We start from the raw sequence: 57,671 nt of genomic DNA, 5'->3' as shown, positions 1-57,671 counted from the left end.
GTTTTCGTTTGATAAGTGCCTATTTTCGATCAATTCACATCGTGCTCTGCCGTTATCAAAAGATGGTTCATGATTACGATACATGGCGTTAACCCAGATGTTTCACGTTGACTAAGTTCCAAATCTGATTGAAGTTTCCGTGCTTCTCAAAAAGAATAACGTCTGGCTGCGATTTCGTTCGGCCACCGTCCAAGTCAATTACCTTATTTGTTTCGCTCGCTAAAATAAGGAAACCGCCGGGGTTTCTGACGAGTTCCCACTTCGATTTCTTCCTCAAACCTTTGATGTCTTCACGCAGTTCCAAAGAACTATAGTCTGCAAAATCGTCCGGCCGAACCAAGTAAAGACCGGTATCTCTGTGTTTTAGCGAAATCTGCATAGTATTTTCCACTCGTTCAACAACCCATACGTTGCTCGCTGAGTGGCCAAATTCAGCGACGCCTAGACTTGTATTGCCCGCAACCTCATGCACGGACAAACAAACCGGACCTATGCCGGATGCGAGGATATATTCGTTTTCATGTTCGATAGTTGAGGGAATCTCTCGTATGACTCGAAAACCAACGCTGTTAAATACCGCGTCTGCCTCCATCGTGATATTGGCACCGGGGTGTAGTTTTTCGTCGCCGTAGTAAAAACATCCACCTTTCAAAACCCATTCTTCAGGGTTTCCACCATCACCAGGTCTTGCTAAGCGACAGTATTGCTGACTGTGCCTGGTTGGGAAGCTATTATCCCCAGTCCACTCCCATGTGTTTCCGAGTTGACCCGCTACGCCGAACTGATTTTCTGGAAAATCGCCGACTTCCAAAACGTTTGAGTGCTTACCTCCTCGAAAATTTGCATGGTCGTGGCTGGGATGTTCGCCCCACCAAAACCTAGTTTCACTATTTGCTCTTGCTGCAAACTCCCATTCGTTCTCGGAGGGAAGCCTGTAGTTGAAGCCTGTTAATTCTGACAGCCATCTGGTATAAGCTACCGCATCGGGTATGGTTATCCCAACAACAGGTTTTTTTGGATTGCTGAGGTCGCCGATCATTTTTCTGTATTGTGGTCCGGCCTCTGAACAAAAGTAATCCCATTCTCTTACTGTGATCGGGTATTTTGAGATAGAGAACGGCCGGGAAATACCTACTTCAACACCACAGTCGGTCCTGAAGGTTCCGGAGTCTAGGTGCACCATAGTTGGGGATATCGAGTTGTCTTGAAACTCTGTCTTCGGCTCGTAAGCTTCAGACTTCGTATGGCCAGAGTTATAGACCAAGCGCTCTGTGCCATATGGAATTGACCGAATAAAATTAGGTAGGTCAGAGTGCTGTGAACCAAATGAGACGGCATGAACGTTGCTGACGCTATTGAATTTCGCATCATCTCCGTCTTTGACCAAAATATAATTTCGATAGGCGCTATCAGTTTTCGCAATGAATTCGAAAAAGGGTTGAAAATTTGGATCTTCGATTCCTGCACCGAAGCCAACAAATAGTAGCCCGTAGTTCAGTGATAGATTTCGAAGAAATGTTTGAAGGCGTTCTTCGTTTAAGATCGACGTATAAGACCTCATGCCAAAGACGATGTGCTCGGGTCGGTCGGCACATCCATGCACATGCATAATGTAACCTAGTGGGTCATTTTGTAAAAGTTGAAGAAAATTTTTCTGTTGCCAGTCCAGCGGGATACATGTTCGTTTACGACCGGGTCGGGAGAGTAACGTGTCGTAGTTTGTTGTGACAATCGGCGCATCTAAGGAGTATATTGCGTCCAAAAGTGCGGCGGATTCCACTTTCAACTCACCGATCGTCTCGCGGATCCACATGTTCCATTCGTTTGATCTATGGCCAAGCTTTCGTTCAATGAGTGTGGCTATGGCCAACCAATTGTCGAGATCATCCGTTTGTAACATCGATTTGAGATCGTTAGCAGACTTCGCCTCGAGCTTCTGTGTGCCATGGCGCGTGCATTCGTCTATCCCATGCTCGAGAAGCCCTCGCCAGGTCGCGATTGAGTTGCCTTGCGCGGTTGCAGCGGACACTCCTGCTCCGGCGACAACGGCCAGTTTGCCGTTGTTTGCTAGTTTGCGAAGATCAGAAGGGATACGCATTTGTCATTTCATCCTCATTCATTGATCGGTATGTATAGTTCGTTTATGCTGTGAAAGCTACATGGTGTTTGTGGTTCCCCAGCCCAAGTCTGACGTTGCTTTTCGAGGCTACTCTAGTCAAGTTCTTCCACATAGTGCCGTGGTTAGAGGTTTTGCTTAGCGTCTGGTGGGTGATTGAGGTAAGCTATGTCAAAGAATGTCGTTGATACATCATTTGCCTTAAGGAGCTTCGATTGACCGTTACTTTGAACCCGTTGAATGTCGATAATTGGGAAGAATGCGCCGAGTTAAAGGTGGGCCCGACCCAAGAAGGGATGGTGGCTCCCAATGTTTGGTCCATCGCGGAAGCTTGCGTTCGGCCAGAAAGCGAGATTTTCGCAATTTGCCATAATGGTGAGATGGTCGGGTTTTTAATGAGTTTGGAGCATGAAGGCACAGAGACGGTAGAACTATATCGGTTCATGATTGCTTTTGAGCATCAGCAGTCCGGCTACGGACTGACAGCTGTACAACAGTTTATTGAGTATCAAAGAGCGAAGGAAATTAGTCCGAAAAAGTTAGTTGTAAAATTTCTGATTGAGAACTTCTCAGGAAAAAAGCTCTATGAGAAAGCAGGCTTTCAAGATACTGGCGAGTTGGAGGAGAACAAAGAGTGGCGGTTTACTGAGCATGTCTATTTTATGGACCTGGTGTGATCTCAAAGGCTACTTCACTTTGAGATTTTTTCGAACGAAAGAAATTTTCATTGGTTGATATCTTCCTAGCGAATACCTCCGAGGACTATGCCGAAAGACTGGAAATGCAGGGGCTTGCTGGTGTGCAGGCGGCGCATGAAATGGACCTCTCCAATAGATCATTGCTGTACGGCGGAGGGAGAAAAATCGTTGTCCTCCCGACGAACGTGGACGCTGCATGGGTTCGTAACACATGTAGTTCAATTGGATATAGCGATCTAACTATTCTTATACCATCGAATACCTCTCTGCGACTTTGTCGGTCTATAGAACGAGATGGTGTTTTGCTGGAAAGGTTGGCGTCTATCTTGAGGTCTAATCCGAGTAGTCGTCTCATACCTTATGCGGTAACGAAGGAGTATTGCAGCCTTTGCCGTGCACTTGAACTGAGCGATCCCTCAGTCAGCCACGCTGCTGCGATACAAATGGATTCTAAAGCTGAATTCCGGATGGCGTTCCAAGATACAGCTGTTCGGATGCCGCGAGGGTATGTTTGCGAAGAGCTAAGTCAAGTCGTTACGAGGCTGATGGAGTTTTCAGAAGTAGGAACTCCTGCTGTACTCAAGGTTCATGATGGAGAGTCCGGTTGGGGTATGGAGATTTTCGATTGGCTTGCACAGGCTGATAAGAGAGATAAAAGGCAGATTGATAAAGCCGTCAAAGAGATTGTTTCTGCAGATTTGGTATGGTCGCACGGGCCATATATCGTTGAGGAGTACATCGTACCAAGCTCTAAGTTGAGTGCTTTATCACCTTCTGGGGAAGGCACTGTGTCTTCAAGTGGTACGAGTTTGGACTACATTTGTGACCAAGTAATCGCTGCCGACGGTACGTTCATTGGGATCCGTATGGGCCGCTCGATCCAAGAACTGCCACTGACATCAGTTGTAGCAGAACGTACGATCCAAGTCGGGCAACGTCTGCAAGAGATGGGTTACGAAGGTTCATATGATGTAGATTTCATTGTTGGCGATGAGGGACTATATGCCTTGGAGAGTAACGTAAGGCGAACCGGGGGTACACATGTGTACGAAGTTGCGAAGCATTGCTTCGGGGACGATTGGACATCGCGAAGCTTTATTTCGAACGATAGCATTTCTTACGGAGAACATTCATTGAACGGAGATGAGATTTACCGAAGGTTGGGCGACATTTTATTCGATGCAGCCGAAGGGTCAGGTATTATCGTTTCCTACATTAGTTCTCGCCGTCCCATGATTGGGGTGATAGGGGTCGGCAAAAACGATCACGAAGCGATAGGCTTCTTGCAAAGGGTTTCTGAACTCTTGAGACATTAGGCGTTACTTGTCAGTAGATTTGAAGAATTAGATCCGTTCCATGCAACCCACGGCCAAAAAAGCCCACAAAAATTTTCATGTTGTTGAGGCTTCTGACCCAAGGGAAATGGGGCAGAAGCTGGGCTCAAAATTCGGTTCGTGGACGCAGAGAAGCATTGAAGAACAGTGTTCGCAAGATAGTTGGTTGGAAAAGCGCAGTGAAGTGCGGCGTCTTCTGCCTCTAATAGAGAAGTGGGCCGGCGACCTTGCTGAGGAGATAGACAGCTATTCTCAGGCTGCCCAAGTCGATCTGATTGATGCTTGGGTATTAAGTACAGAGTCGGAGTTCGACAAGGATCAAGCGGAGAAATGCACAACTATTCTGAGTAACGATGGTCAGCTTTTGGCCCATAATGAAGACTGGAGTGCTGACGCGAGTGATTCGATTTGCGTTTTGAAGCGCAAAATTGGGGAGTTTTCAGTATTTGAATTCCACTATTATGCCGTACCTCTTGGTGGTACAGCATTTTCTGTAAATTCGTTTGGTTTGTGTTCTGCGGTAAATAGTTTACCTGTTTCGACCGTAAGCCACGGGTTGCCGCGCAATGTTGTTGCACGACTCATTAGTCATTCTTGCGACGCTGAAGCTGCGTTGGCGATAATTCGTGATGTCCCCCGATATTCGGGCTATAATTATGTGCTGTCCGACACTCACGGCACCTGCTTGAACATTGAGTGTAGTGCGGATGATTTTATAGTCACTGAGCCAAGTTTCCCTTACGTGCATACAAATCATTATAGGCATCTGTCCGGTATGCCGGCTGTATATGCAAGCGACTCAAGCTACGAGCGGCTTGAAAGAGTGGCTGCTGAAGCATCGGAGAACATGACGAAGCATCGCGCTTCTGCTATTCTTCATGATTGTTATCCGGTTTTTAGCAATAAAACCATTGGTAGCGTCGTTGTTGACATCGAAACATGGTCTGCTTTGGTCTGGTTGAAACGCGAAAAGGAACTTGGTTGGCTTAGTTACCCGCTGCCCACCTAATTCACCAATGAATATGAATTAACATAATAAACCTTATGCGGTTTTATACTTAGTGTTGCGATAGTATATTATCGTCTGTATGCTGAAGCCCGTCTCAGAGGGTCCTCAGCATGCGTCATCTAATCAAGAAACTCCTCCCCTCGGCCGCAGTCGCTTTGACTGTGACAAGTTCTTCGCTGCCAATGCCGGCCCGCGCGCAGACATACCCGATCGATTGCGCGATCCTCCTGTGCCTGTCTGGCGGCTGGCCTGCTTCCGTGCCATGCGCCAGAGCCCGCGCCGAATTCATCCGACGCATTACGCCTTGGCCGGTGGAACCGCCGCTTCAAATCTGGCGCTGTCCCATGGGTGCGTCCTTTGAGACCGCTCCAGCAGCAAACAGTGCAGACCGCGTCTTTGAAGCGCTTTTCCAGAATAACAGCACTGGATCGCGACAATCCTTTCCAGCGCGCAATACCGCTGATCCAATTATGGCTGCTTGGCGCACCCCAGAAGCCCCAAAATACCTTGTTCCCGCCGACCAGGCCCTCCGACTCGTTCAAAATCGTGCGGACATCGATATCAGCGGACCTGAGTTCAACTTCGTGCGGTCGATCCGTGTCTTTGATGTCCGGTATGCGCGACAACACGAATCCGGGCGTGATGGTGACTGCAACCGTAGCGCCACCGTGGTCCTGGGCACCTATGGCATCCAAGGTGACTTCGTCTGGCAAAGGTCTTCCATAGCCGCCCTTCCCACCGCCCATGTTGGCCTTGAACGTTGGGGCCAGAATTGCCCTGATATCTATCACCGATCCGTCTTCGTTGATTGGCATGACTACGGTGGAGAATACGGCTTTGAGCAAGTGGACTATTAAATTGTAACAGTTCACAAGGTCTTGCATTGTTTAGGTCATAAACGTGCAAGACTAGGAGAAGGCTGTTCAATGAACGGGAAGCCGAAAAGTAACTCTGAAGAGATCCAAAAGATCGCTTGCGAGCAGAACTACGAAACGTTTCGATCGCTGAATCAGCAGATGTGGCAGATTCCTATCATATCGATGACGTTGACGGGGGGATTGTGGTTCGGCGTGTCAGGTGCTTCGGACTTTCCAGTGTTTCAGGTCGCACTTTTGGTTTTGGCTTTCGTCGGGAACTTAGCGCTTGCCGTTATTATTGTGCGGTTGCGATACGTCATGGATAAACACTTGGATTGGCTAAGGCTCAACCTTGGCCCAGACTTCGTCGAAGCGAAGGGGCCGCAATGGTACAACAAACAGTTCGTAGTCCGAACAGCATTTCAGGTGGTGCTCGTCTTAGCCGCGGCTGTAAGTATCGTTCTGTTGATCTTTACTGCTAAACAAACAGATTGGGGCAAGGAGTTTGCTAACATGACGGACAATCCCGCCCTTAGCTACTACCAAGATCATGCGGTACGTTTGGCGGATCAGTATGAAGTGGTTGACCCGGTCGAGGCGCATCCGGAGCTCAACGCATACTTGGATGCCCTCCCTGAAGGAACTCAGCTACGCATACTTGATGTGGGCGCTGGTTCTGGAAGAGATGCTGCGTGGCTGGCTCAGCTCGGTCACGACGTAACGGCTGTTGAGCCGTCTGGGGCAATGAGACGGCTCGCTCAGCACTTGCATCAGGCAACAGAGATCAGATGGCTGCCTGATGAATTGCCAGAACTTGCTCAGGTTAGTTCAGGCAGTTTTGACTTGATTGTCCTAAGCGCCGTTTGGATGCATGTCCGCCCTGAAGATCAAGTTGCGGCACTGCGGCGCCTGTCCCGTCTTCTTGCAGCAAACGGTCGGATATATGTTACTTTGCGGCTAGGTCCGGCGGAGCCAGACCGAGGAATATTCTCAGTCAGTCTTGAAGGTCTCAGATTAGTTGCTGAACCCTTGGGGCTAGAAGTTCAAATGCTGGGGGAACAAGATGATCTACTGGGCCGCAGCTCTGTTAAGTGGGTTTCAGTGATGCTGAGCGCCGCATAATTGGCTGCTGACCTTCAAGCGACCTGCGGCCGTAGTACCCTTTCTCATAACCGCCAAACGTGATCCTGTTCTCTTCAACAAGCTGCAAAAGGCTCTCTCTGCTGATGCCCGACTGTCCCCCAAGAGCAAACACAATCTCGATAATATCTGCGAGGTTTGCCTTGCGCAGGTGATCTTCCTTTGTCTGCATGAGGTTAAGGTAGTCGATTTCTAGCTTCTCATAAAGCGCGGAAATTAACGCTTGACCCTCAAGTACTTTGAGTTCTGCTTCGTTGCCAGCGCCTTGATGACACGCTGATACGCCGTCACGGACAACGGTTTCACGGCGCCTGAAATCTGTGTTGTCTTGGTTTCGTTTGGCTCGGTTACAGGAAAAGCAGAGTGCTTGCAGGTTTTCCGGATCGTTGACATCGATCAATTTTCCATGAAGCCGCACTTTACCTTCTTTGTTTGCCTTCGAGCGGGGAACAATATGGTCAATATCGATCGGGCGAACCTGAGAAGAGATCCCGCATAGTTGGCACTTTCCACCCGCCAACCTTAGTATGTCATAACGGACCGACGTACCTGCTTCTGGTGCCCTTTCTCGCGTCTTTTTCTTCTCGATCCAATCTATGATCTTTTCGTCGCAAATGGCCAATGCTCGGTTTAGAGCTTGTTGGTTCGTTGGATAGGTTACGAGCCGAAACTTCGAGCCCTGACGCTCATACTCCATCATGCCATGCTTTGTCAGAGTGGATTTTGGCCACCGCATTACGATCCGTTCGTAATACTCTTGGACAGCAATTTCATGACCTGCCAAGGCCGCCGCCAGTTGTGCTTTTGTCCGTAACCCTTTGTTGAGCAGTAGTTCTTTAAGGACAACTGGCTGATAAATATCAGTCATCGACATTCTATCGGATAAGAACTCAAGCAGTAAGTCTTTGGTCATGAATGCAACCCGAACCGTTGAGTTTTGATCGTCTGGTGCTCAGTGTCTTTGCTTGCCTTGAACCTGTCACGTTTCTGTGCCGCCCCACGTGCTCGCTTAGGCCATCTCTACTTTGTGCACAAATCAACATAGGTTTGCTACCTTGCTAGATCTGAAAGATCCTAAACAATTTTGCCACGACATCGCCACGGCGATCTTGAAAACTGTTGATATCCCAAGTTTCGTTCTGTGAAATATCCCTATTTGTCGCTAGATCCGATTGCGCAAACGCTGCTCGTTTTGCTGCAAACTCTCTATTAGCTACGGCATCGTTCTCTCCTTGGCTCATTATGGTCAAGTTGCCGATTGAGTTTATAAAAGGCCTGAGCTCAGGGTCCATATTAGCTGCGTTTTGTGCCTCTATGTGCTCTAGCGTAACCGTCTTAAAATCCACAACGCGCGAAGGATCCCGACATACAGGTCTCCCCTGGGCTCCATCGTCAAACCAGCGTTTCATGAGCTCCATCATGACAAGTGCGTAGCGAATGGTTTTGTTATTATCTTGTCCATACTCCAAAGCCTTGAGTCGCTCTTGAAAGACATCGTCTCCAGCAAAATCGGAGACTAAGGTTGCTAGGTCACTCCTAAGATCGCCGACACCAAACTGATCGGGCGTTTCCCGTATGATTTGGATATGTTTCTCGAATATTGCGCTGACTGGATAGATAGGCGCTTTGACCACCACACCGTATCGAAACGCAAAACGCTCTACGAGGTCGGCGACCTGCACAAAGGTGCCGGGGCTTAGCAGCGACGCGGCATGAAGCATGGGAAAGCAATATTCTTGACAAAGGACCTTGGTGATAGCTTCAAAGCGCGATTTAAAGACCGGTGTGAAACTTGGGTGTTCCGCAACACAAATTTCACCACCGGCGATCTTTTGAATCGCAACCACGTCTTGCTCTAGTTGTTGAACAGCTTGCAAGACACTCTTGGCTTCACCTTCCGTCGCTTTTTTGTCGCCTTGAACGCTTGAAAACAGGACTTCTTCTATCTGGTCGACAGGCTGGTGTCGCTTCCGGTGGATCCCTGTTCGAGAGGTAAACGCAGCTTCAAGGGCTTCATCAGGTATCAGGTTTCCGCCTGATAGGACATTGTCCCATGCCTGTTCCATTGACCCGACCTCGCCACTGTCCAGTCTGTGCGATGCAAATTCTAGAGTAGACGCTCTTAGGAGGTCACAGTTGGATACAGGAACACCCCGACTGTTCAGAACTCTGTAGATGTGGTTGGCTTGGCTACTGGATCCAGCGGACAAATGAACAATGATAAGATCATTCAGGAACACCGCATATAGTGTTTCCAGAATTCTGTGGGCGTCTTGATTGTCCTGAGCCCGCTCAAAAAGGCTCTGCAGGTACTCTACGATTGCAGCGTTTGCATGCTCCAGCCTATCGTGAGAAACCCTCGACGCTTCACGGTCTTGTCCCGCCAATAGGCGTTCGAAATATGGATCGTCCACTTTGTTGAGCAGAAGCTTTCGGATCGACTTCTGTGACTTGAACTCGATATCACTGGTTCGTTCGAATGTATGAATCAGGTTTTCAGCTCTTGCACCGAAAAAGTCTGCAAACTCTTGCGCATCGCCGAGCACCGCCGCATTCTCAGCAGTCTCTTGATATTTTCTCCTCAACGCACAGAGGAACATATAAACAGTTGCAAGGCGTTGTTGTCCATCAATGACGATTTGATGTGGGCGTGAAGTGCCGGGAATCTCTCCTGGCGATGTGACAATTGCTCCAAGAAAGTGAGGTCTGGGTGCTGCTGTAACCCGTCTCCTTCTACATTGGTCAACATCTCCCAGAAAAAGAGACACTGCGGTTTTGTCCCAAGCATAGTCTCGCTGAAAATGTGGCACCGCAAAGGTGCAGAAGCCTCCGAGAAACGAGGAAACTGTTGATTGTGCTGAACGAAGGTTGAGAGAATCCTGCATAAAACCCGCCGATCTTATCGTCAAACTGATACTCGCCGACTCCACATTTCGTGAAACCGTAAGAGGAAATCTTGTACACTGGTTGGCTTTGGTTGGAGGTGCTCTTCAAGATAATCAAAACCTCCTGCTGCATACAGGTTCGCCTTGTCCACCCCAGCAGTTTCACTCAGCCGCGTTGGCGAGTTCACATCGAGCAGTTTTGCAATTTCTCGCTCAAAATCTCGGCTGGAATAGTTCTCGGTGTCCAGTCGTCGTAGCTCAGCTTCTACGACGAGACCTCCAATGAACTCCTTGGATTCGCGAAATACTTCTGGGTAGCCACCTGGAAAGAAGGTGCTTCCTTCCAAATCGTCTTCACGTCCCATTCCGGAAATGCATGTGCCTACCATGAGGCACGCATAGAATGCATCGAACAGCAAGAAATCGCGACCTCTATCGTCATCCCGAGGGGTGTTTGAGAACATCTTCTGGTCTCGATAACCAAAATACGACCTAACGCCCTTGTGTAGCAAAAAACTCATCCCTTAGCTCCTACAGTCGCGTGGAACTTTTGGAATGCGTCAATGCCATTCTCAACTTTTGGGCGCCCAGTGATCCCATCAATCGATATTGTGATATACTCGACATCGTCTCGTTCGAAGAATGTATCAGAAAATCCTTCCCGCTCGCTCGAGATAACAAAGATGATCATCTGGTCGAAAAGTGGAGGTATCAGTTCACCGACGGTTCTGCGAATTTCGATGTCCAAGGAAACAGCCGGTGAATCTACGACAAAGGGTAGCTTGTGTGGCGCTTGAGCAAGCAAGGCCGTAAGAAAAGCATAAGACACTGCAAGTTTTTGACCTTCACTCACTGAAGTCTTGACCTGTACAGAGTCCGTCGTCAGACACAGACTTCCTTCAATCGAAGAAACTCGTAACTGTTCATTTGGAAGTATGTTCTCGAGGTTCTTGTTGGTCTTGTCTTTGATCCTTGTCCTTAGTCTTTTGACCGCGCCAAGTTCAGTACTCTTAACCAAAGCCTTGAGTGCTTCAGTTTTTTGCATGAAGTCATAGGTACCAGACACAGTATCAAGTTTTCTTTGGCGTGCATGGCGCTCTCGTTTGCAAGCCGGAATGTTGCTCTGCCATGCTGTATCGGTTGAGCCGAGATAGTCCGCTGTGAGCTTTTCAATTGACTCATCCACCGTCGCAAGCCGACTCAAAATTCTTGCTCTTTCAGCTTTGCACTTCTCGATCTCTTCAAATCGTGGTGCATTGGGGTCTGCTTCAATTCTTAGCTTTCGTTGACTAGCTAACTGCAGCGCGTCTCGTGCCATCCCAAGCTGACCCAAAACTTCTCCAAGCGAGGTCCGTTCTTGGTTAACTTCTCGCAGCGCCAGTTTCATCTGGTTGATGACGGCAATTTGGTCATTGCCCAGATAGTCTTTCGCCGTTGAGAGAATAGTTTGACGTTCTTCTTGTCCAATTGTCGACCCACAAACACATTTTGGTTGTTCGGCAAGTTGAAGGAAGAACTCTTCTGACATGGTGCGCGGAAGTTTGAGTGTTTGCATGGTCCCGCCAAGAGATTCCAGGCGATGGAATACAGTCTCATGGAGCAAAGGTGGTGATCTAAATAACTGGATCGACTGCGCCGTCAGTTCTGAAATGAGGTTGCTAGAACGCAGGATCTCATCCTCGATCTCCTTGAGCTCATCTGCATACTGGGTGTTTTGTCCGGTAAGTTCGTCGATCCGCTGGTCCAGTTCGCCAACCTCCCGTTCGCTTTTCTTTTTCTCAGATTTCAGACTTCGCTCATCGCGCTCAAGTTGAGCTAAAGTGTTAAGAACCTCTTCGAGTTCATTTGTGAAGCGCTCAATGGAGTTCTTGGTCGCTGCGGAGGAGATGGATGCTGCGCTTCGCTGGCGCTTCTTAGCTAGCGCATCTATTTCAAGTTCAAGCTCTCTCAGCTGGTCGAGTTTGTAGAGCGCCCTGATGGAGCTATCCGCACGATCCGCTCCCTGCTCGATTATTTCTGATGCTAGTTCGCCATCAAAAACGAACAGCTGGGTGATCTTGTCTTCAAAGGTGTCGCGCAACAATGGAGGCAAGCGGTGCCCAGGCTTATCTCCGCCCGAAACATCGCTCACGGATGTTGTAGTGAAGGTACATCGACCGTTTCGAAAGTCGAAGTCCATTCGAACTCTCCACGGATCATCATCAATCCTTAGCGCTAGTTCGAAAAACCCAGATTCGACACTATCGTCAACTTTTAGGGAATTAATGTCTGTTGCCGTAAGGCTCTTGCCCGTTAGGGCATCTCGGAAAAGACGCATGGTTGTCGTTTTCCCTGTGCCGTTCGGCATTTGGAGAAGAGTCCAGCGCTTAGGGTGGCTAGAAAAATCGATATCAACATCTCTAAGGTAGCCACGGAGGTTTTTGGCACGCCAGCCAGTAATCTGAACTCTCATCCGACTCGGCCCTACTCTTCGTTCGGCATATCATTGATTAAATCGAGCAGATCAGATTCGTGAAATTGACCGACCAACTTGTTCACAATGCGCTTTTCGAACTTTCGCGCATAGGGCGTATCTTCCAACCCGCGCTTGCGAAGGGCGTCTGCAATGGCATCCAAGACCTCCGGGTCGATAACGTTTTCACTATTCATTCTATTTCGTCCTGTTGCGGAATAACGTTTGAGAGTTGTGTGAACCAGTTGTATCGGTCTAAGTCGGCAGAGCCGTCGACCGCATCTTGGTTGGTGAAGTCAACAAAGTCCAACACATGTGCTCTCTTGGTTGGGTTTTCTGGGTCAGTCCTAAGGCATCGGCCCAGTCTTTGAATTGTTTCGAGCTTGGCTCGGGATGAGGAGAACAAAACGATGTTCTGGACGGACTGAATGTCGATTCCTTCTGATAGGCGGTGACAACTTACCAGGCATTCTAGTTTGCCTTCTGCAAAACGCTCCAAGTTCGCACTTTCATCGGACTGAAAGTAAGTATGGTACGGTACGCGAGCTTCCATGAGCAGTGATTGAACATCTCTGCCAAAAGCTGCGGTTTCGACAAAAATGAGGCATCTCTTGAATAGATCTGGTTGTTCACTCAGGAAGTCGTTGAAAGGCCTGATTTTCTCTTTTGTGGTTTTTCGGACGCGAGCAATATCGCGGTACAGAGCCTCGTCGCTCACAGCTTCACCCGCTGCTTGTTTGGCATGGTGTCGCTTGATTATTTGACGGATTTCAACCTTGTCTTCGTTGGACAGTGTATAGCTCAGCGCGGTGTACTCGAAACCACAGAGGATACCCTTTTTGATCGCATCCTCGAGCCCAAACTCGAAAATGACAGGCCCAATCTCGGCGGAAATGAAATCGTTGCCCTCACTGTCATACTCTCTTTCGGGTGTGGCACTCAATCCAAGCCGATACTTGAACCTGCTTAGTTGTCCAGTCAGGTCGCGCACCATCGAAGGTGAACCCATTCCATGAACTTCATCGCAGACAAGTAGCGCATTACTAACGTCTTCATCTTCAAGGAAAGGTAAGACTTTGTTGAGCTGTTGGCGTGCGATAATCAGCACTTTTGGTAATCGACAAGATAGAAACGAAGAGGCTTCCTTCCATCTCCCAAAATGCCGGAACACGGCCAAATCCGAACTCATGATCGCTGATTTGTGCCACTGTGTAAGCAAGTCAGTACCAGACATTGTTATCACGACCGATTTTATTGCGCACCGCTCTGTGAGTTCGTCGATTATCTTGAAGGCCGTCTTCGTTTTTCCAGTTCCGGTCGCCATTTCCAAGACGCCATGTTTCTTCTCCAGAAACGCCTCTACCGCTGCGTCTTGGTGAATCCACTTATTCGACTCTTTGCTGACTTTTGGGGCTTTGGGTGCGTTGTACGGTCTACCAAGAGTGCTTGTGAATTGGATCAATTTTTTCTTTATGGCGTCTGGCAACTGGAATACGCGTACATTCGGATCTTGGTTGTTCCAAAGTTTGTCAAAGCGATGCTGGTGTTCTGAAACTCTTTGAGCTTCTCGTCCGTCTATCCAAGAATAAAATACACTAATAGACTCATAGTTTCGGAAAGCCTTAGCGCTGTCATTTTGCGACCCATGGAAGGCGATACTATCACTAAGTTCATCGGAGAATATTCCGAATTTATCGTGAAAATCGCCGTCTAGGTCTCCTCTGGGTAATGCAATGCGTATGTCCAACAGGCCGTCGGCGATCATCCATGACAGCGCCGCCAGCGTTTGGGTTTCAAGCGCGCTCGGAAGGTCGTCGACAACGCTCCGTAAGCTCTCGTAAAGCAGCAGGTCTGATTTAGCTTGATCGCCTTGATTGAGTGCAGCCCAATCTTCTGCCCCCATGTATGGACTTACTACAAACCTCGCTCTTCCTCCGCCGCCGGCAAAGACCGCCAGTCCCGACCCAGCCAGTCGCAACCAGTTTGATGTAAAGTACCCTACTCCACGGTCATATTGATTTGCTGCAGCCAGAGCTGGTCCATAGAATTCCGAAATCATTCCGTTCGTTGAAGTGTTTAGCGACGGAAGGGTAGGTAACTCTCGAAGGGGCATACTAGCTTGATTTTCAATACAAAGGTTTGTGGAGCGTCGTCCTAGCTACCACTATTTGTAGCAGCAACACGAGGCTCAAGGAAGTTAGTAAGGATAGAAAAGCAGCGAGACCCAGGAAAACCTTTTCCATGAAAGTCAAAAGGACCTGAAACAGTTATCCAGTACGACCCGTCGCACGCTCGACGTGATCAATCGAGATTTTGCTGAGACGGTCTACGCAGTGGCCAACAATAGTAATTCAGCCGAAGCATTGATGAAGAATTTGGCGATTATCGACATGTCTTCACGGTCCGTTTGCCGACCCAGACCTAGCCGGAAGGCATTGCGCGCCCTAGGAGTGTCGCCGAACATGGCGAGCAGAACGTGAGAGGTTTCGACATGTTCTGTGGCGCAGGCGCTCGATGCGGAGAAGCAGATGTCGTTCCTGAGCTTCTGCATCAGCGCTTGTGGTACAACGCCGTCGATTGTGAGCGACATCGTGTTTGGCAACCGCGCCTCTGTGTTGCCATTGACCTGCACCGCTAAGGTCTCTTTGAGTTCCCTTTCAAGCTGGTCTCGCAAGGCACCAATCCGATCCCGGTCATGGTCTATGTTTTTTGAGATGAGCTCAAATGCATGTCCAAGGCCTGCAATGCCAGGCGTGTTCAAGGTCCCTGCCCGCAATCCCTTTTCTTGCCCACCACCAAACATAACTGGGGCTAAGTTGACCCGTGGTTTTCGGATCGAGCGGTAAAGGGTCCCTACTCCTTTCGGTCCGTAGGCCTTGTGTCCGGAAAAACTTGCTAGATGGATGGGGGCGTTCTTGAGATCAAGCGGCACAAAAGCCGAAGCTTGCGAGAAATCCGTGTGGAACAGCGCCCCAGCCTCCTCGGCAAGCTGGCCTGCCTCCAGGATCGGTTGCAAAACACCCGTCTCATTGTTGGCGGCCATGATGGAAACCAATCCGGTCTCATTTGTCAAAGACTGAGCCAGCTCATCGAGGGAAATCTGGCCACCTTCATCTACCCCCAATCGCGTTACCCGCGCGCCTTGCGCTTCGAGATGGTCGAAACAGGCCAGAACAGATGGGTGCTCGATCTTGCTGGTGATCAGATGCGTGCGTCCTGCCTCCTTGAGCCGAGGGAACACTCCAAGGATCGCAAGATTGTTTGCTTCGGTGGACCCGGCTGTGAAGACAAGCTCGGTTTCCTTGCAATTGAAATGGCCCGCAATCTGCGCGCGCGCAGTCTCGACAACCCGAGCGGCCGCTGATCCTTGGCTGTGCTCAACACTTGATGGGTTTGCATATACGTCCCGACTGACACGTATGACCGTCTCCAAAACCTCCGGATCAATCGGAGTAGAAGCGTTGTGGTCAAGGTAAATCGGTGCCGACATCGCTTCACGCACTCCCCGCGATCAGCTCGGCCGCATCCGCCGGGGATTTGAGGCGAACCGAGAGTTGCCGCACACCACGATCGATGTGCAACCGCAAGCGCGCCAGCAAATCACTGTCGTCGGTTTCGATCTCCTCAGCTCCAAACTCGACGTATTTCAGAAGGTCGATGAAGAGAGGTTGGAAGTCCCCAAAGAGCGTATAGGCGTTGAATTCTTGACCCTCGCCCGCATCATCGGCTGCGCCGGATATGGGCCCGGCTTCAAAGGATGACAGCATGGCCATGCGGCAAACGAGGTTGGGTGTCAGACCGGATCTTTGTGAAATGATCCGCACCTGACCGGTCGCCGTCGATGAGATCCGAAACTTGTTAATGTGCATCAGTCGTCTCCAGAACCTGTGCATCCGCTTCAGCACTCAACACCGTGATCTCCGTGCGCTGTCCACCGACCACAGCACCAATCTCAAAACGCCGGCTCACATAAGGGCTGATGATCTCCAACAGATCTGGGGTCAGCTCGGTATCCGTGCACAGCATGATGACCTGCGCCGAGCTGCGCGGCACGTAATTTGCCATTAAGTTTGTCCGGTGTTTCCGGTCCAGACGTGACAACGGCGTGTCGATGATCATGGGCAATTCTCGCCCACTTGTTCGGCCAAGCGCCCAAAGCATTGAGATTGCAAAGAGCTGCCGCTCACCGGCGGAGAGTTCGGACGGCGTAATCTCTCTGCCCTCTTTGCCCATAAGCTTCAGCTGAAAGCTGTTGGGGTCGACGATGACGTCATGCACGAGCGACTTGCGCGTGACGAGGCCGCTGAAAGCCTCGATGAAATGCTTGGAAAGCGAGGCGAGGCGCAGCTGAACAATCCGCTCCTCATACTCATTGAGTGCTGCCTGCGCTCGCGTCGCCAGGTCACGTTTCTCTTCAGCCTTTGCAAGCGCGAAGACGGCGTCCTGTGACTTACGCAACTCGCGCTCCAGCCGTTCGATCAGTGCACGCGCCTGTGTCGCCTCGCCTTGCTTGCGATTGAAATCAGTTTCAACTGCGCCGAGTTCGAACTCTGCTTTCTTCAGCTCCTCAAATGCACCAGAGGCAGCACCGGGACGGAAGTTCTTCAACTGATCCTTCAAGGTCGTACGTTGCTTTTGCAACTCAGCCAGTTGCGCAGCCAATGTGGCGACCTTTACCCGTTCGTCCGCGACCTGAGAAAGTTTCGCCAAGACCCAGTCCGGTTCGGAGCTCAGAGCCATTTTGAGCCCGGAACTTTGGCGCTTCCTGGCGAAGTCTTTCAGTTGCGCAAAATGCGAATTCGTCCATATCTCGTCGTCTTTGCCCACGGCCGACTGGAAATTCGAGACAAAGGCTTCGATCGCTGTCGCGCTTTGCTGCCCGCGCGCCTCCTCAAGGTCTGCTGAAAACCGATAGAGAAGGTTTGGAGCTAGGGCAAAAGGCGCGACACCGTTTACAAGCGACTTTAATGCGTTGGTTTGCTTGGTCAGGTCAGCTACAACCCGCTTAAGCTCCTCCGACAGGGTGTCACGGCTGAGCGCGATGCTGCCACCCTCTTGTTCAAAGACTTTCTGTGACGCTTCGCTTCGGCGCGCGAGTTGGGTGCGCTTTGCTGATAGCGATCCAATCTCCTCCTCAGCCAAGACCAGATCAGATTTTGCGATCTCGAGATCGCGCCGGAGACCTTCCAGGTCGGTGTCACCGTCCCGGTCCATGCTGCGTGATTTGTAGAGGGCGAGATCGCCCCGAAGCTGATCGAGAATATCGATCCCCAGCAAGGATTTGATTGCATCAGTCAGCCCGGTACTTTCCTGATCGTCAGCAATGTCTTGGATCTTCTCTCCATCGAAAAAGAAAAGCTGCGACACCCCAGCTGGAATGATGTCTTCAAGATAGTGGTTCCAATCCTCGCTTGGGATATCTTCCACCGGTGCGCCATTGCGTTCAAACTCAAGGCTTTCAATGACGCTGGCACCGCGGGCCGCCCAAGATCGCCGCACAGTGTAGAGATCTTCATTGCCGAGATGTTGGCTTTTGAAGGCCAGTTCGACAGAAGCACTGCGATCCTTGGCGAAGTTGTTGATCCGTTTAAGGAGATGCCGCTCATATTCGGCCTGCCCAACACGCGCGCCGAGGGCGCGTTTGCCGTAGAGCGCCAAACGTACGGACTCCAAGAACGTTGTCTTCCCGGCACCATTATGGCCAACAACCAAAACCACAGGTTTTTGCCCGTCTGGCTCGGGCGCAAGATCGAAGCGATTCTCACCGCCGTAAAGACCAAAATTAGAGAGGCTTAGAGACTGTAAGATCATGATTCAGTCTCAAACAGAGGGTCAGACGAAGATGCCTCGCGATTCTTCAATCGCGCTTTGCGCTCGTTCAGGACTGTTGTTTCGTCTCGCCATTCCTGCTCAAGGATAGAAGCGATCTTTCTGTGAATAAGGGTCCGGCGCTTGAGGCCCCGCACGGAACGCTCTGCCTCCAGGAGCTGGGCCAGAAGGCGTGGCGGCAAATCATGCGCGGCGCAGACATCCGCCAGGACCTTTGCGTCATCAGCTTGGAATTCAAATCCGTCGGTCGCATCCGCTGGGAGTTCCTTTCCCGTCACGGCTTTGAGGGTCTCTGAAACAGCGTCACCCCAGTCACCCTGCTCGCTGCGCCAAATCCGACGAATTTCCCGTAGTTCTTCGACCTGTATAAGGTCTGTCTTCTCCCCGGGCGGTGCTTTGGCATTCACCTGCTCTTGCGCCTCCAGAAGCTTTCTTAAGAGTTTCTTGCGATAGTCGAAAAGATACGGACCAGGAATTGACGTCTCTGCATCGCCAACGAAGGTCACTGAGCCGTCCCGACGCTTGAAGTCTCGGAATTCTCTCTTTCTGTCAGGGTTCTGTGTCTCGGCCAGTTCGTCACGCAAATCAAGCAGTGGTTCGAGCCACTCTTCGCCATTGTCGATCATCGCTTCCATGGCCTTGTCTTTTGTCACAACCGTGCACACCCAGCAGCCAAAGCGGGAATTCCCACAGCTTTCGGTTTGCTTGTCGACCACAAGTGGGCACTCGCCAGCTTGCGCGTTTCGATACATCGCAAGCAAATCGCGGTTGTCCGATCCCCAAGGCGACTGGTTTTGCAGCAAGAAAGCCCAAACATCATCAACACCGAAGGTCTCGATCGGAGTGAAGACGAAAGCGCCGGGCAAGGTCGAATGGCGAGACAAAGCCGTCCCGTCGATCTTGTGCAGCGACATCACTTGCGCGCGTGTCGCGCTTTCAGAGGACCGTACGCCCAGAACCATGACAACTTCGCCATATTCGGCCACGCGGTTCTTGATAAAGGCATTGGCCGGGTCGATCTTCAGCCGCTCTGTGCACCATCGAAAGCGTTTTGACGGTGCAGGATATCCGCGACCAATCAGGTTCACCCAGAAGCTATCTGAGATCTCCGGAACCACCTTTTGTGCGGTGATGGGCATGTTCTGGTCTACTGCTGCCGCGTTGATCGCAGCCAAAGTCTCATCGATGTAGTTTAGGATCACAGGCGTCTCAACAAGCGTGTCGGAACTGAGGACAAAGATTGGCTTGCGTCGCGCATCTTCCGGAAGCGCACGAATGGCACTCCAGATCAGTTGCAAGGCACAGGTTGAATCCTTTCCGCCGCTATATCCGATCACCCATGGCCGGTCGTCTGCCGCGTAAACGGTACGGATCTGCTCTTGCAGGGCAACAAGGTCGAGCCCTACGCTCTTTGATTGGTCGGTATCTGTACTTATTGTCATGCGACGACTTTCTCCTCAGCCAATGACGCCAGGTAGTCGTCTTCATTCGCTTGTTCTTTTTGATTGAGTGGCAAGCCCACAGCTTCCACTAGGACGTTTGCCGCAAGATGTACGGATTTCACACTGCCATCCATGCCGCGCGCACCCATGACGCGTGGACGCCAGAGCTGGGCATTGCGCTTGCTCCAATTGATCTCCGCGAGCGGAGCCAGGCTTTCCGCCCACCCATCCGGTTTAGCTCCAATCAGTCTTGCCCCTAGGACACCAAACGCCTGCAACATGACGCCATGCGCATGAACCGTTTCTTTGCGCAAATCACCTGCTGTCGTTGCGCCGCGCATCAGTTTCTGCCAGTCTGGGATAACCTCAGAAACCTGACACCAATATGCGATCACGGTGCTTTCAGTGTTCTCACCGAACCGATCCGCGTCTTGTCCGGCAAGCCACTTGTTGGCTTGATTCAGGCTGGACAAGGTGAAGAGATTTTTGGCCCGGTTCGAAAGAGATGTTTTTTCGAGATCGGTGAATTCTTGGAAAAACGGAATGTCCTCTAACACGCGCGTGCTCAGACGCGCCAGAGGATTTCTGCGGTCATAGAGGACATTCAGCGATCCTGATGGACGTACCGCATTCTTGTTGAGGTCTGCGAACATTTGCTGGCAGCGTTCCAGCCCCTCATCCACGAAGAGCACAACTGAGATAGTCTCGTTTTCCAGTTTGGGTCGTGTTTTCAGGGCTTCTTCGATTGCTGCGCGACGATGCTGACCATCGTTTAGGATGATGCGCGCTGTCATCGAAAGCCGTAGCTCGCCTACATTACGGAACTGAAGACCGTCGCTGGCTGGAGAAAACTCAAGATCACCATCCACGGATGCGCAGAGAGACGAGAGCGTATATTCCTCGAAGTTTTCCGAGAGGTAGGATGCGATTTGAGGAACGCGGACATTAGACAGTATGCGTTGAGCACGCAGGTCTGCCGGCAATTCTTGACTGTCGAAATCGAAAATCTTTGGCACCATCTTAAGAGGGACCATGATCACATAATATTCGGTTCCAGCCTGGACACCGCGTATGGCTGCAAAATTATAGAAATTACCGCTCATGAGACCCCCTGCCTTTACGCTGGAAGTCTATGGAAGTCTTGCGGGAAGTCAATTCCGAAAGGTCGCTTCGCGCGATTTTCGGCGAGCAATAACTTTCCGTTGGTGGTCTAGCCCAAATAAGATCCGAGAACGAGCACATTAGTCTTCGTTTTTTGAATGCCTTTTGCGCACGTCAGCGCGGGGGCGCCGACCAGGCTCTTGGCTTTGCCCGAAGCCGCCACGCGTCTTCGCCTCGTCAGGAAACGATCCTTCGTGCTTGTCTCAAATGAGATCGTGGGTGAGACCACGATCGATTGGTTCAGTTGTCAGCCGGGTCTCCGCTTTGCTCTGACCCAGCTGGCAGTTTTCAAATGAGCTGAGGTCCGCCTGCCATCCGGCCGTCACCCCGAACAGGGGCTCTGGTGCCGCGTTCCGCGTCAGCCTTCACCGGAGAAATCCGGTTCCTCCCGCACGGCTCGTGCGGGTCCCTCCCGATTTCACCGCTTCGGCCCCCTGTGTCTGGGTGCCGCCCGGCCGCAGGACGGGCTGTCGCCCTCTCCTGCTCTGTCCCGCCGAAAAGCACGGGGGCTTTTCGGGCTAACAGATCAGCCGAAGCCTCCGCCACTGGCGGAGTGGTGAGGATCGGAGAGCGCTCAAGGTGAGCAAACCCCGGATACCAAAGGCTGGCCGAAGGGTCGGGACAAAAAGAAACACCGCGCCGCTCTAACCACGAAAAGAGCAGGCCATGGGCCTCGATCAATATGCATATATCAAAACAGCCGAAAGGGGCGAGGAAGGCGAAAGCGCCAAGTTCGTCTGGCGCAAGCACTCCAAGCTGCAGACCTTCATGGAGACGCTGTATGTCGAGCGCACCGGACTGTCAGCCTGCGATCTCAATTGCGGGGAGTTGAAACTGGAAGCCTCTGATATCGACACGCTCGAACATGCGATCAAGGAAAGCGCCCTGCCCCAATGCGAGGGCGGTTTCTTCTACGGACACCAGTTTCAAGACGAGCAAGCCACGGAATATCGCGACTATGATCTCGAATTCTGCGCATGGGCGCGGTCTGAAATCCAAGCGGGATCAACCGTGATCTATTCCTGCTGGTGGTAACGCCTCGGGGCCAGAGCGTCGAAGCGCTCTTGCCCCCTCCCCTCCCCGTTCAACGAACCATCCGCCGAGCGCCCAAGCCGCTCCGAGCGGGCCATACATCCATCCGAAAGGACAATCCAATGACCATTGAGCAAACCATCCAGACCGACACCGCCAGCGCCGTGATCCTGCAAATCTCATTGGAGATGCTTTACATCTCCGATCTGAACCCGCGCAAAGCGGTTTCTGAGGCCCATATCGAAAGCCTTGCCGACAGCATTGAGCGCTTCGGCCTCATCCACAATTTCGCCGGTCTCATGGACGAGGACGGAAGGGTCGGGATCGTCGCAGGCGGGTGCCGCTTCCGCGCGATCCAGATGATCGCTGAGCGCTCCGATGCCCATCCGTTTACAACGGTGCCTGTTAAGCTGGCCACTGATGCAGCCGAGGCCGAGTACTGGGCCAGCGCCGAGACCGCTGCCCGCGAGGACATGACACCCGCTGACGAAATCCGCGCCTTTGGCCGTATGAAATCGCGCGGGGCTACCGTGCCGGAAATCGCCCTCGCCTTCGCCGTGACCGAGGCCCGCGTCTATCAACGGCTGGCGCTGGCAGGCCTGCCCGAGCCGGTGCTGGATGCGCTGGCTGCAGGAGAGATCAGCCTCGGCACAGCCAAGGCCTTCACCCTCTCCGACGACGAGGCACTGACCTTGAGCCTCTTGGAACAGGTCAGAGGTCAAGCGGTGTCCGAAAGCGCTATCAAAAACGCGCTGCACCCCGATGCCATCAAGGCCACGGACCGCCGCGCCAAATTTGTGGGCATCGAGGCTTATGAGTCCTCGGGCGGGACGATCACGCGCGATCTCTTCTCCGACGAGGTTTTCCTCGCCTCCCCTGCCCTTCTGGATCGCCTCTTTGCCGAGAAGCTGGATGCGGTCTGCACCGAACTGAGCGAAGCGCAGGCCTGGGCATGGGTCGAGGCCCGCAGCGAGGCCTGGCTCAACTACTATGAGCTTGATCAGATGAAACTGGCCCGCCTCTACCCCATCGAAGGTGATCTGACCGAAGACGAAGCCGAGGAATACGACGAGTTGGCAGACCTCGCCAATGGCGGGGTTCTGGACGAAGACGGCGCGGCGCGGCTCTCAGAACTGCAGGCCGTTCTGGACGGTAATTATTCCGAAAACCAGAAGGCGCATGCGGGTTGCATCATCTTCGTGAATTCCTCGGGCGCTCTTGAAGTGACCGCAGGTTTGGTGCGGTCGGAGGATAAGAAAGCGGCCATTGAGGCAGGTGTTCTATCTGCCCCGCAGACGAGCAAACCTGATACCCTGAAATCCCCCTATTCGCAGAAACTTGTGGCGGACATGCAGGCGATCCGATTGGCTTCTGTTCAAGAGGCCCTCTTGGCCAAACCTGAATTGGTTCTGGGCATGCTGGGTTTCGGTTTGTCGGAAGCTTCAGGCAGTTTCGAGAGTGTCTTCGGCATTCGTCTTGACCGCCCGACCAATGCGCCAAGCGCTGAGGATGGGTTCGCCCGCGAGCCGCGTCTCGAACATGGGATCGACGCCAGTGAATACTGGCAGAAAGGCACCCGGGTGGAAGACCTGCCCGACGCGTTTGCCGAGTTTCGCGAGACTGGAAAGAAAGCCCGCAATGCCCAGATCACCGAAGCCATCACACGAACCCTGCCCTATCGGGCTGGTGGCGCGGAATTCTTTGACCTGATCGCGGACGAGGCTGGGGCTGATATCCGCAAGCATTGGACGCCCACGGTGGAGAACTTCTTCTCGCGGGTGTCGGCCGGTCATCTGGTCGATCTGATATGCGAGTTTCTCGACTGCGATGTCCGCGACGAGCGTGTCGCTGCTTTCGCGAAACTCAAGAAGGCGGAAAAGGCTGAAAAGATGGAAAAACTGGTGAGCGATCCGACAACCCAAAAACTCATGGGGCTGACGCCGGAGCAGAAGGCCAAACTCGACAAATGGGTGCCGGACTGCACCTGACCCTCCTTCGTGGGAAGGACCAACTGGCCCCGCTTAGGCGGGGTCTTTTTTGTCGCTAAGCGCCGACCTAATACGAATCCCTCGAATTGTCCGGCGGCGGGGCAGAAGGACAAGCCCCCTGCCCCGCCGCCGGACCGGCGCTGTCCGCGCGGGAGCACCGCCTGGGCGTTGCATGGCAGTTGATAATGACGAACGCAGATCGCCGAGAGTTGACGCCACACGAAACCAATCCCATAGGGTAAGCCTCTGAAATTATTCATAGGTTGCCGCTTCCGATGCGTGAAATTACCCGGACTGAGCTCTACGAACTGGTTTGGTCAAAGCCGATGACCAAGGTTGCCGAGGATTTCGGGTTGTCAGACCAAGGATTGGCGAAGATTTGCGCCAAGCATTCGATCCCCAGGGCCCCGCGTGGCTATTGGCGAAGCTCGCAGCAGGTAAGCCCGTTGAAACCATACCACTTCCAAAAGGGTCTGACGGCAACGCCATTCGCATTGGGACGAGCGGCAAGCTGCAGCGACTTGCCCGCGCACATGCCACTCGAGTCAATGACGCGGCCCACTACATCGTTCCAGCCAGGATACCCGTGACCATGCGCAACCTACACCCGGTTGTCGCCGCTTGGGTCGAGGACCACCGATCGGAGCAAAAGAAATGGAGGTCTGAAGCACGCGTGAGCCGACACAGGACTTGGGGCACACTATATGTGCCTGCTGATCTCACCGAACGCGACAAGTACCGGTTTCGCGTCACAAGCGCCCTTCTTAAGAGTTTCGAGGCAAGGACTGGGCGTGTCCTGGGAGGTGCTGTTTCCGGCAAACTCGAGCTGGAAATATCTGGCGAAACGTTCGAGATGCGCGTCGTTGAGAAGATGCGGCAGTTTCGCGGGAAACTCGCTGATCGGCCGCGCGATTGGACAGCCTTCCCACATCAACACAATGCAGGTCTTGCTCCGTCGGGATTTCTTCGGTTCACGATCACGACCTACTTTGTTGAAGGGATGAAGAAAGAATGGATCGAGACCGACAAGGTAAAGGCCGATGCGCTTCTGTCATCGGTTTTGGCAGGACTTGACCGTGTTGGTCCCGCGCTTGTTCAGTGGCGGCAGGACCGCGAGGAACGGCAAAGGCAATACGAGGCAGAGCAGCAAGCCCGGGAGGAAGCGCAACGCCTGGCGCGGATCGAGGAACAGCGATGGGACATGTTGCGGAGCCGGGCGGCAGATTGGCACGAGGCACAGCGCCTGCGGGCTTTCCTATCCGCCGTTCTCGAAAAGCGTAGCGTCCTTCCGGAGGAGATCGATGGTTTGCCTGCCCGTGATTGGCTCGCATGGGCGCAACGGCGTGTTTCGGAGTTCGACCCGTTGGCATGAACGGGACGCCCAGCCATGGCGAACCCGGTGCCGCGATCAAAGGATGCAGCAGTCACTGGCCGCGCCTTTCTCGGGGTTGCATGACATGCTAGTCGCAGGGCCTGCCCTGACCACAAAGGGCGGTGACCAGGATTTTCCCCTGCCCCGTCGCGCCATTCCGCGCGGACCAAAATCCAGCCCCCCCTGCCCTTCTCCGCTGCGCTCCGCCTTCGGTGTGTTCATCTCATCGGCCCTGCCTTTCGACCATCACTGCAACACCAAGAAAGGAACACGGCAATGACCACCGACTGCATCAAGTTTGAAACCGCTGACATCGAGACCGCCAAGGGCCTGGGTTCGATCTCGACATTGACCTTCGATCTCGACATCACCGTGGAGCCCGTCGGCAGCGACAACCCGATGGCACCGACCCATCGTGTCCTTGGTCGCTCCCCACGCGGTCGCCTGGTCGAATGCGGCGGGATCTGGAAGAAGCAGAACCCCGATACCGGGGCTGACTACTTCACGCTGACGATCCGTGATCACGGCTTCAATGCCAATCTCGGCAAGGCTGCAAATCAGGAGGATCCGGCAATGCAGGCCGTCATCCCCTGGGGCCCGAAAGACGCGGCCTAAGGTCACGAGCTGGCTGGCGCTGCCAGCCAGCGCTTCCGGCGCGGTCATGAGAATCGGTTCGCCCGATTCTGAACGAGAAGCTTTCCAGGTCGTGTTTCGGATCCGAGAGTCCGTGAATGGCATGCGCGTGCCCTGCCGTTCGTTTCTGGAAGCGCCTGGGTAGCGCTTACTGTTTCGATCAACGGTCTTCGGTGCCTGCAAATAGGCGGCCGATACTTGGCGTGCTAATTTTTGACAGCCGTGCAATTTAGAAAATAATAGGTAAAACATTATGTTAGGTGAGGTCAGCGCGTTTTGGCGTTGCCATGACTGCTCTCAAAGCCTTCGGATTGAGCAATATCTTGTGCTTAATCGTACTCCTTCCACGTTCTCTTGTGTTAGTGCCTAGAGAGTTCTGTCCCTCTCTGCCCGATGTGGTCGTTCAAGAAAATCGTTGTGGATAAGCCGATTCCGGTTTAAGTCACAGTTTAACGATAGAAATCGCGCTAAAAGCGATATTAGGCGAGGCGGCAGCATGGGATCAGAACCATTCCAAGGCGACAAAGGCAATATACCCTTTGATGAAATCATTCTCCAGCAGGGAGAACTGATTTCTGATCGCCTCAATATATTGCGTCAGCAGCAGTATCCACCCGATGCTCAAAAGGGATTGCGCCAGTTTTCCTTGGCGGAAGTCGCCTATTTCCTCGGTGTGACGCAGTCGACCATCAAAAAGCTACATCTCGAGGGCAAAGGCCCTGAGCCTGAGACCTCCTCGTCCGGACGTCGATCCTATTCTGCTGAGCAAATGTTGGAGTTGCGCGCTTATCTCGATGCCAATGGGCGCCCAGGCAAACGTCGTTACTTACCGGGGCGGTCCGAGGGTGATGAGCTACATGTTATTTCGGTCGTCAATTTCAAAGGTGGGTCCGGCAAAACAACGACTGCCGCGCACCTTGCTCAGCACCTCGCGCTCAAGGGGCACCGCGTACTTGCAATCGATCTGGATCCGCAAGCGTCGCTTACGGCGCTACATGGCATTCAGCCTGAGTTAGACTCTGTTTCGTCCCTCTATGAGACATTGCGGTATGACGATGAGCGCCAACCGATCAGCACGGTCATTCAGCCGACCAATTTTCCGAACCTGGATATTGTGCCAGCGAGTCTTGATCTGCAGGAATACGAGTATGACACACCGGTAGCTCTCACAAGCCGTGATCCTTCCGAGGGCCGCGCCTTTTTCACGCGCATTTCGAAAGCGCTCGAGGAAGTTGATGATCGCTACGATGTTGTGGTCATCGACTGCCCTCCCCAGCTCGGATATCTGACTCTAACCGCCCTTACAGCGTCTACTTCTGTGCTTGTGACTGTGCATCCTCAGATGTTGGACGTGATGTCCATGAGCCAGTTTCTTTTGATGCTTGGCGGTATTCTGCAGACCATCCGAGAAGCCGGGGCAGAGATGAAGCTGAAGTGGTTCCGATACCTCGTGACACGGTTCGAGCCGACCGATGGACCTCAAAAGCAAATGGTCGGATTTTTGCAGGCAATGTTCCCCGATCAAATGCTTGGCGCGCAGATGGTAAAGTCGACAGCAATCTCTGATGCAGGGATTACCAAGCAGACGCTTTACGAAGTCGAACGCGCGCAGTTCGTGCGCTCGACTTACGATCGTGCGATGACGTCTTTGAATGCCGTGAATGACGAAATCGTTGATCTTGTACACCAAGCATGGGGACGGGATCTGCCATGATTTTGACAGCCGTGCAGATTGGTTTTGACAGCCGTGCAAACGGCCGGACTCACAAGCATTTGGGAGAGCAACATGGCTAGAAAAGATCTGTTGAAATCCGTGATGGGTGACACTGCCCAAAGCACGTCTGGGTCCGAACGCTCGAGCTATGCAATGCGCGGTGCGTCAAAGTCTATGAAGGTTTCCATCGACAGCCTTGCCGAAAACTCCAAGCGCTTGCTCGAAGGCGAAACCATAGTCGAGATCGATACCGATCTGATCGATGCGTCATTTGTCAATGATCGCCTGAGTGGCGATGACGACGCATTTGATGAGCTGAAGAGTTCGATCGCAGCGAGCGGTCAAGATACGCCGGTTCTCTTGCGACCTCATCCAGAAGCCACTGGCAGGTACATGATTGTCTTTGGGCATCGCCGCGTTCGAGTTGCGCGCGCGTTGGGCCGTCCGGTCCGCGCTATTGTCAAAGACATGGATGATGTCGCGCATGTCCTTGCGCAGGGCCAAGAGAATACGGCACGTGCTGACTTGTCCTTCATTGAAAAGGCCTTGTTCGCTAAGAACCTTCGCGACCTTGGCCAAGACAAAGACATCGTTCAACAGGCCCTCACAATCGATGGAACGCTTCTATCGCGCATGCTCTCGGTTGCGAGCACCGTTCCAGAGCACTTGATTGAAGCGATTGGACCGGCAAAACAGATCGGCCGTGATCGTTGGGAAGACTTCAAGAAGCTGATGACAGAGAAAGCCAACGTCAAAGTTGCGGACCGCATCTTGGCAACCGATGGCTTTGATCAGCTGGATAGCGATACGAAGTTCGAAATTTTGCACAGCAAGGTGGCCGAAGCGGGCAGGGTGCCCAAACGGCGGAGCGCCAAGGCAGCGCCAGCAAAGCGCACGTGGACGGCTGGAGAAGGCCGTATCAAGGGCGTCGTTGGTCGCACAGGTCGCGCCTACAATATCTCGCTGACATCTAAGGATTCTGCTGGGTTTGGGGAGTTTCTCTCAGAGAACCTCGATCAGCTCTATGCGGATTATCTCGCTCAATCTGAGGAGACATCGACACCATGACCTGAGGCAAAAGAAAAGCCCCCAAGCCAAAGCGGCCCGAGAGCTTATCCGATTGATTAGACACCTATTGGATACCGCTCCCGCGAATCACTGTCAACGAAAGAACGTCGATTAGGCGAACGGGATCCTTTTGCCTCCACAAACCACGGAGGTGAAATACAGGCATGACACAGAGCGGTTGGCGCAAGCCGACGCCGGAACTTCTACAAGCCCAGCGGTTTGCAGAAGTCGGCGAACAGTTAACTATACCTAAAACACGGGCGATCGTTGCAACGAAGAAAGTCGCTGCGGCCATCGGATTGAAATCCCAAGACCTGCTTCTTCTCGATACCTTTGGAGCTGTCACACAGCCTCAGGACTGGGAGCAGGGCAGGCGGCCTATTGTCTGGGCGTCCAACCACTTCCTGATGGAGCAGACGGGGTTCTCTTTAGCCACACTGAGGCGCCATGTGCGGCGGCTCTGCGAAGTTGGGGTGATTTCAATGAAAGACAGCCCCAATGGCAAACGCTGGGGGCGTAGAGATGCGGATGGTGTGATTGTCGAGGCCTATGGCTTTGATTTAGCGCCCATGGCCGCACGTGCAGAGGAGTTTGAGGCGCTCTACGAGCACCTACAGGCCGAAAGAGCGCTCTGTGCGTCCTTGCGTAACGCAATCACCGTCACGCGGCGCATGATCCGCGCAAAGATCGAGAAGGCGCTAGAAGCGGGCCTGCGTGGACCATGGTCGAACCTTCTGGATGTGTTCAGAGAGCTTCTGGAGGGTCTTCCAGCGCGATCTGAGAGGGCAGGGGGGCTTGAGCGCTATTTGGACCGCATCAAAGCCTTCTTGGCTTCTGTTGAGCAATCTTTTGAAAGGGCTTTTGATTGGCCGACTGAAACGGATGTTACACAGTCTTCAAAGGCATCAAGTGAAGTAAAGAAAACTATAAATATGAAACCCACGAGTCTCGAAAATGAGACCCACATACGAACTACAAATGAACCTAATTCTGTAATTAGTAATCGCTTTGAAACAAAGCACGCGGCAAGCGTTGCGCCCAAAAAACCAGTGGTGGAGCCGGATGAGAAGTCAGAAGACGTTGATTTTGACATAAGTTGGAGTACCCATACCAATAAACGCAGTTCAGACATTGATGTGCCAACGCTAATGGCCTCCTGTCCGCATTTTGCAGAGATGGCACGCGGGTCTCAAGGCTTTATGCGAGATTGGAACGATGTGCACCGGGCAGCTGCGGCACTGAGGCCAATCGTTGGCATCTCCGAAGATGCTTGGAATGTGGCGAATAGGGTCTTGGGGCCGGCGGTCGCGGCTGCCTCCATCGCCCTCATCCTCGACAAATCCACGACTGGAGAGGTTAAATCTCCCGGCGGATACCTCCGCGGGCTTGTCGAGCGGGCCCAGGTTGGGGAGTTACACCTTGATCGCAGCTTCTACGGTCGATTGAGCGGGGCAGGGGGGTAATATGGCCTTGGTAGCCTCAAAAACCTTGCAAATCTTCCAACATATGGAATAAATGCAAGGTATGATCGAACGTGCTGATAGAAGACTGGTCGAGGAGGCCTTGGAAAATCAGGCAGGTGTCGTCCTGCTCGGGCCTCGGCAGGTTGGCAAGACGACCTTGGCGCAAGACATCGCTGAAAGCCGTGATGCGGTTTACCTCGATATGGAGAGGCGCGCCGACCGGCAGGTGCTGGAGGAGCCCGATCTCTATCTGGACGAACAGGCCGGGCGGCTGGTGGTGATCGACGAGGTTCAGCTGATGCCGGACCTCTTCAAGGCACTACGGGGTCAGATTGACCGTAGGCGGCGGCAGGGGCACCGGACGGGGCAATTCCTGCTTCTGGGGTCTGCCTCGAATACGCTCTTGCACCAAAGCGCCGAGTCGCTGGCCGGTCGGGTGAGTTACCACGAACTGACGCCGTTCATGCCGTCCGAAGTTGGGGTGGATGCCGTAACCTCCCTTTGGCTGCGTGGCGGGTTCCCCGACAGTTTCCTCGCTAAAACAGACCGGGCCAGCCTGACATGGCGAGAAGACTTCATTCGCACCTATCTTGAACGTGATATTCCGTCCTTCGGCTTGCGTATCCCGGCCGAAACCTTGCGTCGGTTCTGGACCATGCTGGCCCACGAACAGGGCGGCTTGCTGAACGCAGCCAAGCTTGCGGGGAACCTCGGGGTCTCGGGCCAAAGCGTGGTGCGCTACCTCGATCTGCTGGTCGACTTGATGCTGGTGCGTCGTCTTCAGCCTTGGCACGCGAATGCGGGCAAGCGACTGGTCAAATCGCCCAAGGTTTACATCCGCGATCCCGGCCTGACCCATGCGCTGCTCGGAATCGGAACCATCGAAGACCTGCTTGGCCATCCAGTAGTCGGCGGGTCGTGGGAAGGCTTCTGCATCGAGGCCCTGATCGCCGCAGCGCCGCGCGGAACAGAGGCCAGTTTCTACCGCTCTTCAGCCGGGGCAGAGATCGACCTGATCCTGAAACTCCCGCGTGGAGACACTTGGGCCATCGAGATTAAGCGCACGACGCAGCCGAAGGTCACACGGGGCTTCCATATTGCGGCCGAGGAACTGGACGTGTCCGAGCGGATCCTCGTCTACGCCGAGACCCGCGAAGTGCCGGGGCAGGGCGGTGTGCGTGCCGTGCCCCTGATGACCGCCTTGGAGCGGCTTTCCGACGCTTGACCATATCGAGGCCAGGCCAGCACCTCCCTCGGATTCTCATTTGTAGAGAGCATTGAGCGTCGGCCGCTTCGCCTATTTTACGGCCGCCGGGTTTCTCCCCGTGCGAGCAAGGGATCGCGGGTCTGGCACATGCCGCCACTCGCGCAATGGCCTGCCCGCGCCGGTCGCGTTCGCTCCCCCGTGTTGGCCATACCCGTCTGGCTGTCCGCACGTCCCACTCGTTCAGGACCTTATTTACCCGCATCAACTCGGTCGTATGAAAGCGCGGCCAGGGTGAGTTTTCTGCCATCCGGTGCGCGAATTTTAGGTTGAAGGCCTTGGTCTGGCTCAGGTCGTTCCCGCCGTGGTCACGCGCGTAGGCGAGAGTCAGTTCCATCGCGCGCAGGAAGCGGGGATGATCGGGGACTGGATCGTCGTCAGCAATATCACGAAGGTGGACCATGCCATTCTTTAGCAGGACGAAGAGCGGATTGTCAGGAAGGACGTTGCCCCCGCTTGCGACCGGCGTTGTGCCTGAGAAATCCGGTCTTGTCCTCGCAGTTCGCATTGGGCGGTTGGCCGTCTTTCGCCATATCGGGCTCCTGTCGTTTTCTTACTGATGCAATCTCCGTGACCTGTCCTGTCTGACGGTCGCAAGCGCTCTTCAAGCAGAACTTTCCCCTGTCTGCTTCGCAGCCATTCCGCGCGGAGCAAAGTTCCGCCTGACAGCCGGTCCCAACGGTCCCGTGTTCCCGTTTGCATCGGAAACGAAAGGAGCCCGATATGGCCAAGTACTACACAGTCACCACCCCCGATACCGGCAAGGACGGCAAGACACGCTTCCACAAGGTCGGCGTCGCATTCCCTCAAAATGAGGGCGCCAAGTCCTTTATGACAATCCAGCTCTTCGCCAACCCGGTGAATGGTGAGTTGGTCCTCTTTGAGCCCAAGGCTGACGACGAACCAGTCGTCGAATGACCGCCTTACCCGGGGAGGGCGGATGGCCCTCCCTCAGCGCCTCACCCGAACATGAAAGGACCTGACCCATGGACCTCATCCCGAAAGACATCCTCAACAAACTCATTGCCCATGGCCGCGCCAACAAGGCCCGAATGGAAGCCGGTGAAGACACTATCGATCACCTGCCTGTCGTGAAGCTCTTCACACCTGATGCCGGGGCCACATGGCTTCTCACGGAGATCGACCCGGACCTGCCCGACCTTGCCTTTGGTCTCTGCGACTTGGGCCTCGGATATCCTGAACTCGGCTCGGTCAGCATGTCAGAGCTCAAGGCCCTTCGCGGAAAGCTCGGCCTCCCGGTTGAGCGCGACCTGCATTTCACGGCGAAGGCCCGGATCAGCGTCTATGCCGATGAAGCGCGTATCACTGGAGGGATCATCGCATGAGTACCAACATTCGAGCAGAACACGTCAGCGCCTTCGAGGCGCTGACATCTGGACAGTTCGAATACTTTGCCCTGTTCTCTTGTTTCTTGAACGGTGAACCGGCGGCTGCAATCGTCGCTATCGCTCCGCCTGAACGCGAGGATGAAGACTAACAGGTCACTCCACTCTTCGTCAGTGTGACCGACGCAATGGTGCTGACCAATCACGAAGGAACTAAAGTCTAAAAGCTGCCAGCTTGGGTAGCCTCTCATGAGGAGGATACCCGCTTCGCGCTCATGGTGTCGGGTGATCCATACCAACCCTGAACGGATTGTCCTTTTTCCTTCCCCGCAAGGCACTTGAGGTCCTCGCGCCCTCCGGGCGCTCGGTTCGAAACGGAATTCAAGACTGCCAACCAACCGCCCCGCCTAAAATATATTATTGAAGTATAGGTATACTAATGTAGGATGGGGGCAGCCTTGAATGAAGGTGGCAGGAAATAGGGGGTCTTTCTTCGCATGTCTCGCTCAAAACGCCTCATCGATACGGAGCGCATGGAGATCGTTCGCGAAGCTGCGGAAGGTGTGTCGACTTCAGTGCTGGCGGATCGGTTTGGTGTGTCGGTGCGGGCGATTCAGTACACGCTCAAAGCAGATGCCGAGCGCCAGACGGATGCTGCGATCCCGGTCTCAGCGGTCAGTGTGAAGGTCACGGCTGCGGAGCTTGCGGCGCTCGACGAGGTGTTGGCGAAGGCGGGGATCGAGAGCCGGGCCGAGGGGCTGCGGCGGCTCATTCAGGCGGCCGGCGGGGTGTTCGTTCCGGATGCGGAGGTGGCAGCCGAGATGGCGCGCTGCAGGGCCTCTCTGCACGAGGTCGGCAATGGGGTCGCGCAGATCGCCAAGCAGATGACGAAGGCCAACCGGATAGGGCAGGGGGCCGATGGTGGCACGAGTGCCGAGTTCACCGAATTGCGCCTTGCGCCTTGCGCAGATGCGCGGACTGGCGCGGTTCATCCTAGACAGTGCAGATGAGATCGACCTGCTCCTGCGGCGCCGTCGGGACGCGATGCAGCTGGAGGCCACGGCCGCGCTGAGGGAGTTTGCCCATGCGGCTGAATGATGCTGTTCATGCCGTTGCAGGCGAGGTCTTCCGGGACGGCTGGAGCCGCATCCGAGGCTCGATGCTGGGGCTGCACGTGGCCAAGCAGAGCCAGCTTGTGGGCGCCGCGGCAGGGCACCGCCCGGCGGTCTTCAAGGCGATCAGGGGCGGGGGCACGCAAACCAAATCGCAGCTGATGAATCAGCTTGATTACCTCACCACCAAGTCCACCCATATCGTGGACTCGAGCGGGTTTCTGGATGGCAAGACGAAGCTCGAGGCGGGTGACATCAAGGACCTCACCGAGCGCTTTGCCAAGCGGTGGGATGCGGGCTTCAAACCCAAGCTTGGCCAGACCACCCATATGCTCATGTCCTACCCAGTTGGCACGCGTGGCGAGGATGTGCGCGACATCGCGACGGACGTGGCCGAGCGGTTCTTCCAGACGGACGAGGGGCATTTCGACTACATCATCGCGGTGCATGAGGACCGCGATCACCCCCATGCGCATCTGGTGCTGAACCGTCGGTCTCAGGAAGGCGAGTTCTTCTTTCTGGGGCGCAACCATCGCTTCAACTATGACGATTTCCGCCTCGCCATGGTCGAGGAGGCGGAGAAGTACGGCGTGCGGCTGGAAGCCACGCGCCGGGTGGATCGGGGGCTCATGCATTACCCCGCCCGGACCAGCGAGGTCTATGCGGCGAAAGAAGAGGGGCGCGCGCCCCGCGAGCGGGAACGTGTGGGGGCCGACCTGACCCGAACACTGGCAGAGATCGCCAACACCAGAACTGTCTACCATTCGCTTGCCGTGGAGGCCTCCCGCGAGACCTCCGAGGTCCGGGGGGCCGCGAAGACATTGCCACGGCCCTCTTCCGCGCGGGCGACGTGCTGGCGCATGGCGGACAGGTGGACCGAACAGGAGACGTGTATATGGCCGAGGATCAAAGTTTCGAGGATCTGAGAAGCCTCTATGCGGAGAAGCTTGCGCGGGTGCAGGGCATGATCGTCGAGAAGTCTGACGCGGAACGTCCCGTGCTGGAAAAACGCCTCATCGAGATCCAGACGCAGGTCCAGCACATGCAGCCGCTCGGATTGCGTTCGAGCACGCTGTCTGAGGTGCCGTCGGAGGGCGGGGTCTACTCAGAGGCAAACATCCAAGAGAGCCAATTGGAGCGTCTCGCCGAGCCGCGCCTGCGCTCGCGGCTCGATGCAGCTCTGCGGGGCACCGGGATCAGCACATCGGAAGTGGTGGCCCGCATCGAGACCGGGGCCTCCAATGCGGCGCTCGAGCATCAATGGATCGCTGACGATCTCTCCAAGGTTGCTGAAGCCCGCGATCTTAACCTCGAACGACGCGCCGATCTGGAACAGGCGCGCGACATTCTCAACGATGTGCATGTCGAGCTTGGCACGCTTCTGGGACAGGAACAGGTGCTGCGCCGGGATGGCGTCATGGAAGCGGAAGCGGTCAGCGATCGGTTCCACCATCACGAGGACGCGGTGCGGGAGATGGAAGGGATAATCCGTCGGGAGATGCGCGCCGAGGGTCTGACCGCGCAGCAGATCGAGGATCGGGAGTGGGAGGTGGTCTCACGGGCAGAGCGCCGGATCGAGGCGGAGCAGCGCGCGTATCTCGAGGCACATCCGGACCTGCTCGCCCGCCCTGGCGATGTGATCGACCGATCCGAGCCCTACAGGGAGACCATCACCGATCCGAACCGCGCCAGCGAGATCACCCGCGAGGTCGACAGGATCATGGAGGGACGCGATCTCCGTACGCCCGTTGCGGATGCTGTCGCAGATGACTTCAAGGAACGCAATCCGGACATGCCGTCCCACCGCACCCGCGGGCTCGGCGCGACCTATGCCGCCGTCGTCGAGATCCGGGACACGGAGGCCATCAATCAGGTCCGCCTCGAAACCGAGATGCGCGACGGGCTTGGGTCTGGCACGCGCGACGCACTCCTCGCAGCCCGCGGCGAAACTGCGCCGCAGGCTGACCGTACCGACCGCCTCGCAGACGAGATTGCGCGTGTCCTGGACCATGAGCGGGCGGGGGAGTTGTCCGCGCCCTTCGAGACCGAGGCGGAGCGGGACGCTTTCCGAACCGAGGTCGCGCGGGTGCTGGATGACCGTCAACTTGAGCGGCTCACATCCGGGGATGCCGACGCGTTGGACAAGGTTCTCGAGGACCGTCTCGACCGGCTCTATGTCGCCAAGGTCTACCTGCAATCCGATGCGGCGACGGCCAACACCGAGGCGTTGCGCCAGGTGGTCGATGAACTCGCCGACGCCGAATACGAAAAACACCGCACCGCTGACGTGGATGGCGAGACCGAGCGGGGACAGGTCCATTGAGCGCCTCCATGGGAAAAGCGCGGATCGCCACGGGCGTCCTGCTGGTGACCGGGGCCATGGGCTATACCATCGCCTAGGCGGTGCTGACCTACCAGGATCTCGGCTTCGGGGCCGAGATCGACTTTGCCTATATCGCGCAGAACTATTTGGCGATCCTCGATCGCCGCCCGGAGGACGCGCAACTTATTCACCTGATCGTCGGCAGCTTCGCCGCCGCTGGGCTGATGCTGAGCCTCGCCCTCTCGGGGTCCGCCCTGACACGGTTTGGCCAGACCCATTGGCAGAGCGCGCGCGAGATGAAGGCCAATGGGTTCTTCGGGGCGCCGGGCACCGGGTTCATCCTCGGCAAGCTGGGGCCGCCGGGCTCCAGCGCCAACTACATCTGCTCCAAGGTCTTCCCCCATGCGCTGATCGTGGCCCCCACGGGCCGTGGCAAGACCACGGGCTTCGTCATTCCGAACCTGCTGACCTGGCAGGGCTCCGCCGTGACGCTCGATGTGAAGGGCGAGTGTTTCGAGGCCACGGCTCGGCACCGCGCAGCCCAAGGCGACAAGGTGTATCGCTTTGCCCCCACCGATTGGGAGGGCAAGCGCACGCATCGCTACAATCCGCTCCTGCGCATCTTCGAACTGAAAGATCCCGCGCGCCAGCAGATGGAATTGCAGCTCTTGGCGACGCTCTTCTTGCAAAGCGACAACGACCGGGTGCAGGGCCTCCTCAAGGGCGGGATCGATCTCTTCGTGGCGGCAGGCCTGCTGGCCTTCCAGCGCAAGCGCCCCACCTTGGGCGAGATCTACCGGATCGCGGCCTCGGGTGGGAACAAGCAGAAGGAATACTTCGCGCGGGGCCATGAGGTCGACAACAGGGCGGCCAAGCTGATCTTCACGCGGCTGGCCTCGACCAACAACGATAAGCTGACCTCCTACGTCTCGCTCCTGATGACCTCCGGACTCGATCAATGGCAGAACCCGGCCATCGATGAGGCGACGGCAGTCTCGGACTTTGATTTCCGCACGATCCGCAAGAAGCCCTTTTCGGTCTATCTCGTGGTCCAGCCGCTGATGGTGAAGCCGCTCGCGCCGCTGATCCGGCTGTTTTTCTCCGACCTGCTCTCGGCCATGCAGGAAAAGGATCCCGGGCCAGACGAGCCGTGGCCAGTGATGATCATGCTCGACGAGTTCAACCGTCTCGGCAAGATGCCCATCGTGGTCGAGAGCATCAAGACCCTGCGTACCTATCGCGGCCATTTGGCCGTGGTCACCCAAACCATCCCCGCCCTCGATGAAATCTACGGCGAGAACACCCGCCGCGCCTTGCAGGGCAATGCGGGGGTGAAGCTCTACCTGACACCTTCAGATGAAAAGACCGTCGAAGAGCTGAGCAAGGCGGTCGGCAAGACCACGAAGACCGTGGTCACGCGGTCGCAATCCATCGGCAAGAACCCCTTTGAAGGGCGCAGCCAATCAACACGGACCGAAGAAAGCTCCTTGCTCCCTGAAGACGAGGCCCGCCGCCTGCCGCTCGACGAGATCGTCATGGTGATCGATGCGCAAATGCCGGTCCGGGCGAAGCGGATCCAATATTTTGACGACCGGCTGTTCAAGGCGATCCATGCGGCGCAGACGGGGGAGTTGCCGTTTCCGAAGCCGGGAGGAGGTGGGTCGCAGGGCACGCTGCCGCCGAGTGCGCGCGCCATGCCGATGACACCGCCATCGGACGGGCCCCGTGGATCTGAAGTCGATGTGGATAGGGCACGCGAGGCTGTTGACAGCCAATCGTCAGGCCAACCGGATGTTTTTCCACAGAAGACCGCGCCTGTCGTTCAAGCCGTTGTTGCCGAGGCACAGCGCCAGATGGAGATGGATTTTGGGGGCCAGGTTGGGGATACCGAGAAAGCGGGCGTAGGCGACGAGTCGCAGATGCGCTCTGCCGTTGATGGTTTGAACGATATGGAAGCGATGCTACGGAAAGATGATGGTCATAAGCTTGTTGCTGGATAGGGTGCGGGCATGATTTTCTAACAGGCAGGGCAGAAAGTAGTCTCTCTGTACAGTTGGGAGCGGTCCCGCTGTCGTTTTCAAAACCGGACATTCAACATGCCGCCAAGAGAGTTCATTTTGCCGTTAACTCGCAACTAGTCGTGCATGGAAGCAGACGGTCGCAGCCATCCTTGCGTCAGTGGGGATTGGCCCCAGGATTGCAAAGGTTTGCCTGAAGCTGAATGCAGCTACATGTTGCCTTAATCTGCAGTTTATTCTGTGACCAAAGGTGTTCTAGTTGCACATTGATGAAAGATATTTGATACTTGGCGCACCGCGATTGAAGAGACTAATTGACGCAAAACACAGTGGCGAGAATCTGCAGTGGGTTCGCGACGGGAAACCGCAGTCATTGAACTTGATGAATACCTAAACCTCCATCTTTTTCTCACCATGTTTCATAGCGAAACCTTTCGTCCACTATCGACGTAAGTCGGTGTAAGTTTGGTGCACTTTGAAGTGCCTAGGCAGCTTAACGGGTCATTCGGGGAGGCAACACCCACCCGTCCTTTTGAGTGCGCGGTACGTTTAGCTCGGCGCCTTCGAGCTGTGAAAGCGTAAATTGCGCGACTGGACAGTCGCCGCCGTCTCGCAAATCGAACGGATATTTGCGTCTCACGACGGGGTTCGAAATAAGCCGGATCCCGGGGTCCAGCTTCGGCGACGCGCTATGCACCACAAAAGGGTGCATGAGAAAAACATCACCAGCTTGGCCTACGATGGGAGCTGCTCCTTGGCTGTCTGAGACAATTTCATTGTATGGCAGGTCCATTTGCCAGACGCCTTCTGGATTTGCATTGAGGGCACGGGCGATGGGGCCAATGGAATCCAAGATCACCTGAGTGGGTCCAGAGGAAACGTTCACATCAGTCCACAAGACGATCATGAGCAACCCTTGCTCTGGTGAGTTGATGAAATGGCGAAAAAAATCCCCATCAATATGCCAGCCAAAGGCCTGCTCGAGATTTGGTCCAATATTGGCCACAGGGCCATTTGTGAGCCACGCATCTTCGACGGCGTCATGACCGCCCAAGAGCGCTTCACATAGGGCCCAAAGATCAGGCGCAACCTCGCTCAGCACCACTTTCTTGGTCGGCGTCGGGGCAACCAAGCCAGGTGGCGTATTGCTCAAGCCCAAGGCGACCTCTTCGCGCCATGTGTTTAAAAGGGTTCCTGACCCGAAATCCAATGCGTTCGGGATCTTTACGATCCCTTGGCGCAAAAAGGCCTCCACTGCGTTATCCAAAGCAGTCACGAACGAGCCCTCCGATATCACAGGTGGACAAATCGAAATCCAGCTGACGCAATTGCGCGGTGTTGAGCAACTTGCTCAGGTTGTCTTGAATCTCGACCTCGGGGATGCTGGTATCGACGACGAGCTGCTCGAGGCGGTGCCTCGCCCCATCTGGCGTCAAAGTTGATAGACGGTAACTCCCTGCCAGTTCTTGCCCCACATCTCGCAACAAAACGACCATATCTGCATCTGTAGCGATTGGGGGGGCGCAGTCTTGGATTTCATCAAAATGGAGAAGGTATACCGTACCGGTTACCTCTGAGACCGTCACAAAGGGCATATGCATATTCGCGACGGCCTCTTCCAAACCCGGCAGTTTCTTCAGGGTTTCTTCGCGAATTCCTGTGGGGGTCAGATAGGGAAGGATTTTCGCGCGCTGCCGATCCAGCATCGTGACATTGTCCGAAAGCGGCGCGCCCCCCGCCTGCACGATCGCATTGGCGATGGTAGACTTGCCTTGATAGGGAGGCGCAACAAAGATGATCCCGCGCCCACTGGCGGTGCGCACGGCACTTGCATTGATCGCCCACACACGCTTGTTGAGAGGAGGGAGGGTATAGGGCGGCAAGGGCGACGGAACGGAGCTCCACTCGTCGAACGCAGCCCACAGCTGTAAATGGTTGTCTTGGGCCAGGTACATTGCCTTCCTAGAGTAGTTCTTGCGAAAAATACTCTCGATGAAACTGTTTGTTGATCCAATCACCTCGAAAAACACTTCAATCTCGGGCACGGTCGTTGCGCTGAGATGATGTTTATAAAAATATCTCCACTGCTTTGCCTCGTGGTCTGACGTGACATGCAAACGCACTGGCACACCGAAAAAATCAAAATCGACCGAGTGGCTACACCGTCTGCGCACCGCAAGCGCCTGTTCCGGGGACTGGATGAATTCAGAAATGGCAGCTCTCCAATTTGCTATTCAGGCATGACGCAACCTGATCCAATTGCGTTTCGAGGTCATAGCGCAGAGTCCAACATGGCAATCCCTTAATCCAAACAGGAAGCTGATTGCCGTTGAGGTTCTTTTGCAAGGTGCGAATTTTGTCCTCTTGGGGACAATCAACCAACATGGCCGGTCCTTGACCTGGCTCGTTGCACAGGCTCACAAGAAACTGCAGGGGGGTTTTATTGGGCAACCATGGCAGACCCAAGGCCGAGGCATGTACCATATGCGTCGACACATCTCCAAAATCGATCTTTGTCGATTTAGTATTCCCGGCGACAGCCGCCAAAAGCTCAGGAACTAGGTTAAAGGTGTTATCGCGGATTCCAATGGGACGACGAAAGGCCTGGATTGTGCGATCTTCAACCCGGATGGCGGCAAGGTCATCAGTCAACAACCCCCACCCCGCGAAGGCGAGTTTCAGTGACAGTGCAGACTTACCGCTGAAAGAGGGGCCCATAAACAGCCCGCCATGCCCATCAGGCGTTGCAAGCGCCGCCGCATGAAAGAACCCATAATCCGTACTTAAGGGCGGGAGCGTGAAAGGAGGAAGCGGCGTTTCCCGCTTCGACTTTTGCTCAAAACGGTCCCAAAGCACCCAGTCTTGTCCTTCAACCAAGTGCCAGATTTCTTTCTCAACGGTCTCGTCTGTGAGGCCGGCGATGAAACCGCCACGGCTGGTGCGGAAAAAAAAGCTCTGCTTTGGCTCGACCGCAGCACTGAGATGCTCTGCAAAATAATTCGCGATGTGCTCTGCGTCTTCGCGCGTTGGGAAATAGTATTCGGTCTCGGTTCCCCAAAACGACAGTCGAACGCGAAAGCTCTGCTCTGTCATGTCTTGCGACCAACCAAAATGAACTGCGCTGCGTCTTGGTCTGCCGCGCGTCGTTGATCGGGCCATACCCAATCCGCGGACCCGATAGAAGCGTGTACTGCAAAGTTAAGACCGCAAAGCGTGCCTTCAATGTCGCTTGGCGGCACCAAGAATAGGCACTGAGTTGGCAACCGGCTTACAACTCCATCGTGAGACACGCTTACGTCGTCACAAAGGACCCCGGTCTCAGTGTCGTATTGGTAGTGGCGGCGAGATTTGCCTGGCCCTATGGCGGGATTTTCGAATGCGACCTTGAAATCGGGACGCTTTGAGAAATAGGCCGGATTCAGCTGCCCGATTACTAAGTGCCCGCCGCTCGAAACACTCTTCTCACATATTTTCCCAAGCGTTTGGCGTGCGTCGCCCCACGGCCAGATGGCAAGCACCGAGTCCCAAAGGATGACCAATTCATAGGGTTCTTGCGGGATGAACTGGCGCAAGTCTGCGACCTCAAAACTGGTTGTGCCGGCGACACCATGGCGTTCGGCGCGACGTCTTGCGCGGTCGATCAGATGTGTGGAAATATCAACCCCGTCGATGCGCCAGCCCAGCTTGGCCATTGCACAAGAAAGCCGCCCAGAACCACATCCTAAGTCTAGCGCGCGACCCGGAGTTGAACGTTCGACCAGATCCAAAATCTGCGCGGCGTCCTCTTCCGCTCCAAAATCCCCATCGGCCCAACCGGGCCAGACCTCATGTTGCATTTCGTAAACGGAGGGAGCGTTCTCTTCGCCAGACGTCATTCCGCCGCCATCCGCATATGCTGGTCTCGCCAATCATTCACAGCGATTTCTAGCAGCCTACGTTGCTTTTTGATCTCTGGGGTCTGCAGGCTTTGAACCGTCACTTTGCTTGGGCGCAACTCACAATTGTGGTCTGCCTTCGGTAAAACACGTTCAAACGCGGACCCTTGGAACGAAATAGAGATGCCCAGGCGCTCGCGGTCTCGAAACAAAGGGCTTCCAGGCCTGATATCACACTCCGAAATATATCGCGGGGGTGGAAGATGCGCGTTTCCCTCGGCAAATTTCAAGTTCTCTTCGTAGTGCGCAGCGGTATCGCCTGGTCGCCCAATGAGAAGGCCATAGACCGGCGAGACATCCGCCTGTTGGCAGGCTGTCAAAGCCGCCACATTGTCGGCGACCGTCATTCCCTTGTTCATCGAGGCAAGTTGATCGTCGCTAAAGCTCTCGATTCCAACCTGGGCACGGCGTACCCCAAAGGATCGCAATGCAGACAGCATATTCGCTGACCAATCAGCCATAATCTCTACAAAAATATCCCAGTCGGCATCCCCTCGCCCGTTGCACTGTTTGGCAAAAGCGGGTGGCAAACTGGTATCCAATAGATGAAACCGTTTGATTCCGTATTGGTCCGAAATCTCTTCCATCTGCGTCAGAACATCCTGCGACTCGAATCTGCGAAACCGGCCATAGGCCACATTGAAATTGCAAAAATCGCATTTGTCCCAGTAACATCCCCGCGACAACTCGTAGCTGACCGAGGTTAGCGACTTGTCAGTCTCGGTCACGGCGGTAGCTTGCAAATAAGCACTGTAATCCGGTCTGGCTTTCAGCACCTTTGTCCGCCCGCCCCTAATGATGCGGTCAACGGGGTCATCGGCCTTGTAGCTTTGGATGATCTGAGAGATCACCTCATCGCCCTCGCCGAAGACAATGGTATCCAAGCTTGCATGGCGATCTAACAGATCCTGGCAGGTCTCAAGGCTTCCCAGATAACCGCCGAGCACAATCTTGATATCGGGTGCTTCAGTTTTGATTCGTTCGGCGAGCCACAGCGACGCAACCAGTTGATAATGCGTGGCCGAGAACGCAACAACCCGAGGTCGTTTTCGTAAGATGTCAGCCACGAACGCATCCATGCAGGTGTTCCACGCCGCAAAAAACTGGTGCAGATGCTCCAACGTAAGCGCGGGCGCCTGTGGCACCGTGGTCTTCATCTCTTGCAAGATCGCACCCGCCTCGCTGGGCGACCATCGGGCAAGAACCAGAAAGTCACCGAGATAACGGATCGATTTCAGCCCATCATACAATTCCAAAAGCTCTCGTGACAGAAGGTCCACACCGAAGTCATGATGCAAATGCGCACATTCAACGGACAAGTCATTAATGCCGCAAAGCGCCGCGAGATATTCTATCGCATAGCTTGGCCCATAAGCGGGAAAGAACGGAGCCGAAACGAAAATCGCGTCCAACTTGTCGTGTCGCGCCATGCCTTAACCCTCGTGAAACACGTTCTGCGGATTGGACATCTCACGTATGATGCGGTCATCCTGATTTGGTGCCGCCGGCGGCAGATAGAGGCTCATACCGGTGTGGATGAGATCTGCATCATCGGCCATGTCGTTCACCGTGGTATGATGCATGATGTCCTCCATACCCTCAAGATGGCCACATGTGATAAAGACCGCGGGATGCTCTGGCGAATAATCTTGCAGCAGATAATCGCGCAGTTTCACAAATCGATCTGGGTGGTTGCGCCGAGCGAGCGTCAGATCCAGCGCGCCGAAGGCGCCCACTTGCATGATAAAGCTCGCAACGCTTGGGTTGGGCCGAACCTGGTTTATCACCATCTTGTTGGCTTCAATCACCAGCAAGCCGGCAAGTCCAATATCCAGCGTGAACCGCTCCAACATAACGGCAACGCTTGAGATGCCAGAAATGACCCGCCAAGTGCCTCTGATCGTGCGCAAATGGGATAGCAAACTTTGGCAAGTATCAACCAACACCATCGGGTGCCCATAGGTAACAAAGGCGACCCCAGGTCCGTTGCCTAACTCGGACAAAATCATCTCTACTTGCTGAGTATAGGCGTCAGTTGAGGCTGTCTTGCGATAATGATCGCCAAGATCGACCGCCGTGCCGCCAACCAAGTCACAAATGAATTCGTGGCTGGCCGTAAGGTGAAAGGCCACACGGCTCTCTTGAAGCGCCCTCTCTGCTTCGCGGGTCAAATGGCGCTCGGGCTCAAGCCCAACACCGATAAAGGATATGTCGGGCTGCATTTCAGCGCGATAAAGCTGCGTCATTAAACTAGTTCTATTTTTCTTCCTTCATAGTTATTTTCTTGATCACAGGATTGGTGATCCGGACTCGGCTGGCGTGAGACTGTTGATGCAAGCCACTGGCCACGACAATCTCTTCAATGGTTGGGTTCTTGACGCGCGCCGCAACCGGGTCCCGATGCTGCTGGTGCAGGCCGCTCGCCAAAACGATCTCTTCTATGGTCTGGTTGGCGATGACCTCGGGGCCTTTGGCTTGCTGGTGCAGGCCACTCGCCAGAACAACTTCCTCAATGGTAGGGTTGGTGGCGGCAACGGGGTCGTGGTGCTGTTGGTGCAGGCCACTGGCCAGGACGATTTCTTCAATCGAAGGGTTCTTTACGATTTGCGGGTGCGCTTGCTGATGTAAACCGCTTGCTAGAACAATTTCCTCAATGGTGGGGTCAGCAATTTTCACTTCAATTGATGCGAAGCCTTGCTGGTGCAAGCCACTTGCAAGAACGATCTCTTCAATAGCTGGCTGTTTAATTTTTTTGCTGTCAGTCAAAACGAGTTCCTCCGTAAATCGTAATTTACAGTAACGGAAAAAGTGAAATTACGCAATCCTGGATTGTAGGCTCTAGGGGTAGGTAGCCTGCATGCGTAGCAGTCGGTAATCAAAAATTGAGTATTTGAAGAAGAGCTGCGGTCGACGCCTATTGACCGATCGGTGAATGGTCGGTCGGGGTCGTTCACCGTCTTCCTAGACGACCCAGCCTTGAAAGCTGCGCCAGCATTCGGGCTCCTGTGCCGGTCGCGTCGCCGGAAGGAGCTGCGGTTGGTCCACCCGCAGTATTGGGTCGGCTTGGCAACGCTTGCACACCAAAGAATTGTCGCGCGCGCAGGGCTGCGTATTCGGCGCCAGTGGCGCCTCCGATGGCGTACCTGTTGTAGACCTGTTGGCTGCCGGCAAGCCCTCGTGCAAAGGCATAGCTGCCTCCAAAGCCGGCTGAGAGTGCTGGCATCATGATGTGTCCAGAAATCGCCCGAACCAGGAAGGGCGTTGCCAGGATGAAGCCCTTTGCCATCAGCACCATCATGAAGAACGGAATTAGCGCGCCGATGTTGGAGGCACCTTCCGGGTCGCCCAGCTCAGCAAGAAGCGCACGAGAAACACCCGTAATCGTTGCAAACACACCAGCAACGACGATGGGGTACATCGCAAAGGAAATCAGCGCCGAAAGCCAGCGCGCGAAATAATCCTTGGTCACTTCAAAGAGGGTCAGGAAGATCATGATCGGTGCAATGCCGATCAGCAGAGCGATCATGAGCCTGGACGCAACGACGATGAACGCCGCCAAGCCACCTAGGATCGAGAGCAGCAAAACCCCAAGGGTGTCCAACAGGGCGCCGGCCATTCAGTTCAGTTCAGACCCCGCGGCATTCAGATAGTCCCCGAGTGCTGCGATCAGGTCATCAAACTCTTCTGCAAAGGTGCCGGATGGGCCGGGTGACCCGCCGCCAACAGAGGCCACGAGCGATCCGGCAATGCTGTCGATCCCGTTCAGGATCGCCGCAGCAAGGATGTTGAATTGTACCCAGTTGGTTGCAAATGCGCCTATCAGTCCGATCTTCACAGCGAGCCAGAAGGTCGTGCGCCCGTCCATGGCGCGATACTGGTAGATCGTGTTAATGAAAACCAGAATGACAACGAGCGTGGTGCCGAGTACCAGCATCGTTCCGACTGTAGCGGCGACAGCACCGAATTGCGTCTCAGCTGCGGTATTGAGATAGCCTTCGGCCGTTTCTACGAAGTAGGTGACGACGCTCATGGAACCCTACCAGTTTCCAGCGGCTTCCCAAGACGGATACCGCGTGGGACATTCGCAGCTTTGGGCCTCAACGATGCGTTGCATGCTCTGTGCCCGATAAATCTGTTGGATCAGGAGCCGTTTGTGGGACTTGCGCACATCTATGTTTTGCATCCACTCTGGCTCTGGAGGTTGATTAGGGCAGACATCCGGCTGGTTTTCGAGGGTTGGGATCAGGTTCCGTTCAGCGACGCCAGCGGTTTCGCTGAGAACGACGAGCAGGCTTCCGATTGCAACGGCTCGCATCATGCTGATGCCGCCTTCGTATCAGCGGTCTCGCGCTTCAAGAATGTGGTATAGCCGTAGTCACCGGCTTCAGCTGTGATGACTTCCCACCCGTCCGCGCCGCGCTCATTCAAGGCGCTTCGCATCACGTCGTAGTCCTTTTGCTTTTTCACCTGGAAAAACAGGATATCGTATTCAAAGGTCTTCATGGGGAAGCTCCAATTGCGGGTGCGCCAGGGAGGTAGAATTCGGTGATGCCGCGTTTGCCGTCATGGCGACCGGCCTGGATGATCACGTCGATGGAATTCTCAATATACTGGATCATGTCGGCATAGGTCATCGGGATCTCGGTCTTGAGCGCGGCGATGGCCAGACGCTGAACGGCCAATTGCGGGGTTTCTGCATGAAGGGTGGTCATGGACCCGCCATGGCCAGTATTGATCGCTTCGAGGAAAGTCATCGCCTCCTTGCCGCGCACCTCGCCGAGGATGATCCGGTCGGGGCGCATGCGCAGCGTGGCAGTGAGCAGCACATCAGCAGTCTGGAATTCCGCATCCCGGTTGGCGATGAGGATCACGGCATTTGGCTGGGTCGGTAGAAGTTCGGCGGCTTCCTCGATGGTGACGATGCGTTCCTCGGATGGCACATGAGAGAGGATCTTCCGCGCGGCGACAGTCTTGCCGGTGGAAGTACCGCCCGAGACGATCATGTTGAGCTTGTTGTCTACGCAGAAGGCCAGCGCATCGTCGATGACGCCAGACGCCACGACCTCGCGCAATTCCCGGGTTTTCTCGAGGCGGAGTTCTTCGAGCTTGCGTTCTTTGCCAAAAAGGAAATCCAGCGCAATCCCGTCAAGCGGCAGGCTTGAGAAGAACCGCAGACTGATCGACATGGCAGTTAGCACAGCGGGTTGTGTGATCACCTGCGCCCGGATCGGTCGCCCCTTGTAGGTGATCGAGACCGAAACGATCGGGCGATCCTTGCTCATTGCCGTGTTGGCGGAAGAGGCGATCTGATTGCCGAGGTCCTTCACTTCTGTTGCTGTCAACTCATGGTCCAGCTTTCGCATGAAGTGATCACCCTGGAATTCTCCCCAGCAGATCCCGTCAGGGTTGATGCAGATCTCGATGACATCGTCGCGTGCTGCGGCTTCGATCCGATCAAGCGAGGTCTGGAGATAGCTCAGCGACATGGGCTCAGAAGATCTCCAGATCGCGGTCGACCATCACCGTGACGCGCACGCCCTGGTCGACATAAATGACGGGACCGATCGAAAGGTAATCGCCGATCACGCTGTCCGTAGCATCGGCAAAATCATCGCCCACGTCTTCGAGCACATCCGCTGCGGTCTCATCCTGCACATTTGCAGCGGCCGCACTTGGCGCGGCGGAAATCAGCGAAATCAACGCCGCTGAGCCGAAGCGCTCATCAAACCGGGTGTCGACAAAGCCGGTTACACCAGAGCGGCCAAGTTCATCGCCACCGAAGGAGCTGATCTGGATCGTCTGGTTGTCGGGCAGGATGATCCGATCCCAGGCGATGGTGACCCGGCGCTGCGCGATATCGACGCCTGAGCGATAACGCCCTATCAGGCGGGAGCCGCGCGGGATCAGGAGACGAGAGCCGTCGAAGCTGTAGACATCTTCGGAGACGACGGCCCGGGTCTGGCCGGGCAGGGAGCTGTCGAGAGCGGTTTCCATGACGGCCTGGATCATGGTGCCCTGGATGATCGTGTTGGAGGGATTGGCGATGACTTCTGCCTGTGTCACAGAAGTGGGCAGCGCGCCGTTCAGCACGAAATCCGTCACTTCACCAAAGGTGCGCTCGGTCAAGGCCGTCTCATTCGCTCCGGACGTGCCGCCAAAGGCGATGGTGGGCGAGGTGATGCGGCGCTCCTGAAACGCGCGCTCCTCAGCAGCACGGCGCTCAAGCTCCGCGAGCCGCCGTGCCTCTTCCTCCCGGCGGAGCCGTTCTTCATCCCGCGCGCGCAGCTCGTCCTCTGTAGGTCCGATAGGTGCGGTAATGGGACGGTTGGCCTCAAGCTGCGCGAGTTCGAGGTCCATGCGGAGTTGCTCCAGCTCGCGGTCGCGCGCCGTGAGCTCATCGCGAAACTGCTGCTGCACGGCTTCCGACGCGGCTTGCAAGGCGGCGATCTGGGCTGACAGCGCATCGATGGCTTCGGCGGCAGCGGTATCTTCTTCGACCACCGGTTCGGGCGCGTTGCGCAACTCCTCGATTTGAGCCTGAAGGGCGGCGAGCTGCGCCAAAAGCTCGGCATTCGGTTCCACCGGCTCTGATGCGACCAGAACGACTTCGGGCTCCGGCGGGGGGAGGGTTTCGATAGCGCCGAACCCGTCGCCCTCGTTCTGGAATACGTCCGGTGTCGCTGTAGGCAGGGCCTCCTCTTCCTCAGGTTGGGATATGAAATAGAGCAACGCACCGCCCGCGCCGATCACGAGGACGACGACCAAAGCGAGCAGCGGTGAGCGCCGTGGGCCAGGGGGCGAACCAGCGCCCTTGCCTTGTTCTAGAGCAGCGAGGCGTTTCTCGAGGTCTGCGTTTCCAGTATCGCTCATGAGCCTACCCCCGCAGGTGGTGTGGCCTCGATGCAGACCACCTCCTTCCCGATCCGCAGCACCCATTGTCGGTTCACGCCTGAAACCCGGATCACGCCTTCCTCGGTGGTTTGCGTGTTGACCGTGCGCTCACGGCCATTGGCGTAGCGGAAGATCGCAGGCACCGGCGCGTTCCGCGGAAATTCGAAATACGTGAAGGTCCCATCATCCCAGACGCGGGTCGGGGTGAACTCGGTACGTGCGCTGGCCCCGTAATTGTAATTCGGGGCCTGGGCCGCGATGGCACGTGTAGGCCGTGCATTGTCTTCGGGGTAGCGGAACTGGACCACGTAAAAGGTCGGGCTGCGGGTCTCCTGGACGTTAAAATAATAGCTGCGACGGTTGGTGTAGACGGTCACATTGGTATGGACACCGCGCGCGACGGGCTTGATCGCGAAGGCCTGCCCGCCCGGCACGCCGTCGATCTCGAAGCCTTCCGTGTCGCCAGCGATGATCGAGCGAATGCTCTCGCCCTCGCCGAACTCGACAGTGGTGACATGGGTCAGCGAGACATTGAGCCGATAGACCTGGCCTTCCTGGTAGGTGGCCAGCCGCACCCGATTGTCGCTGGGCCCGCTGCGCGGGATGGCTTCGGCGGAGGCAAGGCCGGGCAACAGGGCAATGACAAAAATAAGCGATCTTGTGAACAACAAGGTCAGTTCTCCAATCTGTCGGAGCGGATGGAATATTCGAGCACGGTAAAGCCGAAAGGGTTGGTCCAGACCTCGTCGATGGAGCGTCGGGTCTCGGGGCGGAACTCGAAGAGAAGGGTGGCGGTGAAGAGGCCTGTCTGAACGCCATTGATTGACGTCAGGCGCTTGCGCAGGCGGACCGTGGCGCGGTTGGTGCCGATGCGATTGATGCTGAGGATTTCCACATCGAGCCGGGCGTTTGGACCATAAACCGTCGGCGGGTAGTTCTCGTTGGCGCTGTTCCAGATCTGGCGCAACCCGCTCTCGGCAGCACCATCCGAGCGGCGCAAGACGCTGCGGATGCGCAGATCGTTGTCGAGTTGGTTGTAGACCTCGCGGTCGGTCACATAGCGGAAGACCTCCGCCTCGATGACCGCCTGGTTGGATGTGACAGACGTCGCGCCCACCGAAGCCTCGGGCATGGCAAAACCGGTGGCGGGATCATAGGGCACAACCACGGGCGGCGGATCGACATCGAGAATTGCGACAGCCGCCGCGCTCAGGCATCCGAGAATGCCGAAGATGAGCCCGATGAGCCCAAGGCGCTGCCAGAGCCGTTCGCGGCGCAGGGCACCATAGACCAGCTCTTCTTCGATGATTTCCTGTTCACTCGCCACGCGTCACACCTCGGATCAATCTGCGCGCAACTCGGGCAGGGTGAAGTCCATGAAGCGCTGCTCCTCGGCGATGGTGGCGGCATCAATCACGCCACCTGTTCCGTCACCCACGGTCTGCACCGCTTCGAGCTGCCACATTGCCACGAGCGCGATCGCCAGTTCCGCCGTGACGCGTGTGTTAAGATCGACGCTTTCCTTCAGTTCATCCATGTCATCGATAAGCCCGACCAGCCGGTCGACCCGTTCGAGTGACTGGCCAGCATCTTCATAACTGTTCTGGGCCGCGGCCGAGACCAGCGCGCCGGTCGTGGCTTGTGTTGCAACGCGGTTGGCCCCGGCATTGCCGCTGGTGGCCATTTCCGAAAGCGTGTCATCGTCAAAGCCGAGATCGGCCAGCACCCTATCCATCTGAGTTTCGATCTCGCCCGCACCGGAACCTGAGAGGCCGGAGAAGTCACCGGTCTTGATGGCTTCAATCGTGGCGAGGATGTCGCCGAACTCCTGGTCGAGCAGGCCGTTCAGCTCGTCTTCCATCTCCGTGCGGATGATTTCCGGCAATTCAGCAAGTCGGGTGAGCGCTTCATAAGTGCGTTGCAATTCGCCAAGTTGGTCCGTGAGTGTGGCAAGCTGTTCGCGGAGCTGCGTCAGCTGCTCGTTCTGCAGTATCTCGTCTTCGATCATCTGCCGGAGCTGCTGGATGTTTTGTGCGATGTTTTAGGTATCGACGACGGGCACGCCTTGCGCCAGGGCAGGGGTGAATGTGCCAAGATGCAGGCCAATCCCAAGCGTTGTGGCCAAGGCCGTTCTCATGAGTAAATGTCCCATCAGTCTATCTCCCTGATCGTGAATTCCATAAACGCGCCTTCGGCCACACGGGCGCTGGCCTGGGCCATCTCTTCGGCGGAAAGGACGCGGGTGCGCGCGGCCCGAAGCCGGATGCGGGCTGCGACGAGGCGCACGAGCTCGGCGCGGGCATAGGTGTTGAGCGCGATGCTCTCCTGCACGTCTTCCGTCGTGGCAATCCGCTCGACGATGTCCGCAATGCGTAAGGCGGCCTGTCTTATCGCGGCGGGTGAGTTGTTGCCATAGAATGCCGCGCCATGCCCGGTGATCGAGAGGTTGGCATTTGCCAGCAGAGCGGGGTCGATCGTGCCGAGCGCTTCGATCCCGCCGATGCGGCTTAGGTAGAGATTGTAGCGTTCTGGGATGACCTGCACGTAATGCTGGGTCTCGGCGAAGGGCGGCACGCCCCCATATTCGAACACGCGCCCGGGCCCCGCGTTATAGGCCGCGAGCGCGTTGATGACATTGCCGTCGAAGGTGTTGAGCTGGGCCGCCAGGTACCGCGCGCCGCCATGCACCTGCAGGTAGGGGCTGTCATAGTATTCCGGGTTGATGCCGAGATCGCTGGCGGTGCCCGGCATAATCTGGGTAAGGCCGAAGGCCCCGACGGGCGAGCGCGCGCCGATGGTGAACCGGCTTTCCTGCCAGATGAAGGCCTGCAGCAGAGCCCGCCATTGAACCGGGGAGAGACCCGCGCGGCCAACACCGGCAAACCCGCTGGTCTCCTGGGCCACGCGGATGATGAGCTGCTCGATGTTCTCTGCTGCGTCGCCGAACATCTGCGCGCCGCCGGAATTGGGATCGATCTCACCCGTGCCATAGATGGCCTCGACGGAACGAGCGGGATCCCCGCTGCCGCTCTCCAGCCCAGAGACCATGGCCGGCAGGCCCTGACCGCCAAAACTTGTCTGGGCATCTAGGATGCGCTGCAGGGTGGTCAATTGCTCGCGTTCGATCTCGGCGATGAGTTCATGCACGGCAAGCTTGTCGGCCTGAATGGCCAGGTCTGCCTCGCGATCGCCGGTCTCGACGATATCGCGCACTGTCAGCCCGCTGTCATTGGTCGGCACACCTTGGGACAGGGCGAGACCGGGCAGCAGGCAAAGCGAGAGGATAAGGGGCAGCTTAGACCTCAACGTCACCCTCCGGTGCGCCGAGGGGCGTGAAGCTGCAATCCGGCGCGACAGGGGCTGTCGAGGCCAGGAAGGTGAAGCAGTTGGCTTGCGGTTCGCGGTACTGTGCGCAGGAGGCCAATACGCCGAGCGCGGCAAAAAGAAACAAAATGCGTGTCATGAGAGTCTCCAGAAGTCAGGGCGGTCGCGGTAATCGGCTCCGACCAGCGCCTCGCCCTTTTCCATGCCGCCGAGGATGGTGAGATTGGGCCCGAGGGCGCTGAGATCGGCATCGACCACGATCGAGCCTTGATCATCGCGGATCAGCGCAAGGCGGCTGTCGCTACCGGTGTTGAGAAGCACGTCGAGTTCTTTCTCATAGAGGTTCAGCATCGCGTAATCGGCGGCATGGGCGCGGATGTTTGGAAGCAGGATTTGCGTCGGCACCGCCTCGACGATGGTCTTGCCGGTCCGGGTGCGCTCAAGCTGACTGGCGTATTGCGTCATCATCACCGCGACGGTGTTCTGCTTTCGCGCGGTCACCAGCCAGTTCGACAGCCGTTCGGCGAAATAAGCATTGTCGAGCGCCTTCCAGGCCTCGTCGATCACGATGATGGTGGGGCGGCGATCCTCGATCTCGCGCTCGACCCGGCGGAAGAGATAGGAGAGGACGGCCATCCGTTCCTTCTCGGCCTCGCTGTCGAGAATGCCGGTCAGATCGAAACCCACCACATCGCCTTCCAGCGAGAAGGTGTCTTCCAGCGTCTGTCCGAAGATCCAGCCATAGCGACCCTCTTCGGTCCATTCGAGCAGGCGCTGGTGCAGATCGCCGCCATCATCGGTCGAAACGAACAGCGATGCGAAATCCCGCCAGTTCCGCAGGGCGGGGCTCAAAGCCTGCGCGTTCTGGCGCACCACTTCCTGGATGCGGTTGGTCTGCGCCGGCGTGAGCGGCTTGTCGGCACGATAGAGCAGGGTGGCGAGCCAGTCCGAGAGCCATGCCGTGCCGCGACTATCGGTTTCCGTCCACAGGGGATTGAGCCCGGTGGGTTGCCCAGCTTTCAAGGACGCATAGCGCCCGCCATTGGCGCGGACCGCCATCTCCATACCGAGACGGTAATCGAAGACGAAGATCCGCGCCCCTGCTCGACGGGCCTGTGTCATGAGGAAGGCCGAGAGCACCGATTTGCCCGACCCGGGTCGTCCCATGATCAGCGTATGCCCGCTGGTCGGTTCCTTCTCGGGACTGCCTTGCTCGTGATAGGAAAACCGATAGGCGCTTTGTTCGGGCGTGGGCAGATAGGTGATGACTTTGCCCCAGGGGGTTTTCTGAGCAGACTTTCCAAGCTGCGTTCGATGAAACGCCGCGAAATCCGCGAAGTTGCGGTTGGTGATCGCGCTGGTGCGCACGCGCTTGGGCTGGTTGCCCGGATGCTGGCTCAAATAATGCGCCTTGGCTGCCACCCGTTCGCCGATCATCTTCACGCCCTCGGCGGCTGCCGCGTTGATGATCTCGGCGCTGAGAGTCTGTAGTTCGTCGAGCGTGTCACAGAAGATTGTCACAACCATGTGGTGCTCGCCAAAGCTCTGGCGTTTGGCCTCCAGATCGTCGGCGGCGATGTCGAGTGCTTCCATAAGCGAGAGGGCGGCGTCCTGGCTGGCCTGCATCTGGCGCTTTTGCCGCCTGATGCGGCCCGCCATGAGGTTCGAATTGATCGGCGTGAAGGAATGCGTGACGATCATGTCGACCGGCAGGTTCAGCATGTCGAACATGGTGCAGGAGGTTCCTTCCGAGTATTCCCCGATGGTGAAGCTCTTGCCGTAGCGATGTCCCACGACGCCTTCGGAGAGCTCAAAGTGATCCCTCTGAAACGTCACCCGGTTATTGGCGACGTTGACGGACAGGAAGCCGTAGGTATTGGCCGGATACAGCGGCAACTCCTGACCAGTGTTGAGGGCCCCCAGAAAGCCAATCAACTCGCCACTTTTGGCCGTGAGCACCCGTGGGTTCAGCTCGGTCAAACCTGACACGAACACGCTCACGGCCTCGCCCAGACGACGCAGGCGCTTCTCGGTGGCCTCCTTCAGCCGATCAGGCGCGCTACGATTGAGGAAGGGCAGAACGCTTTTTGTGGGCGGGCGGTGAATAACGGTGAGGGTCAGGGTTTTATCGCGCAACCCGCTGGTCTCGAGTTTCGTGCGCCAGAGCCGGTCGACTTCTCCGGCAAAACCGTCTTCGCGTATGGGCTCAAGGTCCGGCGTGATCGCCTTCGAGACCTTGTGGACGTAGTAGCTGAACTCCGGCCCAAGCTGCGCGATGATTCTGGCAAAGAGCGCTGTCACCTTGTCGAGATAGGCATCATCCGTCGTGTAACTGTTGACTCCGTCGAGCCGGATGCATTGGAAGAGCTCGTTCACCCGGGTTCGCACGGTGCGGTCATCGACTAGGCTGACGTAAGGAAGCATATGCGCAAGGCGGGTTTCGCGCGCATACCAATCCGGCGTCATGGTGCGGGGATCGAGCGTTTCGTCTAAGACTGTACTAGGGCGCATAGCTGTCCCCGCCATCGATGGAACGGTTCCGGGTGGGCGGTGTCTCCTGCAGTGCCGTCATCATCACATCGTTGAAACGCGGATCCCAATCTGCGGCCTTCCAAAGCACAGGATAGAGCAGGGCGGCCACGCCCAGCAACGCCATGTGCTGCACCCAGACGAAGAGCAGCACCGAGCCGAAGAGCCAGACCATCGCATACATGATGGGCAGGCCCAGAAGCTTGGGCGGGCGCACGAGGCCGAGAAAGAGGGGCGAGCGCTCAGCCACCGGCAAAGACCGCGGCAACAATAGTGGGGGCGGCGGCGACACCTGCAATGCCGACAAGCACCCAGAGCGCCTGGCGCAGATCGATGATGTTGAAGAACCAGCTCGAGAAAACGCCGAGAACGGCCAGCGTCGCGATGACAACACCAAGTGGGCCGGTCAGGGCATCGACTATGCCCTGCAACAGGCTCTGGATTGGGGAGAGATCAATGCTTTGTGCGAGGGCCGGCTCTGCGACGAGGAGGAAGAGCGCGAGCGAGGCGACAAACAGGTTTGAAATCCAACCGGTTTGGGAAATGCGGTATCGCCAATGCACTGCCGCGCTTCGCGCTCTCGTGACATTGCCGATTAGTGATTTGAGGAATGATTTCCAAAAAGGTTGGGACATCATGAATTTGATCCTTCCAATCGGCCCACGACGGCCATGACACGGGCCACGTGGTTCTGGGTTTCTCTGTAGGGGGGAATGCCGCCGTACTGGCGGACCGCATCCGGGCCTGAGTTATAGGCCGCGAGCGCCAGACGCGGATCACCAAACGTCTCCATCATCATCGCAAGATAGCGGGCGGACCCGTCGAGGTTTTGGAGGGGATCACGCGGGTCAACACCGAGGTCCCGCGCCGTCGCTGGCATCAACTGCCCGAGGCCAATCGCTCCTGCGCTCGAGACCGCATCCTGCCGGTAAGCGCTCTCCACCTCGATATTGGCGCGATAGAGGGTCAGCCAGTCACGGACTGAGAGATCTGCGCGGCGCAGTGCAGGATGCCCGGCATAGCGAAGAGCGGTGGCCTCGATGGCCGCCAGAACATCGGCGCGGGGCAGGGGAGCGGGCCGCGAGAGGGCTGCCATCTGGATTTCGTCTGGCTCAACGTCAGTCTCACCGAGGATCGCCAACTCGTCAGCAGCGGACTCCTGTCCGATACCGTCATTGTAGTTGCGGGCAAAGCTGTCCTGGGAGCGGGACGGAGTCAGAGAGCCATCGCTCTCCATGACCAGTACCATCTGGGCTATGGCTGGATCCGCGAGAAACCAGAAAAGGAGAAGGCTACTTGCTGCCGCCCTTGTCGGCCGCAGCCAGTTTGTGCGTCGTTCGCTGGCCTTCCTCGAGCGGGACATCCGCATGGGAGAAGCCGATGCCAATGAGGAAGGACACAACGCCCGTGATTGTTTTAAACTCCCGGATCTTGATGTCGTTATAGGTCGTCCGGGTACGGGCAGTGACCAGCAGCTTCTCAACGCCATCGTCAGACACGACGCGCATGATCCAGACCCCGTAATAACTCGGGCCCTTCTTGCGTGCCGACTCCTGGCACAGGATTTCTGCGCTGTAACCGCTTTCCACGAGTTCGCGGAAACGTGCTTCCGTAACCACATTTGGTGCTTCGATGTCCCAGTTCATGGCCCGGCTCACGCTTTCAAAAACACGCAACCTCCGGGCATTCCTACTTGAAGCCTGAAGTTACGATAGTATATTATTAACTGCAAGATATATTGCAGAAGATACGGCTGTATCTCGATTACTCAAACTCTAGGCACGGGCATTGGCATCTATCAAGGAAAATAGGGTTTTCAGAAACCTGGGGTTGAGCCGATGGGTGACGATGCAGGCTGTGGCTTTGCTGATGCTCGGTCCGGTCGCAAGCCAAGCCGGATCCTGTCTCGCCCCGGTTCGGCCTTTCGTACCAAGCGATTCGCAAGCCGCCCGGGATTATGCCGACATCATCCGACGGGACTTTGAGGTCTACATCACGGACATTCAGGACTACTTTCGCTGCCTCGAGCAGGAGCGTGCGCGCGCCTTCGAAGAAGCCCGCGAAGTGAGTCGGGACTACGGTCGGTTTCTGGAACTGGTGGGGGATTGATGGGCCACTGGCCATGCAACAGACTTGCATCCCCTGGAAACCAGACGCCGATAACACCCTCAAATATCTACTTTTTAGATAACAGATTTCATCCGCTAGCGACGTCACAAAAGGTATGTGACGCGTGGCGAAAACAATCAGAAGCAAAGGTCAGGAGGCTCTGTGCCAGGCGTTGGTCGATGCCCGGAATAAAGCAGGACTCAGCCAGAACGAGCTGGCGGTCAAACTCAGACATCACCAGTCATTCGTCGCCCGTGTCGAAAGCGGCGAGCGCCGAATTGACGTCGTTGAGCTCATCGCATTGTCCCGGGCCGTTGGATTTGACCCTTTCGAGGTATTGGCGATCGTCGAAGCCGCCACCGAGCCCGACCACAAGATTTGAGAACAAAGCAATTTTGGAGCGTACCGTTTTGAATGTCCCCTCGTGAGATCAGCTGCCTCAAGGAAGAGCAGTTAGCCAACATCCACCAATTGCGTCATGCTTTGCAGGCGAGGCCTGGGAACACGATGCCGCGATTGCAGCGCCAAAGTGCAGGAAGTCAGTAAACAGTGGACCAAGAAAAAGGTGAAGGCGTCGCGATCGCCAATTTGATCGGGACCGATGGGTGCAGCTTTGTTGGTTGGGTG

At 55.7% G+C, this 57,671-nt stretch carries 52 protein-coding genes and 4 pseudogenes; 22 read left to right on the top strand and 34 right to left on the bottom strand.

Annotated elements, in window-relative coordinates:
* Positions 1 to 88: 88 nt before the first annotated feature.
* Complete coding sequence (locus tag ABMC88_RS17540; protein ID WP_349578178.1) at positions 89 to 2,098, bottom strand: SUMF1/EgtB/PvdO family nonheme iron enzyme; 2,010 nt, start codon at positions 2,096 to 2,098, stop codon at positions 89 to 91.
* A 233-nt stretch (positions 2,099 to 2,331) separates the two neighbouring features.
* Here ABMC88_RS17540 and ABMC88_RS17535 point away from each other — a divergent pair, with 233 nt between their 5' ends.
* The 5 genes from ABMC88_RS17535 to ABMC88_RS17515 all read left to right on the top strand — a co-directional run bounded on the left by ABMC88_RS17535 (position 2,332) and on the right by ABMC88_RS17515 (position 7,136).
* Positions 2,332 to 2,793, top strand: a complete 462-nt coding sequence (locus ABMC88_RS17535) for a GNAT family N-acetyltransferase (protein WP_349578177.1) — start codon at positions 2,332 to 2,334, stop codon at positions 2,791 to 2,793.
* 50 nt (positions 2,794 to 2,843) lie between these two features.
* Entirely contained in the window at positions 2,844 to 4,130 is a 1,287-nt protein-coding gene (locus ABMC88_RS17530; protein WP_349578176.1) for a preATP grasp domain-containing protein, read from the top strand.
* 40 nt (positions 4,131 to 4,170) lie between these two features.
* Entirely contained in the window at positions 4,171 to 5,157 is a 987-nt protein-coding gene (locus ABMC88_RS17525) for a C45 family autoproteolytic acyltransferase/hydrolase (protein WP_349578175.1), read from the top strand.
* A gap of 110 nt (positions 5,158 to 5,267) precedes the next feature.
* The gene (locus tag ABMC88_RS17520) at positions 5,268 to 6,014 is read left to right on the top strand and encodes a hypothetical protein (protein ID WP_349578174.1); all 747 of its coding nucleotides are present in this window, start codon (positions 5,268 to 5,270) and stop codon (positions 6,012 to 6,014) included.
* A gap of 69 nt (positions 6,015 to 6,083) precedes the next feature.
* Positions 6,084 to 7,136: a class I SAM-dependent methyltransferase gene (locus ABMC88_RS17515; protein ID WP_349578173.1), complete on the top strand. Its 1,053-nt coding sequence runs from the start codon at positions 6,084 to 6,086 to the stop codon at positions 7,134 to 7,136.
* Here ABMC88_RS17515 and ABMC88_RS17510 read toward each other — a convergent pair.
* The 11 genes from ABMC88_RS17510 to dndB form a co-directional block, all read right to left on the bottom strand.
* A complete protein-coding gene (locus ABMC88_RS17510) occupies positions 7,102 to 8,067 on the bottom strand; it encodes an HNH endonuclease (RefSeq protein ID WP_349578172.1) in 966 nt (321 codons plus the stop codon). The genes ABMC88_RS17515 and ABMC88_RS17510 overlap by 35 nt on opposite strands.
* Before the next feature lie 145 nt (positions 8,068 to 8,212).
* On the bottom strand, positions 8,213 to 10,039 hold the full coding sequence (locus ABMC88_RS17505; RefSeq protein WP_349578171.1) for a DUF262 domain-containing protein: 1,827 nt from the start codon (positions 10,037 to 10,039) through the stop codon (positions 8,213 to 8,215).
* 20 nt (positions 10,040 to 10,059) lie between these two features.
* The gene (locus ABMC88_RS17500) at positions 10,060 to 10,560 is read right to left on the bottom strand and encodes a hypothetical protein (RefSeq protein WP_349578170.1); all 501 of its coding nucleotides are present in this window, start codon (positions 10,558 to 10,560) and stop codon (positions 10,060 to 10,062) included.
* Positions 10,557 to 12,491, bottom strand: a complete 1,935-nt coding sequence (locus tag ABMC88_RS17495; protein ID WP_349578169.1) for an AAA family ATPase — start codon at positions 12,489 to 12,491, stop codon at positions 10,557 to 10,559. The genes ABMC88_RS17500 and ABMC88_RS17495 overlap by 4 nt, the downstream gene beginning before the upstream one ends.
* An 11-nt stretch (positions 12,492 to 12,502) precedes the next feature.
* On the bottom strand, positions 12,503 to 12,688 hold the full coding sequence (locus ABMC88_RS17490) for a hypothetical protein (RefSeq protein ID WP_349578168.1): 186 nt from the start codon (positions 12,686 to 12,688) through the stop codon (positions 12,503 to 12,505).
* The gene (locus ABMC88_RS17485) at positions 12,685 to 14,550 is read right to left on the bottom strand and encodes a DEAD/DEAH box helicase family protein (protein ID WP_349578167.1); all 1,866 of its coding nucleotides are present in this window, start codon (positions 14,548 to 14,550) and stop codon (positions 12,685 to 12,687) included. Before ABMC88_RS17485 ends, ABMC88_RS17490 begins: the two co-directional genes overlap by 4 nt.
* 267 nt (positions 14,551 to 14,817) lie before the next feature.
* Positions 14,818 to 15,981 (bottom strand): cysteine desulfurase family protein, encoded by a 1,164-nt coding sequence (locus tag ABMC88_RS17480; RefSeq protein ID WP_349578166.1) that lies wholly within the window; start codon positions 15,979 to 15,981, stop codon positions 14,818 to 14,820.
* 4 nt (positions 15,982 to 15,985) lie between these two features.
* Positions 15,986 to 16,360, bottom strand: coding sequence for a DNA sulfur modification protein DndE (dndE, locus tag ABMC88_RS17475; RefSeq protein WP_011567101.1), 375 nt, complete (start codon positions 16,358 to 16,360; stop codon positions 15,986 to 15,988).
* On the bottom strand, positions 16,350 to 18,302 hold the full coding sequence (gene dndD / locus ABMC88_RS17470) for a DNA sulfur modification protein DndD (protein ID WP_349578165.1): 1,953 nt from the start codon (positions 18,300 to 18,302) through the stop codon (positions 16,350 to 16,352). Before dndD ends, dndE begins: the two co-directional genes overlap by 11 nt.
* Entirely contained in the window at positions 18,299 to 19,762 is a 1,464-nt protein-coding gene (dndC, locus tag ABMC88_RS17465; RefSeq protein WP_349578164.1) for a DNA phosphorothioation system sulfurtransferase DndC, read from the bottom strand. Before dndC ends, dndD begins: the two co-directional genes overlap by 4 nt.
* Entirely contained in the window at positions 19,759 to 20,865 is a 1,107-nt protein-coding gene (gene dndB, locus ABMC88_RS17460; protein ID WP_349578163.1) for a DNA sulfur modification protein DndB, read from the bottom strand. The genes dndC and dndB overlap by 4 nt, the downstream gene beginning before the upstream one ends.
* 724 nt (positions 20,866 to 21,589) lie before the next feature.
* Here dndB and ABMC88_RS17455 point away from each other — a divergent pair.
* The 8 genes from ABMC88_RS17455 (at position 21,590) to ABMC88_RS17420 (ending at position 31,418) form a co-directional block, all read left to right on the top strand.
* Positions 21,590 to 21,958, top strand: coding sequence for a phosphoglycerate kinase (locus tag ABMC88_RS17455; RefSeq protein WP_349578162.1), 369 nt, complete (start codon positions 21,590 to 21,592; stop codon positions 21,956 to 21,958).
* Between the two features lie 119 nt (positions 21,959 to 22,077).
* A complete protein-coding gene (locus tag ABMC88_RS17450; RefSeq protein ID WP_349578161.1) occupies positions 22,078 to 23,943 on the top strand; it encodes a ParB/RepB/Spo0J family partition protein in 1,866 nt (621 codons plus the stop codon).
* Positions 23,944 to 24,322: 379 nt separating this feature from the next.
* Positions 24,323 to 25,315 (top strand): hypothetical protein, encoded by a 993-nt coding sequence (locus ABMC88_RS17445; RefSeq protein ID WP_349578160.1) that lies wholly within the window; start codon positions 24,323 to 24,325, stop codon positions 25,313 to 25,315.
* Positions 25,316 to 25,591: 276 nt separating this feature from the next.
* The gene (locus ABMC88_RS17440; RefSeq protein WP_349578158.1) at positions 25,592 to 25,930 is read left to right on the top strand and encodes a DUF736 family protein; all 339 of its coding nucleotides are present in this window, start codon (positions 25,592 to 25,594) and stop codon (positions 25,928 to 25,930) included.
* Between the two features lie 514 nt (positions 25,931 to 26,444).
* Positions 26,445 to 27,662, top strand: coding sequence for a plasmid partitioning protein RepA (gene repA / locus ABMC88_RS17435; RefSeq protein ID WP_349578157.1), 1,218 nt, complete (start codon positions 26,445 to 26,447; stop codon positions 27,660 to 27,662).
* 72 nt (positions 27,663 to 27,734) lie between these two features.
* The gene (gene repB / locus ABMC88_RS17430; RefSeq protein ID WP_349578156.1) at positions 27,735 to 28,730 is read left to right on the top strand and encodes a plasmid partitioning protein RepB; all 996 of its coding nucleotides are present in this window, start codon (positions 27,735 to 27,737) and stop codon (positions 28,728 to 28,730) included.
* Positions 28,731 to 28,894: 164 nt separating this feature from the next.
* Positions 28,895 to 30,193: a plasmid replication protein RepC gene (gene repC / locus ABMC88_RS17425; protein ID WP_349578155.1), complete on the top strand. Its 1,299-nt coding sequence runs from the start codon at positions 28,895 to 28,897 to the stop codon at positions 30,191 to 30,193.
* A gap of 52 nt (positions 30,194 to 30,245) precedes the next feature.
* Positions 30,246 to 31,418 carry an ATP-binding protein gene (locus ABMC88_RS17420; protein ID WP_439655619.1) on the top strand — a complete coding sequence of 391 codons (1,173 nt, stop codon included), beginning with the start codon at positions 30,246 to 30,248 and terminating at the stop codon, positions 31,416 to 31,418.
* 214 nt (positions 31,419 to 31,632) lie between these two features.
* Here the strand turns inward: ABMC88_RS17420 and ABMC88_RS18600 are convergent.
* A pseudogene (locus ABMC88_RS18600) lies at positions 31,633 to 31,860 on the bottom strand (hypothetical protein); the annotation flags it as partial.
* 320 nt (positions 31,861 to 32,180) lie between these two features.
* Here ABMC88_RS18600 and ABMC88_RS17415 point away from each other — a divergent pair.
* The 7 genes and pseudogenes from ABMC88_RS17415 (at position 32,181) to ABMC88_RS17385 (ending at position 38,238) form a co-directional block, all read left to right on the top strand.
* Entirely contained in the window at positions 32,181 to 32,375 is a 195-nt protein-coding gene (locus ABMC88_RS17415; RefSeq protein WP_349578153.1) for a hypothetical protein, read from the top strand.
* 68 nt (positions 32,376 to 32,443) lie between these two features.
* The gene (locus ABMC88_RS17410; protein WP_349578152.1) at positions 32,444 to 32,803 is read left to right on the top strand and encodes a DUF2958 domain-containing protein; all 360 of its coding nucleotides are present in this window, start codon (positions 32,444 to 32,446) and stop codon (positions 32,801 to 32,803) included.
* On the top strand, positions 32,800 to 32,955 hold the full coding sequence (locus ABMC88_RS17405) for a hypothetical protein (RefSeq protein ID WP_349578151.1): 156 nt from the start codon (positions 32,800 to 32,802) through the stop codon (positions 32,953 to 32,955). Before ABMC88_RS17410 ends, ABMC88_RS17405 begins: the two co-directional genes overlap by 4 nt.
* 345 nt (positions 32,956 to 33,300) lie before the next feature.
* Positions 33,301 to 33,901 (top strand): annotated as a pseudogene (locus ABMC88_RS17400) (transposase).
* Positions 33,888 to 34,841: a relaxase/mobilization nuclease domain-containing protein gene (locus ABMC88_RS17395; RefSeq protein ID WP_349578150.1), complete on the top strand. Its 954-nt coding sequence runs from the start codon at positions 33,888 to 33,890 to the stop codon at positions 34,839 to 34,841. Before ABMC88_RS17400 ends, ABMC88_RS17395 begins: the two are co-directional and overlap by 14 nt.
* Complete coding sequence (locus tag ABMC88_RS17390; RefSeq protein ID WP_349578149.1) at positions 34,811 to 36,238, top strand: endonuclease; 1,428 nt, start codon at positions 34,811 to 34,813, stop codon at positions 36,236 to 36,238. The genes ABMC88_RS17395 and ABMC88_RS17390 overlap by 31 nt, the downstream gene beginning before the upstream one ends.
* A gap of 8 nt (positions 36,239 to 36,246) precedes the next feature.
* Positions 36,247 to 38,238, top strand: a pseudogene (locus ABMC88_RS17385) (type IV secretory system conjugative DNA transfer family protein).
* Positions 38,239 to 38,749: 511 nt separating this feature from the next.
* Here the strand turns inward: ABMC88_RS17385 and ABMC88_RS17380 are convergent.
* The 21 genes and pseudogenes from ABMC88_RS17380 to ABMC88_RS17280 form a co-directional block, all read right to left on the bottom strand.
* On the bottom strand, positions 38,750 to 39,532 hold the full coding sequence (locus ABMC88_RS17380; RefSeq protein WP_349578148.1) for a phytanoyl-CoA dioxygenase family protein: 783 nt from the start codon (positions 39,530 to 39,532) through the stop codon (positions 38,750 to 38,752).
* Positions 39,516 to 40,301, bottom strand: a complete 786-nt coding sequence (locus tag ABMC88_RS17375; RefSeq protein ID WP_349578147.1) for a hypothetical protein — start codon at positions 40,299 to 40,301, stop codon at positions 39,516 to 39,518. Before ABMC88_RS17375 ends, ABMC88_RS17380 begins: the two co-directional genes overlap by 17 nt.
* 160 nt (positions 40,302 to 40,461) lie before the next feature.
* Positions 40,462 to 41,349, bottom strand: a complete 888-nt coding sequence (locus ABMC88_RS17370; RefSeq protein ID WP_349578146.1) for a hypothetical protein — start codon at positions 41,347 to 41,349, stop codon at positions 40,462 to 40,464.
* A complete protein-coding gene (locus tag ABMC88_RS17365; RefSeq protein WP_349578145.1) occupies positions 41,346 to 42,131 on the bottom strand; it encodes a class I SAM-dependent methyltransferase in 786 nt (261 codons plus the stop codon). Before ABMC88_RS17365 ends, ABMC88_RS17370 begins: the two co-directional genes overlap by 4 nt.
* Complete coding sequence (locus ABMC88_RS17360) at positions 42,128 to 43,621, bottom strand: B12-binding domain-containing radical SAM protein (RefSeq protein WP_349578144.1); 1,494 nt, start codon at positions 43,619 to 43,621, stop codon at positions 42,128 to 42,130. Before ABMC88_RS17360 ends, ABMC88_RS17365 begins: the two co-directional genes overlap by 4 nt.
* A 3-nt stretch (positions 43,622 to 43,624) precedes the next feature.
* Positions 43,625 to 44,437 carry an SAM-dependent methyltransferase gene (locus ABMC88_RS17355; RefSeq protein ID WP_349578143.1) on the bottom strand — a complete coding sequence of 271 codons (813 nt, stop codon included), beginning with the start codon at positions 44,435 to 44,437 and terminating at the stop codon, positions 43,625 to 43,627.
* Between the two features lie 10 nt (positions 44,438 to 44,447).
* Entirely contained in the window at positions 44,448 to 44,957 is a 510-nt protein-coding gene (locus tag ABMC88_RS17350; protein WP_349578142.1) for a hypothetical protein, read from the bottom strand.
* Positions 44,958 to 45,141: 184 nt separating this feature from the next.
* Positions 45,142 to 46,221 (bottom strand): annotated as a pseudogene (locus ABMC88_RS17345) (TrbL/VirB6 family protein).
* A 284-nt stretch (positions 46,222 to 46,505) separates the two neighbouring features.
* Complete coding sequence (locus ABMC88_RS17340; protein ID WP_349578141.1) at positions 46,506 to 46,694, bottom strand: hypothetical protein; 189 nt, start codon at positions 46,692 to 46,694, stop codon at positions 46,506 to 46,508.
* Positions 46,691 to 47,677, bottom strand: a complete 987-nt coding sequence (locus ABMC88_RS17335) for an ATPase, T2SS/T4P/T4SS family (protein WP_349578140.1) — start codon at positions 47,675 to 47,677, stop codon at positions 46,691 to 46,693. The genes ABMC88_RS17340 and ABMC88_RS17335 overlap by 4 nt, the downstream gene beginning before the upstream one ends.
* Positions 47,678 to 47,681: 4 nt before the next feature.
* Positions 47,682 to 49,061 (bottom strand): TraB/TrbI/VirB10 family type IV secretion system protein, encoded by a 1,380-nt coding sequence (locus tag ABMC88_RS17330; RefSeq protein WP_349578139.1) that lies wholly within the window; start codon positions 49,059 to 49,061, stop codon positions 47,682 to 47,684.
* Positions 49,058 to 49,753, bottom strand: a complete 696-nt coding sequence (locus tag ABMC88_RS17325) for a TrbG/VirB9 family P-type conjugative transfer protein (RefSeq protein WP_349578138.1) — start codon at positions 49,751 to 49,753, stop codon at positions 49,058 to 49,060. Before ABMC88_RS17325 ends, ABMC88_RS17330 begins: the two co-directional genes overlap by 4 nt.
* Positions 49,754 to 49,755: 2 nt before the next feature.
* A complete protein-coding gene (locus ABMC88_RS17320; protein ID WP_349578137.1) occupies positions 49,756 to 50,409 on the bottom strand; it encodes a VirB8 family type IV secretion system protein in 654 nt (217 codons plus the stop codon).
* A gap of 15 nt (positions 50,410 to 50,424) precedes the next feature.
* On the bottom strand, positions 50,425 to 51,120 hold the full coding sequence (locus ABMC88_RS17315) for a type IV secretion system protein (protein WP_349578187.1): 696 nt from the start codon (positions 51,118 to 51,120) through the stop codon (positions 50,425 to 50,427).
* 113 nt (positions 51,121 to 51,233) lie between these two features.
* The gene (locus tag ABMC88_RS17310) at positions 51,234 to 52,388 is read right to left on the bottom strand and encodes a lytic transglycosylase domain-containing protein (protein ID WP_349578136.1); all 1,155 of its coding nucleotides are present in this window, start codon (positions 52,386 to 52,388) and stop codon (positions 51,234 to 51,236) included.
* Positions 52,378 to 52,545 (bottom strand): hypothetical protein, encoded by a 168-nt coding sequence (locus ABMC88_RS17305; RefSeq protein ID WP_349578135.1) that lies wholly within the window; start codon positions 52,543 to 52,545, stop codon positions 52,378 to 52,380. Before ABMC88_RS17305 ends, ABMC88_RS17310 begins: the two co-directional genes overlap by 11 nt.
* Complete coding sequence (locus tag ABMC88_RS17300; RefSeq protein ID WP_349578134.1) at positions 52,542 to 54,917, bottom strand: VirB4 family type IV secretion/conjugal transfer ATPase; 2,376 nt, start codon at positions 54,915 to 54,917, stop codon at positions 52,542 to 52,544. Before ABMC88_RS17300 ends, ABMC88_RS17305 begins: the two co-directional genes overlap by 4 nt.
* Positions 54,907 to 55,185, bottom strand: coding sequence for a VirB3 family type IV secretion system protein (locus ABMC88_RS17295; protein ID WP_349578133.1), 279 nt, complete (start codon positions 55,183 to 55,185; stop codon positions 54,907 to 54,909). The genes ABMC88_RS17300 and ABMC88_RS17295 overlap by 11 nt, the downstream gene beginning before the upstream one ends.
* On the bottom strand, positions 55,178 to 55,462 hold the full coding sequence (locus ABMC88_RS17290) for a TrbC/VirB2 family protein (RefSeq protein ID WP_349578186.1): 285 nt from the start codon (positions 55,460 to 55,462) through the stop codon (positions 55,178 to 55,180). Before ABMC88_RS17290 ends, ABMC88_RS17295 begins: the two co-directional genes overlap by 8 nt.
* A 107-nt stretch (positions 55,463 to 55,569) precedes the next feature.
* On the bottom strand, positions 55,570 to 56,184 hold the full coding sequence (locus ABMC88_RS17285) for a lytic transglycosylase domain-containing protein (protein ID WP_349578132.1): 615 nt from the start codon (positions 56,182 to 56,184) through the stop codon (positions 55,570 to 55,572).
* Positions 56,185 to 56,227: 43 nt separating this feature from the next.
* On the bottom strand, positions 56,228 to 56,581 hold the full coding sequence (locus tag ABMC88_RS17280; protein WP_349578131.1) for a hypothetical protein: 354 nt from the start codon (positions 56,579 to 56,581) through the stop codon (positions 56,228 to 56,230).
* 202 nt (positions 56,582 to 56,783) lie between these two features.
* Between ABMC88_RS17280 and ABMC88_RS17275 the strand changes: the two genes are divergently transcribed.
* Positions 56,784 to 57,044, top strand: coding sequence for a hypothetical protein (locus ABMC88_RS17275; RefSeq protein ID WP_349578185.1), 261 nt, complete (start codon positions 56,784 to 56,786; stop codon positions 57,042 to 57,044).
* A gap of 124 nt (positions 57,045 to 57,168) precedes the next feature.
* Positions 57,169 to 57,426 (top strand): helix-turn-helix domain-containing protein, encoded by a 258-nt coding sequence (locus tag ABMC88_RS17270; protein ID WP_349578130.1) that lies wholly within the window; start codon positions 57,169 to 57,171, stop codon positions 57,424 to 57,426.
* The last annotated feature ends 245 nt before the right edge of the window (positions 57,427 to 57,671 follow it).

It is taken from the genome of Sulfitobacter aquimarinus (assembly GCF_040149565.1).
GTDB classification, from domain to species: Bacteria; Pseudomonadota; Alphaproteobacteria; order Rhodobacterales; family Rhodobacteraceae; genus Sulfitobacter; species Sulfitobacter aquimarinus.
This window is presented reverse-complemented; position numbering and strand designations above follow the sequence as displayed.

What these genes read in the sequence shown, in the direction of transcription:
- ABMC88_RS17540 (WP_349578178.1), bottom strand. Translation starts at nt 2,098, where the DNA reads ATGCGTATCCCTTCTGATCTTCGCAAACTAGCAAACAACGGCAAACTG.
- ABMC88_RS17525 (WP_349578175.1), top strand. Translation starts at nt 4,171, where the DNA reads ATGCAACCCACGGCCAAAAAAGCCCACAAAAATTTTCATGTTGTTGAG.
- ABMC88_RS17520 (WP_349578174.1), top strand. Translation starts at nt 5,268, where the DNA reads ATGCGTCATCTAATCAAGAAACTCCTCCCCTCGGCCGCAGTCGCTTTG.
- ABMC88_RS17515 (WP_349578173.1), top strand. Translation starts at nt 6,084, where the DNA reads ATGAACGGGAAGCCGAAAAGTAACTCTGAAGAGATCCAAAAGATCGCT.
- ABMC88_RS17510 (WP_349578172.1), bottom strand. Translation starts at nt 8,067, where the DNA reads ATGACCAAAGACTTACTGCTTGAGTTCTTATCCGATAGAATGTCGATG.
- ABMC88_RS17505 (WP_349578171.1), bottom strand. Translation starts at nt 10,039, where the DNA reads ATGCAGGATTCTCTCAACCTTCGTTCAGCACAATCAACAGTTTCCTCG.
- ABMC88_RS17500 (WP_349578170.1), bottom strand. Translation starts at nt 10,560, where the DNA reads ATGAGTTTTTTGCTACACAAGGGCGTTAGGTCGTATTTTGGTTATCGA.
- ABMC88_RS17495 (WP_349578169.1), bottom strand. Translation starts at nt 12,491, where the DNA reads ATGAGAGTTCAGATTACTGGCTGGCGTGCCAAAAACCTCCGTGGCTAC.
- ABMC88_RS17490 (WP_349578168.1), bottom strand. Translation starts at nt 12,688, where the DNA reads ATGAATAGTGAAAACGTTATCGACCCGGAGGTCTTGGATGCCATTGCA.
- ABMC88_RS17485 (WP_349578167.1), bottom strand. Translation starts at nt 14,550, where the DNA reads ATGATTTCGGAATTCTATGGACCAGCTCTGGCTGCAGCAAATCAATAT.
- ABMC88_RS17480 (WP_349578166.1), bottom strand. Translation starts at nt 15,981, where the DNA reads ATGTCGGCACCGATTTACCTTGACCACAACGCTTCTACTCCGATTGAT.
- dndE (WP_011567101.1), bottom strand. Translation starts at nt 16,360, where the DNA reads ATGCACATTAACAAGTTTCGGATCTCATCGACGGCGACCGGTCAGGTG.
- dndD (WP_349578165.1), bottom strand. Translation starts at nt 18,302, where the DNA reads ATGATCTTACAGTCTCTAAGCCTCTCTAATTTTGGTCTTTACGGCGGT.
- dndC (WP_349578164.1), bottom strand. Translation starts at nt 19,762, where the DNA reads ATGACAATAAGTACAGATACCGACCAATCAAAGAGCGTAGGGCTCGAC.
- dndB (WP_349578163.1), bottom strand. Translation starts at nt 20,865, where the DNA reads ATGAGCGGTAATTTCTATAATTTTGCAGCCATACGCGGTGTCCAGGCT.
- ABMC88_RS17455 (WP_349578162.1), top strand. Translation starts at nt 21,590, where the DNA reads ATGGGCCTCGATCAATATGCATATATCAAAACAGCCGAAAGGGGCGAG.
- ABMC88_RS17450 (WP_349578161.1), top strand. Translation starts at nt 22,078, where the DNA reads ATGACCATTGAGCAAACCATCCAGACCGACACCGCCAGCGCCGTGATC.
- ABMC88_RS17440 (WP_349578158.1), top strand. Translation starts at nt 25,592, where the DNA reads ATGACCACCGACTGCATCAAGTTTGAAACCGCTGACATCGAGACCGCC.
- repA (WP_349578157.1), top strand. Translation starts at nt 26,445, where the DNA reads ATGGGATCAGAACCATTCCAAGGCGACAAAGGCAATATACCCTTTGAT.
- repB (WP_349578156.1), top strand. Translation starts at nt 27,735, where the DNA reads ATGGCTAGAAAAGATCTGTTGAAATCCGTGATGGGTGACACTGCCCAA.
- repC (WP_349578155.1), top strand. Translation starts at nt 28,895, where the DNA reads ATGACACAGAGCGGTTGGCGCAAGCCGACGCCGGAACTTCTACAAGCC.
- ABMC88_RS17420 (WP_439655619.1), top strand. Translation starts at nt 30,246, where the DNA reads ATGCAAGGTATGATCGAACGTGCTGATAGAAGACTGGTCGAGGAGGCC.
- ABMC88_RS17415 (WP_349578153.1), top strand. Translation starts at nt 32,181, where the DNA reads ATGGCCAAGTACTACACAGTCACCACCCCCGATACCGGCAAGGACGGC.
- ABMC88_RS17410 (WP_349578152.1), top strand. Translation starts at nt 32,444, where the DNA reads ATGGACCTCATCCCGAAAGACATCCTCAACAAACTCATTGCCCATGGC.
- ABMC88_RS17405 (WP_349578151.1), top strand. Translation starts at nt 32,800, where the DNA reads ATGAGTACCAACATTCGAGCAGAACACGTCAGCGCCTTCGAGGCGCTG.
- ABMC88_RS17395 (WP_349578150.1), top strand. Translation starts at nt 33,888, where the DNA reads ATGCGGCTGAATGATGCTGTTCATGCCGTTGCAGGCGAGGTCTTCCGG.
- ABMC88_RS17390 (WP_349578149.1), top strand. Translation starts at nt 34,811, where the DNA reads ATGGCCGAGGATCAAAGTTTCGAGGATCTGAGAAGCCTCTATGCGGAG.
- ABMC88_RS17370 (WP_349578146.1), bottom strand. Translation starts at nt 41,349, where the DNA reads ATGACAGAGCAGAGCTTTCGCGTTCGACTGTCGTTTTGGGGAACCGAG.
- ABMC88_RS17365 (WP_349578145.1), bottom strand. Translation starts at nt 42,131, where the DNA reads ATGACGTCTGGCGAAGAGAACGCTCCCTCCGTTTACGAAATGCAACAT.
- ABMC88_RS17360 (WP_349578144.1), bottom strand. Translation starts at nt 43,621, where the DNA reads ATGGCGCGACACGACAAGTTGGACGCGATTTTCGTTTCGGCTCCGTTC.
- ABMC88_RS17355 (WP_349578143.1), bottom strand. Translation starts at nt 44,437, where the DNA reads ATGACGCAGCTTTATCGCGCTGAAATGCAGCCCGACATATCCTTTATC.
- ABMC88_RS17340 (WP_349578141.1), bottom strand. Translation starts at nt 46,694, where the DNA reads ATGAAGACCTTTGAATACGATATCCTGTTTTTCCAGGTGAAAAAGCAA.
- ABMC88_RS17335 (WP_349578140.1), bottom strand. Translation starts at nt 47,677, where the DNA reads ATGTCGCTGAGCTATCTCCAGACCTCGCTTGATCGGATCGAAGCCGCA.
- ABMC88_RS17330 (WP_349578139.1), bottom strand. Translation starts at nt 49,061, where the DNA reads ATGAGCGATACTGGAAACGCAGACCTCGAGAAACGCCTCGCTGCTCTA.
- ABMC88_RS17305 (WP_349578135.1), bottom strand. Translation starts at nt 52,545, where the DNA reads ATGACACGCATTTTGTTTCTTTTTGCCGCGCTCGGCGTATTGGCCTCC.
- ABMC88_RS17300 (WP_349578134.1), bottom strand. Translation starts at nt 54,917, where the DNA reads ATGCGCCCTAGTACAGTCTTAGACGAAACGCTCGATCCCCGCACCATG.
- ABMC88_RS17285 (WP_349578132.1), bottom strand. Translation starts at nt 56,184, where the DNA reads ATGGTACTGGTCATGGAGAGCGATGGCTCTCTGACTCCGTCCCGCTCC.
- ABMC88_RS17280 (WP_349578131.1), bottom strand. Translation starts at nt 56,581, where the DNA reads ATGAACTGGGACATCGAAGCACCAAATGTGGTTACGGAAGCACGTTTC.
- ABMC88_RS17275 (WP_349578185.1), top strand. Translation starts at nt 56,784, where the DNA reads ATGCAGGCTGTGGCTTTGCTGATGCTCGGTCCGGTCGCAAGCCAAGCC.